The organism is Spirosoma areae, from assembly GCF_054781775.1.
This window is the reverse complement of the sequence record NZ_BAAGTT010000035.1, coordinates 1-57,671: the sequence shown is the minus strand read 5'-3', so window position 1 is coordinate 57,671 and position 57,671 is coordinate 1. Positions and strand designations below refer to the sequence as shown.

Annotated in this window: 41 protein-coding genes and 2 pseudogenes; 29 read left to right on the top strand and 14 right to left on the bottom strand. The window is 48.2% G+C overall.

Annotation, left to right across the window (positions count from 1 at the left end; translation table 11 throughout):
• Window positions 1-1,041 precede the first annotated feature (1,041 nt).
• On the top strand, window positions 1,042-1,803 hold the full coding sequence (locus tag ACYVI1_RS20875; protein ID WP_460912725.1) for a hypothetical protein: 762 nt from the start codon (window positions 1,042-1,044) through the stop codon (window positions 1,801-1,803).
• A 68-nt stretch (window positions 1,804-1,871) separates the two neighbouring features.
• Here the strand turns inward: ACYVI1_RS20875 and ACYVI1_RS20870 are convergent, their stop codons facing one another.
• Both ACYVI1_RS20870 and ACYVI1_RS20865 read right to left on the bottom strand, forming a co-directional pair.
• On the bottom strand, window positions 1,872-2,324 hold the full coding sequence (locus ACYVI1_RS20870) for an IS630 family transposase (RefSeq protein ID WP_460912731.1): 453 nt from the start codon (window positions 2,322-2,324) through the stop codon (window positions 1,872-1,874).
• Window positions 2,325-2,432: 108 nt separating this feature from the next.
• Entirely contained in the window at window positions 2,433-2,954 is a 522-nt protein-coding gene (locus ACYVI1_RS20865) for a helix-turn-helix domain-containing protein (protein ID WP_460912724.1), read from the bottom strand.
• Window positions 2,955-3,061: 107 nt separating this feature from the next.
• On the opposite strand from ACYVI1_RS20865, the gene ACYVI1_RS20860 reads away from it, so the two are divergent.
• The 17 genes and pseudogenes from ACYVI1_RS20860 to ACYVI1_RS20780 all read left to right on the top strand — a co-directional run bounded on the left by ACYVI1_RS20860 (window position 3,062) and on the right by ACYVI1_RS20780 (window position 27,939).
• Window positions 3,062-3,298, top strand: coding sequence for a hypothetical protein (locus tag ACYVI1_RS20860; protein WP_460912723.1), 237 nt, complete (start codon window positions 3,062-3,064; stop codon window positions 3,296-3,298).
• 515 nt (window positions 3,299-3,813) lie between these two features.
• On the top strand, window positions 3,814-4,413 hold the full coding sequence (locus ACYVI1_RS20855) for an RNA polymerase sigma factor (protein WP_460912722.1): 600 nt from the start codon (window positions 3,814-3,816) through the stop codon (window positions 4,411-4,413).
• Between the two features lie 138 nt (window positions 4,414-4,551).
• Window positions 4,552-5,631, top strand: a complete 1,080-nt coding sequence (locus ACYVI1_RS20850) for a FecR family protein (protein WP_460912721.1) — start codon at window positions 4,552-4,554, stop codon at window positions 5,629-5,631.
• Window positions 5,632-5,842: 211 nt separating this feature from the next.
• Entirely contained in the window at window positions 5,843-9,151 is a 3,309-nt protein-coding gene (locus ACYVI1_RS20845) for a TonB-dependent receptor (protein ID WP_460912720.1), read from the top strand.
• Window positions 9,152-9,200: 49 nt separating this feature from the next.
• Window positions 9,201-10,847, top strand: a complete 1,647-nt coding sequence (locus ACYVI1_RS20840; protein ID WP_460912719.1) for a RagB/SusD family nutrient uptake outer membrane protein — start codon at window positions 9,201-9,203, stop codon at window positions 10,845-10,847.
• 73 nt (window positions 10,848-10,920) lie between these two features.
• Window positions 10,921-12,258, top strand: coding sequence for a Gfo/Idh/MocA family protein (locus ACYVI1_RS20835; RefSeq protein WP_460912717.1), 1,338 nt, complete (start codon window positions 10,921-10,923; stop codon window positions 12,256-12,258).
• A gap of 492 nt (window positions 12,259-12,750) precedes the next feature.
• Complete coding sequence (locus tag ACYVI1_RS20830; RefSeq protein WP_460912716.1) at window positions 12,751-13,596, top strand: sugar phosphate isomerase/epimerase family protein; 846 nt, start codon at window positions 12,751-12,753, stop codon at window positions 13,594-13,596.
• Window positions 13,597-13,608: 12 nt separating this feature from the next.
• Window positions 13,609-14,202, top strand: a complete 594-nt coding sequence (locus tag ACYVI1_RS20825; protein WP_460912715.1) for an RNA polymerase sigma factor — start codon at window positions 13,609-13,611, stop codon at window positions 14,200-14,202.
• 144 nt (window positions 14,203-14,346) lie between these two features.
• Window positions 14,347-15,363: a FecR family protein gene (locus tag ACYVI1_RS20820; protein ID WP_460912714.1), complete on the top strand. Its 1,017-nt coding sequence runs from the start codon at window positions 14,347-14,349 to the stop codon at window positions 15,361-15,363.
• A gap of 64 nt (window positions 15,364-15,427) precedes the next feature.
• Window positions 15,428-18,826 carry a SusC/RagA family TonB-linked outer membrane protein gene (locus tag ACYVI1_RS20815; protein ID WP_460912713.1) on the top strand — a complete coding sequence of 1,133 codons (3,399 nt, stop codon included), beginning with the start codon at window positions 15,428-15,430 and terminating at the stop codon, window positions 18,824-18,826.
• 23 nt (window positions 18,827-18,849) lie between these two features.
• Complete coding sequence (locus ACYVI1_RS20810; protein WP_460912712.1) at window positions 18,850-20,505, top strand: RagB/SusD family nutrient uptake outer membrane protein; 1,656 nt, start codon at window positions 18,850-18,852, stop codon at window positions 20,503-20,505.
• A gap of 68 nt (window positions 20,506-20,573) precedes the next feature.
• Window positions 20,574-21,353 (top strand): ThuA domain-containing protein, encoded by a 780-nt coding sequence (locus tag ACYVI1_RS20805; RefSeq protein ID WP_460912711.1) that lies wholly within the window; start codon window positions 20,574-20,576, stop codon window positions 21,351-21,353.
• Window positions 21,354-21,496: 143 nt separating this feature from the next.
• Window positions 21,497-22,786: an enolase C-terminal domain-like protein gene (locus ACYVI1_RS20800; protein WP_460912710.1), complete on the top strand. Its 1,290-nt coding sequence runs from the start codon at window positions 21,497-21,499 to the stop codon at window positions 22,784-22,786.
• Window positions 22,787-22,798: 12 nt separating this feature from the next.
• On the top strand, window positions 22,799-23,968 hold the full coding sequence (locus ACYVI1_RS20795) for a plastocyanin/azurin family copper-binding protein (RefSeq protein ID WP_460912709.1): 1,170 nt from the start codon (window positions 22,799-22,801) through the stop codon (window positions 23,966-23,968).
• Window positions 23,969-24,014: 46 nt separating this feature from the next.
• A complete protein-coding gene (locus tag ACYVI1_RS20790; protein ID WP_460912708.1) occupies window positions 24,015-25,502 on the top strand; it encodes a DUF7133 domain-containing protein in 1,488 nt (495 codons plus the stop codon).
• A gap of 71 nt (window positions 25,503-25,573) precedes the next feature.
• Window positions 25,574-26,611, top strand: a pseudogene (locus ACYVI1_RS20785) (Gfo/Idh/MocA family oxidoreductase).
• 44 nt (window positions 26,612-26,655) lie between these two features.
• Complete coding sequence (locus tag ACYVI1_RS20780) at window positions 26,656-27,939, top strand: MFS transporter (RefSeq protein ID WP_460912707.1); 1,284 nt, start codon at window positions 26,656-26,658, stop codon at window positions 27,937-27,939.
• A 37-nt stretch (window positions 27,940-27,976) separates the two neighbouring features.
• Here the strand turns inward: ACYVI1_RS20780 and ACYVI1_RS20775 are convergent, their stop codons facing one another.
• The 8 genes from ACYVI1_RS20775 to ACYVI1_RS20740 all read right to left on the bottom strand — a co-directional run bounded on the left by ACYVI1_RS20775 (window position 27,977) and on the right by ACYVI1_RS20740 (window position 39,216).
• Window positions 27,977-28,384, bottom strand: coding sequence for an IS1 family transposase (locus ACYVI1_RS20775; RefSeq protein ID WP_460912706.1), 408 nt, complete (start codon window positions 28,382-28,384; stop codon window positions 27,977-27,979).
• A 2-nt stretch (window positions 28,385-28,386) separates the two neighbouring features.
• Window positions 28,387-28,695 carry an IS1-like element transposase gene (locus ACYVI1_RS20770; protein ID WP_460912705.1) on the bottom strand — a complete coding sequence of 103 codons (309 nt, stop codon included), beginning with the start codon at window positions 28,693-28,695 and terminating at the stop codon, window positions 28,387-28,389.
• Between the two features lie 322 nt (window positions 28,696-29,017).
• Window positions 29,018-31,210 carry a glycoside hydrolase family 36 protein gene (locus ACYVI1_RS20765; RefSeq protein WP_460912704.1) on the bottom strand — a complete coding sequence of 731 codons (2,193 nt, stop codon included), beginning with the start codon at window positions 31,208-31,210 and terminating at the stop codon, window positions 29,018-29,020.
• Between the two features lie 25 nt (window positions 31,211-31,235).
• The gene (locus tag ACYVI1_RS20760; RefSeq protein WP_460912730.1) at window positions 31,236-31,340 is read right to left on the bottom strand and encodes a choice-of-anchor Q domain-containing protein; all 105 of its coding nucleotides are present in this window, start codon (window positions 31,338-31,340) and stop codon (window positions 31,236-31,238) included.
• A gap of 20 nt (window positions 31,341-31,360) precedes the next feature.
• Complete coding sequence (locus tag ACYVI1_RS20755) at window positions 31,361-32,884, bottom strand: SusD/RagB family nutrient-binding outer membrane lipoprotein (RefSeq protein ID WP_460912703.1); 1,524 nt, start codon at window positions 32,882-32,884, stop codon at window positions 31,361-31,363.
• Window positions 32,885-32,919: 35 nt separating this feature from the next.
• Window positions 32,920-36,150: a SusC/RagA family TonB-linked outer membrane protein gene (locus tag ACYVI1_RS20750; RefSeq protein ID WP_460912702.1), complete on the bottom strand. Its 3,231-nt coding sequence runs from the start codon at window positions 36,148-36,150 to the stop codon at window positions 32,920-32,922.
• 617 nt (window positions 36,151-36,767) lie between these two features.
• The gene (gene dgoD, locus ACYVI1_RS20745; RefSeq protein ID WP_460912700.1) at window positions 36,768-37,937 is read right to left on the bottom strand and encodes a galactonate dehydratase; all 1,170 of its coding nucleotides are present in this window, start codon (window positions 37,935-37,937) and stop codon (window positions 36,768-36,770) included.
• 25 nt (window positions 37,938-37,962) lie between these two features.
• Complete coding sequence (locus ACYVI1_RS20740) at window positions 37,963-39,216, bottom strand: MFS transporter (protein WP_460912699.1); 1,254 nt, start codon at window positions 39,214-39,216, stop codon at window positions 37,963-37,965.
• A gap of 1,655 nt (window positions 39,217-40,871) precedes the next feature.
• Between ACYVI1_RS20740 and ACYVI1_RS20735 the strand changes: the two are divergent.
• Window positions 40,872-42,040: pseudogene (locus tag ACYVI1_RS20735) on the top strand (IS3 family transposase).
• Window positions 42,041-42,181: 141 nt separating this feature from the next.
• Window positions 42,182-43,054: an AraC family transcriptional regulator gene (locus tag ACYVI1_RS20730; protein ID WP_460912698.1), complete on the top strand. Its 873-nt coding sequence runs from the start codon at window positions 42,182-42,184 to the stop codon at window positions 43,052-43,054.
• 389 nt (window positions 43,055-43,443) lie between these two features.
• Here ACYVI1_RS20730 and ACYVI1_RS20725 read toward each other — a convergent pair whose 3' ends face one another.
• From ACYVI1_RS20725 to ACYVI1_RS20715, 3 genes are all read right to left on the bottom strand, one after another.
• Window positions 43,444-45,018 (bottom strand): IS1182 family transposase, encoded by a 1,575-nt coding sequence (locus ACYVI1_RS20725; protein ID WP_460912697.1) that lies wholly within the window; start codon window positions 45,016-45,018, stop codon window positions 43,444-43,446.
• Window positions 45,019-45,239: 221 nt separating this feature from the next.
• Window positions 45,240-45,536: an IS1096 element passenger TnpR family protein gene (locus ACYVI1_RS20720; protein ID WP_460912728.1), complete on the bottom strand. Its 297-nt coding sequence runs from the start codon at window positions 45,534-45,536 to the stop codon at window positions 45,240-45,242.
• 208 nt (window positions 45,537-45,744) lie between these two features.
• The gene (locus tag ACYVI1_RS20715) at window positions 45,745-46,170 is read right to left on the bottom strand and encodes a plasmid pRiA4b ORF-3 family protein (RefSeq protein ID WP_460912696.1); all 426 of its coding nucleotides are present in this window, start codon (window positions 46,168-46,170) and stop codon (window positions 45,745-45,747) included.
• A 129-nt stretch (window positions 46,171-46,299) separates the two neighbouring features.
• Here ACYVI1_RS20715 and ACYVI1_RS20710 point away from each other — a divergent pair, with 129 nt between their 5' ends.
• Window positions 46,300-46,554, top strand: coding sequence for a UTRA domain-containing protein (locus ACYVI1_RS20710; RefSeq protein WP_460912695.1), 255 nt, complete (start codon window positions 46,300-46,302; stop codon window positions 46,552-46,554).
• Window positions 46,555-46,598: 44 nt separating this feature from the next.
• Here ACYVI1_RS20710 and ACYVI1_RS20705 read toward each other — a convergent pair whose 3' ends face one another.
• Window positions 46,599-47,510, bottom strand: a complete 912-nt coding sequence (locus ACYVI1_RS20705) for an AraC family transcriptional regulator (RefSeq protein WP_460912694.1) — start codon at window positions 47,508-47,510, stop codon at window positions 46,599-46,601.
• 434 nt (window positions 47,511-47,944) lie between these two features.
• On the opposite strand from ACYVI1_RS20705, the gene ACYVI1_RS20700 reads away from it, so the two are divergent.
• The 8 genes from ACYVI1_RS20700 to ACYVI1_RS20665 all read left to right on the top strand — a co-directional run bounded on the left by ACYVI1_RS20700 (window position 47,945) and on the right by ACYVI1_RS20665 (window position 57,307).
• Window positions 47,945-48,784, top strand: a complete 840-nt coding sequence (locus tag ACYVI1_RS20700) for a phytanoyl-CoA dioxygenase family protein (protein WP_460912693.1) — start codon at window positions 47,945-47,947, stop codon at window positions 48,782-48,784.
• 63 nt (window positions 48,785-48,847) lie between these two features.
• Window positions 48,848-50,230, top strand: coding sequence for a sugar porter family MFS transporter (locus tag ACYVI1_RS20695; RefSeq protein ID WP_460912692.1), 1,383 nt, complete (start codon window positions 48,848-48,850; stop codon window positions 50,228-50,230).
• Between the two features lie 219 nt (window positions 50,231-50,449).
• Window positions 50,450-51,640, top strand: a complete 1,191-nt coding sequence (gene fdhA / locus ACYVI1_RS20690; RefSeq protein ID WP_460912691.1) for a formaldehyde dehydrogenase, glutathione-independent — start codon at window positions 50,450-50,452, stop codon at window positions 51,638-51,640.
• Between the two features lie 384 nt (window positions 51,641-52,024).
• Complete coding sequence (locus ACYVI1_RS20685; protein WP_460912727.1) at window positions 52,025-52,153, top strand: choice-of-anchor Q domain-containing protein; 129 nt, start codon at window positions 52,025-52,027, stop codon at window positions 52,151-52,153.
• An 88-nt stretch (window positions 52,154-52,241) separates the two neighbouring features.
• Window positions 52,242-54,413, top strand: coding sequence for a glycoside hydrolase family 36 protein (locus tag ACYVI1_RS20680; RefSeq protein ID WP_460912690.1), 2,172 nt, complete (start codon window positions 52,242-52,244; stop codon window positions 54,411-54,413).
• 87 nt (window positions 54,414-54,500) lie between these two features.
• The gene (locus ACYVI1_RS20675; RefSeq protein WP_460912726.1) at window positions 54,501-55,340 is read left to right on the top strand and encodes a phytanoyl-CoA dioxygenase family protein; all 840 of its coding nucleotides are present in this window, start codon (window positions 54,501-54,503) and stop codon (window positions 55,338-55,340) included.
• Between the two features lie 49 nt (window positions 55,341-55,389).
• On the top strand, window positions 55,390-55,983 hold the full coding sequence (locus ACYVI1_RS20670) for an MFS transporter (RefSeq protein ID WP_460912689.1): 594 nt from the start codon (window positions 55,390-55,392) through the stop codon (window positions 55,981-55,983).
• Between the two features lie 40 nt (window positions 55,984-56,023).
• A complete protein-coding gene (locus ACYVI1_RS20665) occupies window positions 56,024-57,307 on the top strand; it encodes a mandelate racemase/muconate lactonizing enzyme family protein (protein WP_460912688.1) in 1,284 nt (427 codons plus the stop codon).
• Window positions 57,308-57,671: the final 364 nt, after the last annotated feature.

Sequence of the window (57,671 nt, the reverse complement as noted above, 5' to 3'; positions counted from 1 at the left end):
AGGCAGTTGCCTCACAGGGATTATGGTGTTTGTGATTGTGTTGTTGCTCACAGTAGGCATACTGCTACTGGATCACCTGACGTAAAAAAATGATTGGACGGCAACGAAGCGACGATAACTCACTGATCTGTACCGCCGTCTTTCTGGTGCTGATGGCATTGGAGGCTTGTAAGTGAAATACAATAAAGCCAGTCTGGGGCGGTCAGTCACGCAAAAGGTGAAGTATGCCGACTTTCAGCAGATCACGCGTATTCCACACCGCATTGAGTCCAATAGCTGACCAAGCGAAGTTGGCCCAGATTAGCCTTGATATACTCTTGTCTCTCTTACCCCTACCGAAAGGCGTTCGTCTGTTGGGTATCGCTCTGTCGAGCCTACAAGCTGTATCCACGACACCACCAGCAGGGCAGTTGGCGTTAGACTTATAACAGCAACAAGCAATCAAAAAGCCTATAGTGACTACCCGACAAAACCGACAAAAAGGCTTTTGTCGGTTTTGTCGGGTAGTCACTATACGTATAATCAATAAAATAGTGGGCTTGGGCAGATTGCAGTATCTTGCTAATGTCGTCTGCTTTATCGGCTATGAAACATCTGGCACTGTTATAGGAAATGATATGCCGCTATAGGGCTGGGCGAAGCAAATCCCGCCTATGTCCACCATTTTTAGGCTATGACAACGTGCAATAAGAACAAACACGGCTGGCATGAACTCATTCTATTTGTATTAGAGATTGTGCTGGCATGCGTGTAGAAATCAGCGGTGCAATGGAACAACCAAGCGGTTTCTGGTGGATTGAGTTCAATCTTGGTCAGTTGTTGCTACTGACAGCGGTGGTCGTGCTTATCTGGCTGTATTGGCGGAAGAGGAAACAATAAGGCAATGAATCAGCAAGACTATTACTTTGACACGATTTATAAAGGCAGTCTAATTTGGCCGTTATTGCTATTGGGCCTTGTTCTGGCTGTGGGGTTATGGTATTTGAATAAGTCACAGAAAAAATAAAAGCCAGCCTGGGGATTGGCTGGCTGAAACACACCATGAGGAAACTGATAGGAGTACTGGGGTTGCTATTACTAACTGCACAAGGCTATTCGACTACCATAGTCATTTATCCTACCAATAAACACATATACATTGGGGCGGATAGTCGCCGTGTTGAATATATGACTTATCCAGGGACAGATGTGGTATTTAATAAAACGACTAATGCCTTTTGCAAAATACGAGTCTATAAAAATTACGCCTTTGCAGTAGCTGGTTTTGATGATCAAGGTATGCACGATGTTATTCAGGCTATTGCGACAGGGAATTACAATAGTACAAATTTATTTTTGGCAACTTTAGAAAAAGGACTACGGTTTCATTTAGTTCAAAAAGTTGAGGAATTTAGATTGAAATACCCCAATAAATACAAAGCACATTTTAAGAATGATACTGAGAATAAAGTAGCTGAGATAGCCGTTTGTTATTTTCAGAACAATGTACCAATCGTTCGAATAATTGAATTTACAAAGTCGCATAAACCCAATGGGCAAAGCATGGTAGGCTCACAGGCCTATGTAATAGAATCGGTTTATGTGGTCGGAATACAAAAAAAAATAAGGCAGTCCTATACTCAGGCACAGGCACTGGCTTTATTTAAAGAAGGAAACGACAAGCTTAACGTAATGTCCATGCAAAAATTGATTAATCTTCAAAGTAGTGCTACTCCGGAATCGGTTGGAGGGAAGGTAGACGTATTAAAACTTGACATTACAACTAAACCAAAATGGTTAATTAAAAAGGTGAATTGCATTTAGTTTCCCTCTTGCTATTATACCATCCATTCTTTTTAAAGTTGAATCTGATTGAGTTTCAAGTTTAATTCCTAAGTACATTCAAAAAAGACTTGTCGGGTTGCACCAATAATTGACAGCACTTTTTCAGGCATTTGATTGTAACGGGCAAAGAAGTTATGCGTTGCATCAATCAGTTTCTTGATGGATTCGAATAACTCACAATGCGTCACCTCTCGTCGCCAGTGTCGCCATAACATCTCAATGGGATTGAGCCAGGGACTGTAAGTGGGCAGATACAGTAAGACTAACCGGCCAGCGGCTCCTCGTACTACGGCATCTATTTCTCCGCCATTATGGGTATCGGCGTTGTCCCAGGCCACGTAAATGGTTTGGACTGGATGCCTGATCAGAAGTTGCTCAAGTAGCTCGGCGATCTGTTCGCGTCGTTTTCGTTTACGCACAATTACAACCGTTTCTCCTGTATGATAATTGACCGCCCCGATGCCAAACCGTTTGTTGGTTTGTCCCGGCGTGGGAATCATTACCTGCTGACCTACGGGACTCCACCGCATCGGCGGTCCGAATCGCTCTAAGGGTCGGTTGCCAACTCAGATTAAACTCGTCAGCATAGTAAAAAACCGCATTAGCTTCTAACTGATCTCTTTTGAACTCAATCTCCTTTTTTTAAGTAGGTACTCTGGATCAGGGCTGCTGATTTTGTGTTGGGGCCGAGATAAGACAATCTCCATCGCTTTTAGTTGAAGCCGTACTCCTTCTTCTGACAGGCGCACACCAATTTGCTCGGCTAAGTAATCGGCCAGTCGAGCCAGGGTCCACAGCGAAAACTCCAGTCCCAAACTGCGGGGTCGTTGCCGTACGCTGCTGAGGAGAAGTTGGCGATAAGCGGGGCTGACTTTGGAAGGCTTGCCACTCTTGGGTGCATCGTGTAGGCCGGTAATACCTTCAGCCTGGTAGCGCTTGAGCCAACGTTGAACCGTTCGTTCACTTTCGCGCACGATTAGGGCAATCTGTGGAGTTTTCAAGGCTTGCTCGGCCGAAAGTAATACCATCTGCGCCCGTGTGCGTAAGCGGGGTATTTTGGTCTTATCATACAAGTCCGTCAGTTCCTGATGAGCGGAAGGGGTTAAATTGTCGATCTTAAGTGCCAGCATGGATCAAAGATAAACAAACTGAGCATCCGACAAGTCTTTCTTGGTTGTACTTAGTGTTTTGACTTGATTAGTCTGACGGGTATCTTCGTGTCCTGACTCTCACGAAGATGAAAAAATATCACGTCACCTTGACTGAATCTGAGCGCGATCGACTTAAAGCTATCATCGCCAAACGGAAAGCAAATAGTCAATCTGTTAAGCGAGCTTATGTCCTGCTGGCTGCTGACGAAAACCAACTCGCCTGGTTCATTACCGATGAGATTTACGTTAATCCCCAGCTTGGCGATCGGGCCGAGCCGCTGATTCAGGTACCCGTCGACGAGAAGCCTGAAGTGGTGGGTTAAACACTAGAACGCCCCGGCGGAGGGCGTAGCTTCGTCAGTACGCTTGGTCATTCGTATGAAAATTGGCTTAGCGAATCCTTCTGTTGGCTGATGCTAAACCGTATCCTCTGAACCCTCTATCACAAATCAACTACGGCTCTTGTTTCCGTAAATTAACCGACATAGCTGAGTCTTTTAAATCGCTCTCCAATCCCGGCAAGTAAGGTAAAAACCTGATCCTAGTGTACGAAAAACGCACCGATGATGCTATGATGAAGTAGTTATGATCGCCTGATACGGATATGGTGATGAGTGATGGCGTCGCTGAATTAGGTATAGTGTAACTATGGAAGTTATGTTTTTCTGAACCATAGGTTGTATAAGTACCTGAATAAGTTGTATTTTTACAGGTAACTTTGTGGGTCGTTGTATTCTCACGTTGCGTTTAATCAATAAAACAACTGTCCGCAAACTTTTAGGGAATATGAGCTGAGGTAACTTAGATTCGCCGGGATTCGATTTCTTTATATACAATTGTGAAAGCAACTGCTATCCCTGATACCGAACTTTGGGAGACCTTTAGACAGGGCGACAGAGCAGCTTATACGGTGTTGATGGAGCGGCATTACTGCCCGCTTTATAGCTATGGCACTAAACTCACTTTCGACAAAGAGGTAGTAAAAGACTGCATTCAGGAGGTGTTCCTGGAACTATGGCAGCGTCGGGCTACGATTGGTGTGGCCGAGACACCCCGATTTTATCTACTACGGGCATTACAGCGGAAAATTCACCGCGCCATTCACCGGAATCGCGTTTTTTATCAATCTTCAGTTATTGATCCTGATACCGATTTTAACGTGGAATTCAGCATCGAAGCCGACCTTATCAGTCGTCAGGAACAGGAAGAAAAAGTCCGGCAACTGGCAACGATGGTCGCTACCTTGTCGCCCCGACAAAAACAACTGATTTATCTCCGTTTTTATCAGGATTTAGACTTCGACGAGATTGCTGAACTGATGGAGCTTAACCGTCAATCGGTCTATAATCTGTTGCGGGAGTCGCTGTTGCGGCTCCGTAAAAACTGGCAGGGAAGCCTGCTTCCCGTTTTGCTGATGCTGTTCAGTCACAGCGATTAATCCCGTAGCTACGTCACTACCCGTCATACCCGCCCGGTGGCAGGGGACTTCCTTACCGAAAATAATTAAAAAAAATCGCTTTAAAATTCAGTAGGTTTTCAAAGCAGGTGTGTCTCCCCGGTTGATGACGCTCTTTGCATGAAGCCCTACCACCAGTACGAGATTGCCGATTTTTTGCTTGACGACGAATTTGTGGCCTGGGCCAAACACCCGACCCGCGAAACCGATTTGTTCTGGCAGCAGTGGCTTTTACAGCATCCTGCTCAGGCTCCTGTTGTGCAGGAGGCCCGCTATTGGGTAACCCATCTGGCTGTAAATGAACAACTTCCAGCCGACGAAACCGTAAGCAGTGCGCTGGCACAGATTCAGACGCAGCTTTCGGACGAACAGCCCCCCATTTTTGTTAACCGGACGCTCAACTGGTGGTCGACAGGCTGGCGCGTAGCGGCTGCCGTACTGCTGGTGCTGGGCATTGGCTGGTATGCGTTGTCCGTAAAAAGAACCAGTACGACCCTCGCTACGCTCCCCCAAAAAATAACGGAGTCCATTTCACGGGAAAATCACACGGGTCGGCCTTTATCACTACAACTGCCCGATGGGAGCCGGGTGGTGTTGGCCCCAGACAGCCGGGTGGCCTTTCCCAAACAGTTTGCCGCGCAGGTGCGGGACGTAAACCTGACGGGCGAGGCCTTTTTTGAGGTTGTTCGTCAACCCCAGCGGCCCTTCATCGTCCATGCGGGCAACGTCAACGTGAAGGTATTAGGCACCAGCTTCAGCGTTCGGGCTTTGGGTGGGAACAGCGAGGTAAATGTGGCCGTGAAATCCGGCAAAGTAGCCGTATCGAAAGCCACCGGGCTACCCGACCCCGACCACACGGCGGTTTTAATTACCCCGAATCAACAGGTGACGTTTTCAGCCCAGGATGATGTTTTCCGCAAATCGCTGGTAGAGGCTCCCATTCTGGTAAACCAGAAAAGTCAGGAAGCCGATTTTGTCTTTGAGGAATCACCCATTGCCGAGGTATTCAATAAACTACAGACCGCCTATGGCGTTCAAATCGACTTTGATCGGCAGAAGCTGGCGCATTGTACCCTGACGGCGCGGCTGGTCAATGAACCCATGTATAAAAAACTCAACCTGATTTGCCAGGCCATCGGCGGGACGCACGAAACGGTAGGCACAACGATTGTCATTCATGCGGAGCGTTGCAACCAATGAAGCCCCTTTGCCAAACCCCTGATAACCTGAGTAGTATGTCCCTTTAGTAGTAGCGTAAAACAAAGAGCCGACAGTGTTCCAGCACTATCGGCTCCGAATTATCCCGGTGATTGGCCTCAAACCAGCTATCGTCATCGGGCGTCTTTGCCTTTTTCAAACAAAAACAATCAAAACTATGCCAAACCCTTTTCCCGTCCAAATCTGGGAAGTTATGCGCTTTACAATCCGTCAGTTTTGTTTCGCGATGGTATTCGTCGGAATTGCCTACGCGGGTGATTCCAGAGCCCAGGACCAGCTAAACGTCCGGGTTAGCCTCCAGTGCCGGAATCAGTCGCTCAAAAGCGTGCTGCGGTTACTGGAGAAAAGTAGCTCGGTTCAGTTTCTCTACAGTGCCCAGCGCATTCAGGCCGACCGAAAAATCAGCGTGGAGGCCCATGACGAAAAATTAGGCACTCTGCTGGACCGACTGCTGAAACCCTTGTCCATCAGCTACACGATTTCAGACCAGCAGATTGTCCTGAGCCTGCTCGAAGAGGCCGGATTGCTACCCGCATCTACCCTGTCTGAACCGGATAATCTGGTGAACAGCCTGGCCCCCGCCGACGAAATCATTACCGGAACCGTCACGGATGATGCCGGTCAGCCGCTGCCGGGTGTGAGTATTGTCGTAAAAGGCAGCACCAAAGGCACCAACGCCGATGCCCAGGGCAACTACCGCATTAGTGTACCCGATAGAACCGCTGTGCTGGTCTTTTCCTTTGTGGGTTATGCGTCGCGGGAAGAACCGGTGGGTAGCCGCACAACGATTAATCTCGTGCTGAAAGCCGACGACAAAACCCTGAACGAGGTCGTCGTGGTTGGTTACGGCACTCAAAGCCGACGCAACGTAACGGGGTCGGTGGCGAAGGTGGATTTGAAACAAACCGAAAATCTGCCCAACACCAACATTTCGCAGGCCCTGCGGGGGCGTGTGGCGGGGGTGCAGTTTGTCGATAATGGCCGCCCCGGACAGGGCGGCAGTATTCTGGTGCGGGGACAACGGTCGATAACGGCTTCCAACGACCCGCTGATTATTCTCGACGGCATTTTCTTCAATGGCAGCTTAGCCGACATCAACCCCAACGACATCGAGTCGATGGAGATTCTCAAAGATGCCAGTGCTGCGGCTATTTACGGCTCCAGAGCGGCCAATGGGGTGATTCTGGTGAACTCCCGGCGGGGCACCACCGACAAGCCAACCATCCGGCTGAGTACCTACGCGGGCCTTTCTGACATGAGCTATCGCCTGAAACTGCTCAGCCCCGACCGTTACGTGCAGCGTCTGCTGGATTTCCGCCAGCAGAACGGACAAACGTCGGACCCCGCCCAGGTTGCCAGTTACCTGCAAAATTCGGAAGTGGACAACTACAAAAACGGCCAGTCCGTCGACCCGTTGGATGTGGTCTCTCAGCAAGGGTCAGTTCAGTCCTACAATCTGGGCATTTCGGGCCGCACCGAGCGGACGAGTTACCTGTTTTCGGGGGCACAGGTGTACGAAAGAGGGTTGATTTACAACGACAATGCCAACCGGACCTCGTTGCGGCTCAATCTGGAAAACGCCATTAGTCCGTGGTTAAAGGTGGGGGTCAGTTCGCTCTACGCGAAGCGGAATCTGTCGGGGCAGGAAGCCGATTTGTTCGGGGGATATTACCTGAGTCCGTATGGGAAGTTGTACTACGATGCGGCTAAGACGGATTTAGTACCCTATCCGTCCGACGACCAGTTGTCGGTCAATCCGCTGTTTTATGCCAAACTGAACAAAAACGAAGAAGTCAACCATAACCTGTTTGCCAATTTCTACGCCATCGTTGATGCGCCGTTTTTGAAAGGGCTGAACTACCGGGTCAATTACTCGCCCAACTACCGCTGGGAGCATAACTACAATTCGTCGCCGATTTACCAGAAAAATGGCCTGAACAATCGGGGAACGGCCAGTAAGTACAATCGCGAAGACCTGGACTGGGTGCTGGAAAATATCCTGACCTATTCCAGACAGATCAACCAAAACCATAGCCTAGACGTAACGGCCCTGTATGGCCGCAATCACCGGGGCTGGGAAGCGACGACGGCCAGTGGGGCCACGTTTTTTACCGATGTGCTGAGCTGGGATAACCTCAATCTGGCGCAGGTGCAGCAGACAACCTCCAACGCCCAGGCGCAGGACGGTATTTCATCCATGCTTCGCCTGAATTACCGCTTCCGGGATCGGTACTTGCTGACCCTGACCGCCCGCCGGGATGGCACTTCGGTTTTTGGGACTAACCAGAAGTTTGGTACGTTTCCGTCGGCGGCTCTGGCCTGGGTAGCCTCGGATGAGTCCTTTATCAAATCGCTTTCGTTTATCAGTCTGCTCAAACTGCGGCTTTCGTATGGTTCGGTCGGTAATCAGGCCATCAGTCCCTATCAATCGCTGAGCCGGGCCGGTACGGTGCAATACGTCTTTGGCGACGGCGGCTCGACCAGCACCGGGGTCTATACGGCCTCGATGGAAAACGCGGACCTGACCTGGGAAACGACGACCTCCACCAACGTGGCCGTGGATTTTGACCTGTTCAAAGGGCGGCTTGGCGGTACGGTTGAATACTACAATATGGATACCAAAGACCTGCTGCTGTACCGGCAATTACCCAGCCCGACGGGTTTCGCCGGGGTGACGACCAATCTGGGAGCCACCAACAATCAGGGCTTTGAACTATCCCTCAACTCGGTCAACGTTCGACAGGGAAAATTCGAGTGGAGCAGCAACGCGGTTTTCTCCAGCAACCGCAACCGGATTACCCATCTCTACGGCAGTGACACTAATGGCGATGGCCGGGAAGATGATGACCTGGGCAACCGCTGGTTTATCGGGCAGCCCATCAGCGTCAACTACGACTATACCTTAAACGGTGTTTATCAGGTAGGCGATGAACTGCCGACGGGGTACAAAGCCGGTTTCTACCGAATCAAAGACATCAACGGGGATGGCAAAATAGACCCTGCGGACCGATCTGTCATCAGCCAGCAGCAGCCCAAATACCGCTGGGGAATTGGCAACACGTTCCGCTATGGCAGCCTGTCGCTGACGGTCTTCATTAACGCCATGCAGGGCTGGTCGCAGTCGTTGCCCCTACTGGAAACAAACGGGAACATCAACTATCCGTCCCGCTCGTTCAACGGCCTCGACGCCGACTGGTGGACCCCGGAGAATCAGTCCAACACCCGTCCCTCGCTGACGTATACCAATCCGGTGGGGCACGGCTACTACCAGAGCCGGGATTTCGTCCGGATTCAGGACGTGAACCTGACTTATCAGTTTCCGTCCGCGCTGGTCAAATCATTGAAACTGGGGAATCTGAGCGCGTATGTCAGCGCCAAAAACCTCTACACGTTTACCAACTGGCTCGGTTTCGATCCCGAAGTGGGGGTAAACGCCACCGACGCCCGGCGCAGTTACCCCCTGGCGCGTACCGTTACTGCAGGCATCAACCTAAGTTTCTAAATCACTGACGAAGCAGGTAGTCCCCGCTTATTCATAAATTCCTGATCCAATGCATTCTACCTTACTAACTTCATGCGCCCGTACCCTACAGAAAGGGTTTTGGCTGCTGGTACTGCTGGGCCTGAACACGGCCTGCAAAGATGACGTGCTCAACGAGGTGCCCAAAGACTTCCTGTCTCCGCAGGCTGTGCTGACCAACAAGGCCGGATTTGATACGTACATTACAGCCCTGCATGCCGGGCTTCGGGAGGCTTATTTCCTGAACGATAACGTGGGCGATGGCACCAATATCTGGGATTTTCAGATTGGTACCGACGTGGGCAGCACCGGCGACCCAGCCCAGAATATGTTCAAAGATTACCGAATCTGGCTCACCCCCAGCTTAACCGCCGTTAACTACCATTGGGAATGGGCCTACCAGACCATTATTCCCCGCGCGAATACCATTATCGACTACGCTCAAAGGCCTACGGCGGTCTGGAAAGACGAGGCCGAGAAAAACGCGGCTATTGCCGAAGCGCGGTTCTTTCGCGCCTATGCTTATAACGTACTGGCGAACCTCTACGGTGACGTGCCCATTGTGGACAAGGTAGCCACCCAGCCCGTGCTCGATTTTGTGCGTAACCCCCGCAAAGAGGTGTACGCGTTCGCCGTAGCTGACCTGGAATTCGCATCGCAATGGTTGCCGAAAAGTACCACCCAGGACGGGCGGATCGTGAAAGCGGCTGCCGACCATCTGCTGGCCGAGCTGTATATCAGCACGGGAAACTACGATAAAGCGATTGCCAGCGCGTCGACCGTCATCAATGATGGACAGTACCAGTTGATGACCACTCGTTTTGGCAAATACGCCACCCAGCCGGGCGATGTTTTTTCAGACCTGTTTAAAGACAATAACCAGAACCGCGCTACGTCGGGCAATAAAGAAACCATCTGGACGATTCAGTTCGATTATCAGACGCCGGGGGGTATTCCGAAGGTGGGCGGGGGGAATGGCATGATCCGGGCGTGGGGACCGCGTTACTTTGCCATCAAGGACCCGGACGGCAAAACGGCAATGGCCGTGGTTGATAGCCTGGGCCGACCCGTTGGCTGGTATCGCCCGACGAATTATTTCAATTACACCATCTGGTCGGACGCGTCGGATATGCGCAATTCGCGGTACAATATCCGCCGGGAATTCTACTACAATGAACCAACGTCTAAATACTTTAAACAGAAGGTGAATCCGGCCACGGCTAAAGATATTGACACCCTGTATTGGTACTACCCCTACATCCGCAAAATCGAGGGAGAAGCCTTAGCCGGTGCAACGTATGGTCGCACGTTTAAAGAACATTACCTGATGCGGCTGGCCGAAACTTACCTGTACCGGGCGGAAGCCTACCTGCTGAAAGGCGATACGCAAAAAGCGTTAGACGATATCAACGTGGTGCGAAGTCGGGCCAAAGCCAAACCCGCTACGCTGGCGGAGGTTTCCATCGACTACATTCTGGATGAGCGGGCGCGTGAACTGATGCTGGAAGAACTTCGGCGGCTGACGCTAAGCCGGATGGGGAAACTGGTTGAGCGGGTGAAAAAGTACAACCCTCGCTCGGGTCCAAACATCCAGCCCCAGCACGCGCTGTTCCCCATTCCGCAAAAGTTCATTGATGCCAACCTCAATGCCAAAATCACCCAAAATCCGGGGTATTAGACTACCCTTATGTTACATCTAAACTATTCGTTGGGTTAGTGATAACTGCCTGACGAACCAACGAATCAACTCTATGTCTGATCAAACAAACCGCCGTGATTTTCTCCGCACGGCATCTATAGCGGGCACCAGCCTGTTACTCTCTCCCTCGCTGTCAGTGGGAGGATTCTTTACCGGTTCGCCCAATGATAAAGTCGTACTGGGCATCATGGGCACCAACAGCCGGGGCGCGTTCCTGGCCAAAACCTTCGCCAAACTGCCCAATGTCGACATTGCCTACGTCTGCGACCCCGACGCTAACGTGCTGGCTAAAACCCTGACCGACATCCAGAAACTAACCGGTAAAAAGCCCCAGGGCTTCAGCGACATCCGCCTGATGCTGGAGAAGAAAGATTTTGATGGGCTAGCCATTGCCGCCCCCGATCATTGGCACACGCCAGCGGCCATTCTGGGCTTGCAGGCGGGCAAGCACATCTACGTCGAGAAGCCATGCAGCCACAATCCCCGCGAAGGCGAAATGCTGGTAGAGGCCGCTGGTAAGTACAAAAAAATGGTTCAGATGGGCAGTCAACGGCGCACCTTCAACAACGTCAAAGACATGATTGCCAAACTGCATGGTGGGGCCATCGGGCGGGTCTATTTTGCCCGTAGCTGGTATGTCAACAACCGGAAGTCCATTGGGAGAGGTGTCGTGACGGCCGTTCCACAGCACCTGAATTTTGACTTGTGGCAAGGCCCGGCTCCCCGCCGGGCGTTTAAAGATAACCTCGTGCATTACAACTGGCACTGGTTCTGGCATTGGGGCACTGGCGAAGCCCTCAACAATGGTACCCACGAGCTGGACGTTGCCCGCTGGGGTCTGGGCGTCGATTATCCGAATCAGGTGGTTTCAGCGGGTGGCCGGTTTGCCTTTCAGGATGACTGGGAAACGCCCGATACGCAGACCATTACGTTCAATTTTCCCAACAACACGGCCTGCACCTGGGAAGGGCGGAGTTGCAACGGCTACAACTCCGAAGGCAGCGGACGCGGGGTGGTTTTCTATGGCGATAAAGGCACGATTGTTTATCCGGGCAGTAACAGCTATAAGGTTTTCGATCCGGCCAATAAACTCGTCTCGGAGGTAAAAGACGACACACCTTTTGACCCCAAAAATGCCGTAAGCCCGACGGAGTTGCTCGACGGGCAGCACCTGCTCAATTTTTGTGAGGCCATTCGGGGTAAGGAATCGATTAACGCGCCTATTCTGGAAGGCCACAAATCGACGCTGCTGCCTCAGTTAGGCAACATTGCGTACCGGGTGGGCCGAACGCTCCATTGTGACCCGGCCAACGGCCATATCCTGAACGATAAAGACGCCATGCAGCTTTGGGGCCGGGAGTACGACAAAAGCTGGAATGTGCGGGTGTAATCTGGTGAATCTATCCCGTTTTCTTCCAGAAAAACAGGACTACTATGGTATACGAAGTTATAGACTTTGCATTATAGGTTGGTTATGTAAATGCTTCCCCGCATGCTTGGGGAAGCACTTTCTTCTCTTTGGCAATATATGCGATGTTCAACCCAAAAGTCGATACGTCAAGACTGCAGCCAGTCCAAGCCGAACACGCTAACTGATGTTGAACAACAAAATGGTTGGAAACTATTGTTCGACGGCCTTTCCCATCTAGTTGAACAAGTATCTCTGACGATAATTTTCACAAAAAAGGATGGACAATGAAATAGGGAATTATCGGCTTGGGCGAATTGAGTGGTCATGAGCACATCGTTGGGAACGATATTGTAATGATAGACGAATTCAGCGCTTAAAGGAAACGGTCGGAACGAAGCCTAATCTATTGAAGGGAAGATTGGGTCGCAACTTAGCATCTCTACATTACACACAAAAAACTAACTATTATTTATGAAAACCACAATCTTTATTCTCATTATATTGCTCAGCCAGACTCAGGCTGAGGCCCAAAAAAAGTCATTTCCCCAAGCCCCCGGCATGGTGTCTTATACGTACCGGAACAGTTTTCAAAAAAACGTGGCGGCCACACTTGACACCGTTAAAGCGTTGGGCATTACGGATATGGAGTTTTCTAATCTTTTCGGCAAAACGGCCGCAGAATTGCGTCAGCTCCTTGATGACCGCGGTATGAAATGCTCGTCGTTTGGAGTGAGCTACGGCGATGCGCTCAACAAAACGCAGGAAGTGGGACAGAACGCCAAAACGCTGGGTGCGCAATATGTTCGGGTAGCGTCGATTCCCCACAGTGGGCCGTTTACGCTCGACATGGCGAAGAAGACGGTGGCCGACTTTAACCAGATTGGAAAACGCCTGCACGATGAATACAGTATTGCGTTCTGCTACCACAACCACGGTTTTGAGTTCGAGAAACACGAGACGGGAACGCTCTACGACTATATTGTGCAGCAGACCGATCCGCAGTATGTCAGCTTCGAACTGGACATTCTCTGGACGGTCTATCCGGGTCAGGATCCGGTGGCACTGCTGACCCGATACGGCAGTCGGTACAAACTCATGCATCTGAAAGACCTTCGTAAAGGCATCGTCGGGAACCTGTCGGGCGGTACGCCGGTGGAAAACGATGTGGCGCTGGGTACGGGGCAAATCAACCTGCCCGCTGTTTTGAAAGCAGCCCGAAACGCAGGAGTTCAGCACTACTACATTGAAGACGAAAGCAACAGCATTGCTACGCAGGTGCCGCAGAGCATTTTGTACCTGAAAACCTTGACCAACTAATGGAAACAAGTAATGGCACAATCATCTACTCCTGTTCGTACTGACGAAGAACTGTGGCGTTCGTTCATAGACGGAAGCGAGATGGCCTTTGAAGAGCTGTTTAAACGAAACTATCCTAAGCTATACCAATACGGCCGCAAGTACTCTCCTGATAATGAATTTATTAAAGATGTCCTCCAAGAGTTATTTGCTGAACTTTGGGCGCGTCGGTCTCACTTACATCAAACGGCATCGGTTCGGCATTATCTATACAAATCGCTCCGACGCAAGATGCTGCGGTTAAAGAGCAACTATCCTGTTACCACTGAATTAACCGACGAATCAAATCCGTTTACGATTACGCTTTCGCCCGAACAACTGCTTTTGGAGAATGAGTTTTCCGCTGAGCAACGTCAGCAGATGGAACAATGGCTAATGTGGCTCACGCCCCGTCAACGAGAAGCCATCTATCTTCGATTCTACCATGATTTAGACTATGAGGAAACGGCTTCTATTATGAATGTTGGGCCACACACAATCCGAAACCTAATTTACGAAGCTATCAAACTACTTCGTAGCCGGTTAATTCCAATTCTGTTAGGCGTATTGATGACTATGCACCAATAAAATAATATAAATTTTCAAAGAATATTAAGCCTTAAAAGTCTTTTTAATTAGATTTATTTACTATTATACAAAAATATCACCATTTCATCAGGACAAATTCTGGCTTAGCTGTCTATTACGTATTGACAGAAGTCTCCTACGTTCATGAAGTATGCCCTGTATCAGGTAGAAGAATTCCTAACCGACCCAGACTTTATTCGTTGGTGTTCGCATCCGGATACGAAGAGTGATGCATTCTGGCGGGAGTTCCTACAGCTCCATCCAGAGCGTGAGTCAACTATACGCCAGGCGAGGGCTATCTTGAGGGCTTTGCAGTTTGACGACGAAAAAGTCTCTGAGACAACCGTCGATGCTGAATGGAGTCGGTTTACGCGGGAACGTACTCAGGAAATCGAGAATGAAACGGTTCCCGTAATAGCCCTGCGACCAACAAGGAACTGGTGGTGGGTTGCCGCTACGATCGCTGGCTTGCTTGTGGGTTTATTCTGGTGGAATAACCAACATCCTGCCGACACCATTTACCGCACTACTTTTGGGCAGGTGCGCACGATTAAGTTACCGGATGGGTCACGTCTAACAATGAATGCGAATACCGAGGTTCGGTTTCCCGGGAACTGGTCGGCGCATGAGGCACGAGAGGTTTGGCTCAAAGGGGAGGCTTTCTTTCGGGTAGTAAAGCGCGCTGGTCAGTCACAAACCCGCTTTATCGTACATACAGAGGAAGCCCAGGTGGAGGTACTCGGTACGGCTTTCAATGTACACAGCCGACATCATGAGGCTGATGTTCTTCTCCAGACAGGTTCAGTACGGCTTTTTCTTACGGGGGCCGATACGGTACGCTCGCTGCTTATGCGGCCTGGAGACGGCGTACATTTCCGACCGAAAACGGGCCAGATCGATCACCGATTAGTTAGCCCCGACCGGATGGCAAACTGGACTGAAGGCGTGCTTTTACTCGACCATATGACACTTCAACAGCTAAGTCAGATTATTGAAGATACGTACGGTCGTCGGGTTGTGATTCAGTCGAAGGCATTGGCCAGCCGCGTACTTAGCGGCTCACTGCCAACCCGAAACGAACAGGCTTTTTTAGAGGGAATTGCGATTACACTCAATGTACCCATGCATCAGGAGAATAACCAAATTGTTTTTGGCCCTTAATCATTACTAACGTGTTATGATGAGCTTATGCCTGTAAGCTCATTCTTCTAAACCCTACCCTACTATGAATCTACGTATACTCGTTTTGGCGAGCTGGCTGATTAGTGCCCTAACCGAAGCATCGGCCCAAGATGTAGCAACCACTAAACTAACGCCTTACCAACCATCGGCCAGCTCCCGAAAAGAATCGAAACGGTTGCTAAAAGATGTATTGACGGATCTGGAGAAACGCTATAATGTCCATTTTCTATATGAAGGCACGGTCATAGAAAACCGATTGGTTGTCTTTTCGATCCAGCGAAAAGATAACCTTGAATTAGTTCTGCAACGTATCCTGACTTCCGATTTACGCTACCGGCGAGTGGATCAAACGATTTACGCCATCATTCCTGTCACCGAATCGACTAAAACTGCCCCTGCTCCTGTCAGGGTGATACAAAACCAACTGGATGAAAAGGTTACCCTTCCTGCTGCCATCAACCTGACTGGAACGGTAACGGAGCAGGAAACGGGAAACGGCTTGCCTGGAGTCAGTGTTGTCGTGAAGGGAACCACAACCGGCACAACGACCAACAGCAATGGTCAATACCAGCTTAACGTACCGGAGGGGGCCGTGCTGGTCTTTAGTTTCGTGGGCTATTTATCGCAGGAAGTGGCGGTGGCGAATCAGACTGTCCTTAATGTAGCCATGCAGACCGATTCCCGGTCTTTATCTGAAGTTGTTGTAATAGGCTATGGCAGCGAAAAAAAGGTCAATGTCATTGGTTCAATTGCCCAGATTTCGACTGAAAAGATTGCCTCCCGGCCTACTACGCGGGTGGCTAACGTTCTAACCGGGCAGATGCCAGGGGTTACCGTCATTCAGCGGTCGGGTAAGCCAGGAGGTGATAGCGACGGTATTATCAGAGTTCGGGGCGTCGGTTCATTTGGAGCAACACCCGGTGCCCTGATACTTGTTGATGGGATTCCGGGTTCGTTAAGTGAACTTAATCCAGCAGACATCGAATCCATTTCCGTGCTAAAGGACGCTTCTTCAGCCGCTATTTATGGCGCACGCTCTGCCAACGGGGTTGTTCTGGTTACAACGAAGAAAGGAACGTCGGGGAAATTAAAAGTTAACTATACAGAATATTTGACTCTTGAAAAACCCACTGCCTTTCCAGATTTAGCGAACTCATGGGAATACGCCGAAATGTATAATATAGCCGTAGGTAATAATACCTTCACGCCTGAGGTGATCGCTAAGTACAGGTCGATGAATGACCTGGATAACTATCCCAATTCCAATTACTTAAAAAGTGTTTTTTCGAGAAACGGGCTGACCTCGGGACGTACTATTTCTGTTTCCGGTGGGCCAAAATCGAATCAGTATTTTCTGTCGGCAGGTATGCTGAATCAGACAGGACTCATTGAGAAAAACGATTATAAACGCTACAACATTCGCCTGAATACGAATAGTGAACTGGGCTCTAAAGTAAATTTGATTACGCGTATGGCGGCTTCCAGTGAACAACAAAATGAACCATTGCCCATTGGTGCCCGGGGAGGAAATAGTGTAGAAGACGGGATTGTGACAGTGGCTGCCCGGTGGGGGTCTACCTGGCTTGACAGGGCTTCTAATGGAGACTATGGATTGGGGCAGAGCGGCAATGGCAACCCTGTTTCCTGGCTGGCGTCGCAATCCTATCGGAGACGGCCCTTAACTAAAGTAAGTCTGAATGCCAGGTTGAATTATGCGCCAGTCAAGGGTTTAACGCTTTCATTAATTGGCGGATACAACTTTAGCTTACTACAAGAACGAAGGTATAAGGGCTCCCAGCAGATAACCTCAACCGTTTTTAATCCTATTGCCACGTTATACCAACAGGATACCAAGATTGGTTATCAAACAGTACAGGCACTGGCTGAATATGCCAAACAATACAAAGCGCATAATTTTAAAATCCTGGCAGGGTATTCATTTGAAAGCGAAGCGACGGAACAACTGAGTGGCTTCCGACAGGATTTTCCCAGCAACAATTATACGGTTCTGGACATTGGTGGCCCCAATAATCAGCAGGCCAATGGAAATGACTTCGGCTGGGCTATTCAATCGTACTTCAGCCGATTGAAATATCAATACAAAGATAAATATCTGTTTGAAGCTACGGTGCGGCATGACGGTTCGTCACGGTTTTCGGCGGGCAGAAAATATGGCACCTTCCCTTCCTTAGCTGCCGGGTGGCGTATATCTGAGGAAAACTTTTTTAAGCCTCTCACTTCCTGGTTTTCCAATTTGAAATTAAAAACTTCCTGGGGGATTCTGGGTAATCAAAACATCGGAAACTACCCCTATCAATCTACGTTAGCGTCGGGTCGGGATTATGCAATTGGAACGGGTATGTCAACCGGTGCAGCCTACACGGAATATAAAGACCCGAACATCCACTGGGAATCTACCCGCTCAACCGATGTCGGTATAGAAACCGACTTCTTTAATGGCAGGATGCTTTTTAATCTTACTTACTTTAACAGAAATACATACGACGTACTCTACAAACCCGTCAGTAGTATTTCCAGTGTTTTGGGTGTAAATGTGAATGAAATCAATACAGGCAAACTCAAAAATACGGGATGGGAAGTAGAAGTAGGATACCGAAATAAAATTGGCAAGGTCCGCTATCAGGCTCAGGGACTTTTATCGATCATCAATAATGAATTAGTCAGTCTTGGATTGGGTAACGTAACCCAGCCTAATGGCTTAATCGGCAATGGCAGCAATTTATTCGTTGGCTACCCTATTGAGATGTATTATGGCTACAAAACAGATGGTGTTTTTCTGAATCAGCAGGAGGTTGGCAGTTGGGCTAACCAAACTAAAATTAACCCCAAAGCCGTGCCCGGCGATTTGCGGTATTTAGACATCAGTGGGCCAAATGGCGTGCCAGACGGAGTTGTTGATCCTGCTTATGACCAGACCTATTTGGGAAGCAATATTCCTAAATATAACTTCTCGTTGAACTTTGGTTTACAATATAAAGGATTTGATTTTTCGGCCTTATTGCAGGGAGTAGCCGGGGTTAAAGGCCGTTTAGATAGCCATGCCGGGATTGCTTTTTTCAACAACGGAACCATTCAGCGCTGGCAAATGGAAGGACGGTTTAATCCAGAGGATCCACAGCGCTACCCGAAATACCCCCGATTAGAAGTTGTTCCGAGTGGGAATTTGCCAAACTATGTCTTATCGGATTTCTGGGTACGTGATGCGTCTTATATAAGAATCAAAAATCTCCAGTTGGGCTATACGTTTCCAGCAAACCTGTTTAAAGGAGTTCCCATTGAAAAATTGCGGTTGTCTTTTAGTACAGATAATCTGTACACGTTTAAGAAATATCCGGTGGGCTGGGATCCTGAAATTAACACGGGCGGATCTTTTTATCCCATTCTGTCTTCCTACACCTTCTCGTTAAATGCGAGCTTTTAGCCTATTTTTTAAATAGCCCAACAATGACTACGAAAAACTATTTTCTGCACATACAACTAACGGTTTGGTTGACCGCCGTTTTAGTGGGGTTATCGGCATGTGATAAAGAACTGGAAAAATTCCCTCAGGATCAGTTTGCCAAAGAAACATTCTGGACTGACGAAAGTGCGGCTAAAATTGCTTTAACGGGTGTTTACCGAGGGGCAATTGCCTATGGAAACCAGGAGAACCCCACGGATTGGTGGAGCTATGCCGGTATCGTTTTTACGGAAATTGCTACCGACAATGCGTTTGATCGACAAGGCGATAATTCAGAATTTAACCGGTTATCAAATGGCACCTTATTGCCCAATAATGGCGTGATATATGGCTATTGGGTTGGTTCATTTAAGCGGATTGCTATTTGCAATGATTTCCTGGAAAATGTTAGCCGGGTAACCATGGCCGAAACAAATAAAAAACGGATGATGGCCGAAGTTCGATTTATTCGGGCCTGCCAATACTTTTACATGTCACAGCATTGGGGTTCTGTTCCCTTGGTAACTACGACGCTTACACCCGAAAAAGCAAACCAAGTTACTCGCGAACCGAAAGCTAAAGTAGTTCAATTTGTAGAATCTGAACTGAAGGAAGCTATTGCTGATCTGCCCCGCTTTAAAGATATTACGGCTACTGAAACAGGCAGAGCGTCTAAACAGGCAGCTATGGCTTTTTTAGGGCGGCTATACCTATCAGAAAATAAATATGCGGAAGCATCTGCTTTATACAAACAGATAATTGATTTTGGCGATAATCTGATTGACCCAAATTACCAGACACTATTTTTTCAGTCGAACGAGAATAGTAAAGAGAATATTTTTAGTACACAGTATTTCTCTGGTTTGGCTGGGAATGGACTTCCTCTTCAGGTATTTCCCGAAATTGCGGGTGGATTTACCAAAATTAACCCCTTAGGAAATCTGGCAGAAGCCTATGAATTTTCAGATGGAACACCGTTTTCATTTAAAGACCCTCGCTATAATCCAAACGATGTTGGAGCCAACCGTGATCCCCGCCTGGGCTTTACATTGCTATGGGAAGGTAAAACTTTTCAGGGAAAAACATACCTTTCCAATCCCGATTCACCCAATCAGCGGGATAAAGTAAGTTACAATAGCACATCGTCAAGAACGGGCTTTGTGTCTAAGAAATTTAGTGATGAGGGCTTTGTGGGCGATTTAAGCACGGGCTATGGTGGAAATATTCCCATAATTCGGTATGCTGAAGTGTTGCTCAGCTATCTGGAAGCCGAATTAGAAGCGGGTCGTCCCATCGACCAGTCGCTATTGGATTTGACGATCAATAAAGTTCGGGGTAGGCAATCCGTGAAATTACCGCCCATTACCGACACAAACCCGGCAACGCTTCGCCCGTTGCTTCGCCGGGAGCGACGGGTAGAATTGGCCCTTGAAGGCATTCGGTATTGGGATCTGTTACGCTGGAAAATCGCGGATCAGGTATTGAACGCTGATTTCTGGGGCAATGCTTTTCCGAACTCTAAATCCTATGCTACCGGGACGAAGAAAATTGATCCCAACTTCCGTTGGTGGGTTACTTCCAGAAGTTTTCGTAAAGGACAGGACGAACTGTGGCCAATACCACAGGCCGAGGTCAGTATTAATCCAAACCTGGCGAAATAAGCCTATTGTCAATCAGATTAGTAGCGGGAACGACACTTTTTTACTCATTTTACTTACCATACAAAATCATGATAAAACACTTACTTTTTTTTCTGGGATTACTTGTTTTCGGGTTAACCACAGCCAGTGGCGCTCCAACCGCAGGAGAAGTACTTATTGTTGCCGATGAAATACCTGCGATGGAAGTGGTGGCCAAGTCACTTAAAGACCTTGAGGGTATCAACAGTACCATTGTTCTTCAGACAGAATTGCCCGCGTCTCTCTCCCAGTACCAGGCCGTTATTGTGTATATTCATAAAGTCCTGAATGCCGGACCAGAAAAAGCATTTATCAAATATGCACAGGAGGGTGGCAAATTAATCCTGCTGCATCATACGCTGGGGTCTGGCAAGAAGGTAAACGAGCAGTGGTTTACCTTCTTGGGATTTGACCTCCCTAAGAAAGACGTTAACGAGGGAGGGTATAAATACAAGGAGGACGTTGAGATGAAGGTTGTTAATCTGGCTCCTACTCATTTCATTACCAGTAACAAGGTCAAATACGAGTCGAAAATTCCGTATAAACGAGAATCGACGGGTAAAGAAGAGATTTTGCCCGGTTTTGCTCTACACGATACCGAGGTTTACCTGAACCATACCTACCTGACTCCCCGTACTCTTTTGCTCGGTGTTGTTTATACCGACGAAACCGGAAAAGTGTGGATGCAGGACCGCACCGCCTGGTGCATGAGAGCTGGAAAAGGCTGGCTTTTCTACGCCCAGCCTGGGCATACGGCTAAGGATTTTGAGAACCCTTTCTATGCACGAATTCTGGCGAATGCGGTCATCTTCCAACCTCAGCAGTATTAATCGAACAGACTGGAATGACTCATATTAAACAAACCACTACGGTGTCAAGAAGAGAGTTTATTAAAAAAGCCGGAATGGGTATAAGTGGTTTTTCAATCTTGCCGACATCGTTTTCTCAAACAGCATCAACCAGCACCGATACGTTGAAAAAGATTACGGTAAGAACCGTTGATTCTAATTTTGAGCGGGAAACACTCATTAGGCCCTTTGGCTTTAAGGGGGACTATATGACCGAAATGTGGCAGTCGGCCTCACGGCTGGAATCTGAATCCGGCATTAGTAAAATTGGCATATGCACCCAAAACGTGTTGTATGCCGATGCCGATGTATTTTCAGCCCATTCAGAAGCCTGTGGCAACGCGCTTATGTTTAGCCTGACTAACCGGGCCCTCGAGATAACCAGACAAACGCCCTTCACTACCACCGTTGACCTAATTGACTCCATATTACCCCAAGTGTATGCAGAAGGACAGAAACTGACAGGGAAGCGGGAGCTCAATAAGATATTTGCGTTAAATGCCCTCATTGGAGTGGACAATGCCGCCTGGTTGCTGTATGCCGCAGAAAATAAGTTGACAAATTTCGACGCGATGATCCCTGACCCTTATAAAAAAGCATTATCGCATCACAACAATAAAGTAGCTATTATTTACCTGGCCTCCTACAACTTGCCAATGTCGGAATTGAAAAAGGCGGTACAACAGGGCTACTTTGTAATTAAGATCAAGATCGGTCAATCGGGCACGCAGCAGGAAATGCTACAAAAGGATATGGCCCGCCTGACGGAAGTGCATCAGGCGATTAAGGACGACCGTACATCACAAACGAAAAACGGGAAGATTGTATATACCCTCGATGCCAATGGCCGGTATGAGAAAAAAGAGACACTGTTGCGCCTGTTAGAGCATGCGAAAAAGATAGGCGCATTTGACCAGATTTTGTTTATAGAAGAGCCCTTGACGGAGACCAATGAGGAGAACGTAGCCGATGTGGGTATACGCATTGCCGCCGACGAAAGTGCGCACGATGAAGCCAGCGCGTTACGTCGGCTGGAACAGGGATACGGCGCAGTGGCCCTGAAAGGCATTGCGAAAACGCTGAGTTTATCCATAAAAATAGCCACCCTGGCCTACGAGCGCAATATTCCCTGTTTGTGCGCCGACCTGACGGCGAACCCCATCCTGATTGACTGGCATAAGAATCTGGCTGCCCGTCTGGCACCGTTTCCAGGGTTAGGCATGGGCATCATGGAAACCAATGGTAATCTGAATTATCGAAACTGGCAGCAGATGGTTAATTATAACCCGCATAAGGATGCTTCCTGGACGCTAATAAAGGGGGGTGTATTTACCCTGGGTCCCGATTTCTACGCGCAGAGTGCTGGGATATTTGACCCTTCAGCGCATTATCAGGCTATGTTAAAAAAGCCTTGAATACTCAACGAAATGCTACATAAACAAGCGCATTTTTGCTTATTAACAGGATTGGCCTACCTGGTATGTGGTAACCTGATAGCTGGTTCTAAACCTAAGCCGGTAGAGGTCACGGCCATATCCATCAGTGCCATTTCTGGATTACAGTACGATTTGGTGCGATTTGCAGTCAAACCTGAGGCCGTTGTCACGTTGACCCTGACCAATACAGACGACATGAGCCATAACCTAGTCATTACCTTACCTGGTTTGCGGCAGCAGGTGGTCAATGCATCACTGAAATTAGGCGATCAGGGACCGGCCCTGAATTTTGTGCCTAAGTCAAAGGGGGTTTTATGGTCCATTGCCGTACTTAATCCAGGTGAAACAAAGTCCATTACCTTTACCGCCCCCAGAAAACCGGGTATATACCCTTACGTATGCACCTATCCTGGTCATGGATTTGTGATGTATGGGGCTATGTATGTCACCACTGGAGCCATGCCGCCCATCCAGAAAGATCTTACCATACCGGCCGGTCGCCGTACACAGGAAACGAAAGAAACGGTCCTTAAAATCAGCGACCCTTCTGCGGCCGGCCCTCATGACCATAGTACTGTTGTTAGTGCCGCGACTAAGCTAGTCCATCCCTACAAACTCGTGGCTCCCTATCTGTATCGGGTTTTTATTGAGGATGCAGGATCCGCTGCCATTGCCGTTCACCTGCCCCATCAGCTATCGTATTGCTGGGATGCAGGTAGCTGTCGCTTACGGTATGCCTGGCAGGGCGAGTTCCTAGATAATACCGATTTCTGGAAAGGCCATCGGGATGCCAACGTCAAAATTTTAGGTTCCATTTTTTACCGGGACAAAACACCATTTCCGCTCCGTATCGGTGAAGACGAACGCAGGCTGGTGGTAAAATTTAAAGGCTATCGCTTACTAAACCGGTTTCCTGAATTTCATTATTCCGTGAATGACGTTGACGTGTTTGAACTCTTGTTGCCGAAAGAAGATGGCACAGGTCTAATCCGAACCTTTCGGTTGTCCAATACAGACAAGCCTATCTGGTTTACGTTTACGCCAGACGATGGGGTCGATTATGCCACCTCAACCGGTGAACCGATAACCGATAACATAAAATTACTCTTTCCGCAAGGTGGCCAGTTCTCTGTTATCATGACGAAAAAACGAAGCCAATAAGAATTCGTCAATACGCTCGTTTTAGCCAACAAAACAATTTACAGGTATGAAATTTCTGCTCATAAGTGGCTTGCTTACGGGTCTGTTCGGTCTATTCAGTTATGCTCCCCAATTGGATAATAGAACCTCTAAAGAAGCTTACGTGGTCGAATCGATTGCCATGCCTACTGGACTGAGCAGCGAAACCGGGGCTATCGACTTTTTGCCTGACGGGCGGCTTGTGGCTTGTTTTCTGCGGGGAGAAGTAATGATTTATGATCCTAAAACTAAAGTATGGAAATTATTTGCGGAAGGATTGCAGGAACCCCTTGGCATCTGTGTTGTCAGTAATTCTGAATTTTTGGTCATGCAACGGCCTGAGCTAACCCGTATAAAAGATACAGATGGCGATGGTCAGGCGGATCTTTACGAAACCGCTACGGATGATTTTGGCATCTCGGGTAATTATCATGAATATAACTATGGCCCCCTGAAAGATGAACAGGGCAATTTATTCCTGGCACTCAATACAGCCTCCTATAGAGGAACCATCAAGAAGGAGGTAAGGGGCAGAAAGGACAGCCTCGGCCTGGCCTATGCTGAGCAAATGTTTTCCCCAGTGGCTTACCGGGGCTGGATTTTGAAGTTAACGCCAGGCGGTCAGTTAGTGCCCTATGCCAGCGGCTTTCGGTCGCCCAACGGACTGGGATTCGACCTAAACGGAAACTTGTTTGCGACCGATAACCAGGGTGATTGGGTAGGTACAACCCCACTATATCATGTTAAGGAAAACCGGTTTTATGGGCATCCTGCCAGCTTGGTATGGGAAAAGAACTGGAACCGGGGCGACCCGTTTACGATACCCGTGCGGGAGTTAGACAGCATGCGAACACAAGCCTGTGTGCTGTTCCCGCATAACATTATGGCTAATTCACTTACCCAACCGCTATGCGATAAGACAAATGGTAAGTTTGGGCCGTTTGCTGGTCAACTGTTTATCGGTGAGATGAACCAGGGGCGGATCGTACGGGTGATGCTGGAAGAAGTAGGGGGAGAACTTCAGGGAGCCTGCATCCCCTTTATAGATGGCAGGGGCTTACGAAAAGGCAATAACCGGCTAGCGTTTGCTCCCGATGGCAGTTTATGGGTGGGCCAAACGGATCATGGCTGGGCCGGTGATAAAGGAATTCAGCGGATAGCCTACACGGGAAAACAACCCTTTGATATACATAGCATGAATTTAACATCAACGGGCTTTGAGTTGATCTTTACGCAGCCCGTTGATGCTAAATCGGTAGTAACGCTCACAAACTACACATGTCGACGCTATTATTACGAGTATCATAAAGCGTATGGCTCGGATCAGTTTGATGTCCAGACAGTTGCTGTCACTAAGCTGACTGTCTCAACTGATGCCAGGAGGGTATCAATAGAGTTGGCGTCGTTGAAGCCGGGTTATATTTATGAATTAAAGTTAAGCAGCCTGAAAGCCGCTTCCGGTGATACCCTGACCAATAACCTGATTTGTTATACGCTCAATAAACTCAAAAGTTGATGCTCATTTTACGTTTTATCCCTGGTGCCTACATACTGGCGCTATAGCTTACTGATTTTCATTTAGTCACTATGTCAAATAACGAGATCGATGTCGGGTTGATTGGCTTTGGTTTGTCAGGGCGCTACTTCCACGCTCCGTTTCTTTCGGTTTATCCCGGTTTTCGAGTAAAAAAAGTCGTCAGCAGCCGACCTGCCGATGTAGCTGCGTTCGACCCCACTATTAAAACGGTCACCTCCGTCGATGACGTATTGGCAGACGATGCCATCCAGTTGGTGTTTATCTGCTCCCCCAACGAAACCCATTTTCAGTATGCCCAGGCAGCTTTGAAACATGACAAGCACGTAGTAGTCGAAAAGCCGTTCGCGCTCACGGAGTCGGAAACAGATCAGTTGCTTGAGCTGGCCGATAAACGGGGTCTGGTGGCGGTGGCATTTCAGAATCGGCGGTGGGATGCCGACTTTCTGACCATCAAACGATTATTGTCCGATGGCAGGCTGGGGAACGTTCTTGAGTACGAAGCCCGCTATGATCGATTCATGCCGGTTAGTGATCACCAATCCTGGAAGGAGCGCTCGGGTGAGGGGCGCGGCAGTTTATTCAACCTGGGTCCGCACCTAATTGATCAGGCCCTGCACTTGTTTGGCCCTCCCGAAAGCGTTTAGGCCGATATTCGCATCATTCGCCCCAATAGCCAAGTGGAGGACTGCTTTACGATTCGGTTGAATTACTCCGACACCCAGGTTACGTTAAAATCGAGCCTGCTGGTTCACCAAAACGAGCTTCGCTTTGTACTACACGGCAGGGCGGGTTCTTTCCGCAAAGAGGGACTGGATACCCTGGAGCCGCTGCTTCGCCAAAATCGGTTGCCCAATACGCCCGATTGGGGTATTGAACCCCAGGCACAATGGGGCCTGCTCACCCATGAAGGCGTGTTGGAACGGATCGAAAGCGTACCGGGCAATTACATAGCATTTTACACCGGTCTCTATGATTCCATTGTCAACCGGGCGGAGCCGGTCATAAAACCGGATGAGATTCGGCAGATTGCCAGAGTGATTGCCCTGGCCAAACAAAGCAGTCAGACAGGAAGACGACTGCCTTACTGAGTAGATAATCGCCCGGCTCAACACCGAACTGAACCCACGTTTTCATGTCAATACGCATGACCAGTTACCGCTGGCAGATCACGGCCTTACTCTTTGTGGCGACTACGATTAACTATTTAGATCGGCAGGTAATCAGTTTGCTCATACCAACCCTCGAACGCGTTTTTGACTGGACCGAAACGGACTATAGTCACATTGTCATGGCTTTTCAGGGGGCCTATGCCCTGAGTTTCGTCGCCTTCGGATGGGGAATCGACCGGATTGGATCAAAAATTGGCTATAGCCTCTCAGTCTTCGTCTGGAGCGGGGCGGCTATGCTGCACGCCGTGGCAAGCAGTACGGTTGGTTTTGGCGTTTTCCGGGCCCTGCTGGGGCTGGGTGAAGGTGGCAACTTCCCCGCGGCCATCAAAACAGTTACCGAATGGTTTCCCCAGAAAGAGCGCGCATTAGCGACGGGTATTTTTAACTCCGGCACCAACATCGGCGCGGTGGTTGCCCCGTTGCTGGTGCCCTGGCTTTTAGGGCAGTACGGTTGGCAATCAGCTTTTTTAGTTACTGGGGCGGTGGGATTTATCTGGCTTTTTTTCTGGTGGACACAGTATGAAAGTCCGACCCATCACAAAAAAGTATCCGCTCAGGAGCTGGCTTACATCGGCGATGTACCTGCACCTGACAGCGAGTCGCGCATCCGGTGGGCCGATTTGCTGAAGCGTCGGCAGACCTGGGCGTTTATCGTAGGGAAGTTGCTAACCGACCCGGTGTGGTGGTTTTTCCTGTTCTGGCTACCTTCGTTTCTGTCCTCAACGTTTCAGGTAAACCTGACGAAGCCCAGTTTACCGCTCATTGTCATTTATTCCTCGGCCACCATTGGCAGTGTGGGTGGGGGCTATCTGTCCGGGCATTTTCTGCGGAGAGGGTGGTCGGCGAACTGGTCGAGAAAGATAGCCATGCTGGTGTTTGCGCTCTGTATTGTCCCCATTATGGCGATCCAGTTCGCCACCAGCCTGTGGACCGTCATTGCTTTACTCAGTCTGGCTGTAGCCGCTCATCAGGCGTGGAGTGCTAATCTGTTTACCTTAGTATCCGATCTGTTTCCCAAAAAAGCGGTTAGTTCGGTTGTGGGCATTGGCGGTATGGCAGGCTCACTGGGTGGTTTATTGTTCCCAATACTGGTCGGTTCTTTACTGGACACCTACAAAGCACTGGACGCCATTTCCACCGGGTACAATATTCTGTTTGTGGTGTGCGGTAGTGCTTATATACTCGCGCTGACCGGCATTCATGTACTTGTTCCAACCCTGAAAAAGACCAGCCTCGATTCGCTATAAACCCAGCTTCCAAACACATGAACTCTTTGGTAGTGGCCTAATTGCGTTGATCGGCAAAGAAAAATTGATTGATAAACAGACTAATTGCTGTGTCGTGAACCAAGATTGATTTCGAATAGCAAATGGTTCGGCGGGTTAATCGTTTTAAGCGCGTGCGAAGGGTTAAATGCTTACGTTCAAGACCCTGTAAAGATGCTTTTCGAATTAAGCGCAAGCGTTGATCTAAGCAATCGAAATAGGCCCACCAGGAGTCCGTTATCCACCTGATTACCTCAATTTTGGCCTTCTCCAACAGCTGTAGTAAGTGACTAAATGTTTGGTGGGTACGGCGGCCAAAAACAAAGGCAATGATCTCGCCTGTCACGGCATCCTCCACCCACCACAGCCAACGAGGTTGTTTTTTCTTGCCCACATACGACCACATCTCGTCGACTTTGAGACTCATTTTCAAGCCTCTATCGACGTACAAGGGGTTAACATGAACGACTTCACTATTTTTTTATTAAACTGAGCGCTGACGGTGTTGCGATTTACACCTAAGATACGGGCGGTATCCCGTACGCCTGCTCCATTGAGGACCATCTGAGTGATCTGCTCTTTGACCAAGGGGTCCCGGGCCTTATGGGTGTAGGTTTGGACAAAAGTTCGACCGCAGTCATAGCATCGGTAGCGTTGGGTACCAGCGCGGGTAGTGCCACAGCGTTTGACGTGTTGGGTTTGCCCACAATGCTTACAGGAGACTGCTTCTAAGACCATCCACAAAGATACCTATATCAACACAGTTAAGCCACTACCCGAATACTAATTGAGTTCACAGTTTTGAATTTGTCTAAGGTATCCATCAACCTAATTTATATCTTCCAATTCATTAGGGCTTTGTTGCATGGCTCCTAAGCGATAAGAATGCCGGGTAGGCCGAGTCGCAGATCTACTTTTAAGGACTCAAAGTATTGCACATGGTTTACTTGTAGGGTTCTGAATAGGGGATTCTTGAGGTGATTTTGGGTCAAAACTGGCCTCTCAAAAGCCATGCAACTAAGCCATTCATAAGTGCGACCTAAGTGCTATTTCCTATTTACTAATTTGATTCGCTACTGATTTCAAAAAGCTTTCCATCATATAATTTATCAATCACAACTTCAAATCCTTTTGCTTGTAATTCAGCTCCTTTTTGGGTAGTTATAGTTGTTCCATCCAGTTCTTTTATACTGTACATTTTATTAGTATCGAGATAATTAATGATAACCAGCCTTTTTGATTCTGTGGCTCCATGACGAAATACACCGATTATACCACCTAATTTTGTTTCGGTATTGATGCGTTGAAAGCCGTCCCACATGCCCTCCATCGGCTCACCAAAACCGGGCAAATCTTGCCGATAACTCATAATATCATGCTTATTTGCCATTTTTTGTAACCAATCGGCATAGCCTCTATATTTTTTCAAATCGACTTCCGATAGCTTTCTTGAGTCTCCCAACATAATGGGTAATGCTCCCGCCAGAGATTTTAAGTGCATTTCCCATCCAGCATTCTGCATTTCTGGGTTGCCAATAACCAATGCGGTGGCTGGAACAGCAGGTGAACGCCACCATGCCATATTCCTGATTCGAAGGTCAATTTTTTCATCCGAACCGTAGAAATTCGACAACCAATTTCCATCGGCATGTTTTAGCATGGCATAGTCAATTAATTGTACACCTCCCATGGTTTCATACGTACAGTCAATAAAGAGGTCGGGTTTAATTCTGTGCAATTCATCAAAAAGTTTCCACATAAACTCGTAGTTGGTAAACAGCGATTCGGAGTGGTCTTTGTGGCCGGAATGCCCGGTAGCATAGCATCCCGATTCGGCAGGGTCCTGTCGGTAAGGGCTTGAAACTACTGAAAAATCAAGCTTAAAATATTCCAAACCATGTTCTTCAATTAATCGGGTACATACTTTTTTGATATAATCAGACCAACCCGTGCCTAAACAAGCAGTATATTTATTATCTTGGCCCGACTTATCCCAATCAATAACAATCGAAAAAGGTTTTCCATCTTTACTTTTTACAAACCATTCAGGATGGCTCTGATATACTTTGCTATCCGGCGAGGCACTACCAACACTAAGCCATAAGCCGGGTTTCATTCCCAATGATTTGATATAATCAAACACGGGCTTCAAACCATTCGGAAATTTCTTCTTGTCAACACCCAAGTCGCCATACTTATCCTGCCAGCCTTCATCAACTATAAACTCTTTCATACCGGCAGCAGCAGCAGCCTTTGCCAGTTCCATTACCCGTTTTTCATTGATATCTTGTTTATAAGGAAGCCATGTATTATACACAAAAGTTGGTTTTTCTTTCAGCTCCGACAGGCGAATACCCATGTGCTTACGAACAAAATCAGGAACAGCTGTATTAAGCATTTCATCAGGGTCTTTAAGATTGTTGTAAACTATTGTAAATACCTGTGGCGTTGTAAAGCTTTCTCCTTTTGCGATATATTTTCTAAAAGGGAAACGGGCATCTTTGTGAGTAAGACCTGTACAAATATTGAGATCGTTCCAGAATACAGAAGTATGTTTCATTACTCCCGATGCCTCATTACCAATCACTATGCCCTGTTGCCAATCGCTGTTGTGAACGGTGAGCAAGGCATCCTGCATATTGCCATCATAAGGTCCCACCGAGCGTCTGCGGCCATAATCATGGCAAACCCAGCTATAAGTAGAGGCATAGAAAAACACCACTTCAAATTTTTCAATATCTACCGATTCTAATTTTACAGCTTGAGCAATCAAGTTTTTAACCACTAAATTTTTACGAATAACCGGCAAATTAGGGTATAGCAAAAATTGCACGCTAACCTCTATTTTTTTGTCTTCGCTTACAAGCGTTACGGTTGCTCCATCACCTGATTTTGAATCGGAATGTTTCTCTACACTTTTAAACTCCCAGTTTCCTTTACCTGAATAAATTTTATTATTTATTTCAAACTGAAAATCGGTATTCTCGGCCAGAAGGTATTTGAAATCACCTTGAACTGGTTTATATGATGTAGTAGTAAAACTGCCCTTCTTTTCAGGAAGTTTAATTGTTCTTTCTACTACTCCGTTGTTTAATTTCAATTCCGTTTTTGTCCATTTAGCAAACGGCTGCGCAAATAAACTCGGCAGTATGGCAAGTTGCACGAAAATAAATAGCAATGATTTTTTCATTAATTTATTGTTTTGAAAAGTTTGTTCAGACAAACTTGTATTTAATGCTGGTTTGATAATCAATATTTATTTTAAGTTAACTATCACTTTATTGGAATTCGTAAGCGCCCATGTCAATTTTGCGACCTTTCACCCTGGCTTTATTGTCCAAATCGAAGTCAGAAACTCCCAACGCCTTGGTTCCTGTATCAATGGGTCGTTTCTCGATTACGCTTATTTATCCCACCAGACCGGCGTATCCATCGTATCGGCACCTTGCTTTCCAACGGCCGTTTTCAGGTTGGCCTGGTTCACTGAGTTCTCCGAGTCGGGATAGGTCAGGCGCAAAATAAAATTTCCCTGAATCGTTTTGGCTGCGTAGGGGTTGGGAGCCAGAGCAGGTATGTCGCTCCGCCGGAAATTGGCCCAAGATTCGGGGAAATTCATAAACGAAGCGACCCAATACTGCGTGTTGATCTGCACCAGACCAGTCGTCGCTACGTAGGGATTAGCCGCCAGGTAGGTGGTAATGGCCGCTGCCGGCACGGTCGAACCCGCATCAAAATCAGCCAGTTGCTCCATATGCGCCGTAATACCCGCGGTGTAGTAGGTAGCCGCACTGCCCGTTACCCAACCCCGTTGGGCGGCTTCGGCTAGCAAAAGCTGCGTTTGGGCATGCGTTACAAAATAATTTGGGGAGGCCAGTTTGGCCATCCGTGTCCGGTCAACCTGCGAATAATCGTAGAAACTGGCCAGTCCGTCGGCGGTGGCGCGGGCAGGAATGGTGTTGTTGTCGAAACCGAGGGGCATTCCAATCTGCTTGGCCGGGTCCCGGTCTATCCTGGCTGCCGTTTGTTCTGAGCCACTTTTGGCCCCCACATACCGGGCCGCGATAGCTGCCAGGCGGGGGTCGTTGTTGGTTTTCAGGTAATCGACGAAGTTTTTGGTCAGGTAATAGTTGTTGGCTTCTGTGGCATTCAGCGTCGCGCCCTGGGGGTTCTGGAAAGCAGCGGCATCATTTTTAATGACGGCGTTATCAGCATTGTTCTGAAATACCCCACCCGCCAAACCTTGCTTCACCGTCGTCTCGGCCAGGGTAGCGTTTACTTTCGAGAGCCGCATGCCCGCCCGCACCAACAGGGAGTATCCCAGCCGTTTCCATTTTACTACGTCTCCATTATACATCACCTCCCCGGTTTCGCGGGCTTTGGTTGCGTCGAGAGCGGTCGATGCTTCGTTCAGTTCCTTGATAAGGTCAGTATAAATGGCTTGCTGTGTGTCGTATTTTGGGAAGGTAGTGCCGCCAATAAAGCCCAGGCCAGCCTCGGTGTACGGAATATCGCCGTAGGTATCAGTCAGAACCATATACGCATATACCTTCCAGATCCGTGCCATATTATACAGATTCGAGCGGGCTGGGTTACTCTTGGTCTGATTGATAATATCGACTAAGTAACGAATCACGTCGCGGTAATACCGTTGCCACATAACTGCGTTGCGGGGAAAGTTATTCTGGTTGAAATTGGCTCCCGCCAACACGGTGCCGTTTGGTGAGAACACCTGCTGCACAATGGCCGATTCAAAAATCAGTACCTCCGCCGGGAAGGTGGTATTGACCAGCGCGTTATTGAACGTAAAGATGGGGTTCAGGGCCGTTGGCGAGTTAGGGTTGGTATTCAACTCGTCGAAGCCGTTTTCGCAACCACTGGTCAGCACCAGCGCGAGGAGAAGAGTCCAGATTAAATGTAATTTTTTCATGTATATCTTAGATTTTAAGTAAGCCAGAAACCGGATTAGAATCGTGCATTCAGGTTAAAACCAATGCTGCGCGTGGTGGGCAAACCCGTTGCTTCCAGACCGCTGATGTTATCCGATGAATAACCGAATTGTTCGGGGTCGATATTGGGCACCCATTTTTTCAGCATCGCTACGTTGTTGGCAACTGCACTGATCCGCAGTCCTTTAATGAACAGGGTTTTAGGTAGCAACTTCGTAAAGTCAAAGCCCAGTGTTACCTGCCGCAGTTTAACGAAACCGGCATCATAGACCGTTGGTTCGGCAATACCGGCTACCAGCGTTTCGTAGTAGGTCTGGTACGACACTCTCGCGGTGTTGGGTGCTGTTGAGGTAGCGGCCTTTCCGTCAGAACCAATAACCACACCCTCGCCTACCATCAAGTTGTCGGCGCTACCCCGGCCAACAAGCGTCATCTGGTGTAGCCCGTGCCGAATCAGGTTGCGGTTGGTGCCTGAGATCATCTTGTTGCCCAGTTTATAATCGATCAGGAACGAGAGTCCTACGCCCCGGTAATTAAACGTGTTGGTTAGGCCCCCGAACCATTTTGGCAACGCTGACCCAAACGACACTTGTGTGGGTGAGCGTTGCGGCAAACCACCCGCCGTATGGACAAGCTGCCCCTGGGCGTTCCGCAGCAACGGAAAGCCGTACAACAGCCCCAGGGGTTGACCCACCACTTGCCGGAGTTCGCCGACAAAAACGCCACTACCCGTCACGATACTGGCTGGCAGACCGTCTTTGTTGTAATCGCGGTCGCCAATTCCGTTATCGTCGTCTAAGAGCCGGAGCAACTCGGTTTGGTTGTAAGCCGCGTTGAAGCTAACGTCCCATGAAAAATTGTTGCTTTTCACGGGTGAGCCAGTCAGCAATAGTTCGAGACCTCTGCTGCGGCTTTCCCCACTGTTAATGAGCGTGTTAATATAGCTGGAAGCATCCGAAACCTGGGCTGCCACAATCTGATCGCTGGTGATTTTGTTGTAGTAAGCCAGGTCGATACCTAAGCGGTTGTTAAGGAATTTTAACTCTATACCCACTTCCGTTTCTGCAACGCGCATGGGCTTTAGAGTGGTGTTTGGTACTGTATTCGAAGTGATGAAGCCCAGGGGTTGCCCCTGAAACAGGTTGCCGTTTACGCCATAGAACAAACTATTTGAGTAAGGCCCAACGTCCGTGTCGCTGCCCACTTCGGCGTAGGCTGCCCGGAGTTTACCGAAGCTGAGCCAGCCTGGCAGGGCATTGAACACCTGCGAGAACACAAAACTACCCGTTACCGAGGGATAAAGTACACTCCGGCTACCGGGTGCCAATGTCGAGAACCAGTCGTTACGGGTGGTAGCATTGATAAACAGATAGTCGTTGTAGGAAACTTCGAGTTGTCCGTATAGCGAGTTTACCGTGCGTTTGTTGAGGTTGTACGTGGGGTCTTTCAGTTGGGCATTCTGGGGATTATACAAATCACGCACCACAAAATTAGTAGCCAGTATACTGTTAACATCGCTCCGGCGGTAGAGCTGATTACCACCAGCGGTAACATTAACGCCAATTTTGCCAAACGTCCGGTTGGCTCCGATCAGGAAATCGGCGTTCACCTCGCGGAACTGCCGGGATTCGCTTACCATCCGGCCATTGACAAAGCCAGCCGGTGCTGCCGGCAGTGAAGCCGCACCCGTAGGGAAGTTGTAAACCTGATTCCGCGACCAGTAGTCCTGCCCAAGGCGCCCCTGTACATAGAGCCAGTCGGTGAAGTTATATTTTATCGCAATGTTGCCAAAAATACGATCGCGATCAATATTCTCGAACTTCTGAGCCATCGTGAAGTACGGATTGGTCCGGTTTCGGAAACGCGACCAAACAAATTCATCCCCATTGGCATCGTACTTATTGGCCTCCATCACGTCGAAGGGCATGGAGTTGGCCATCGTATAAACGACAGTAGGCGTACTAAAATCCTGTTGAGCCAACTGCGGTGGGTTCTTGTTGATTTCATTCGAGTAATTGATCGTACCCGTTACATTCAATTTGCTGGTCAGGTTGTAGTTAAAGCCGAGGTTAATGGTCCTCCGGGTGTACGTATTGTTGGGTGTAATCCCTTTTGAATCCAGATTAGAGAGCGATAAATTGAACCCGCCTTTTTCGCCCGCCGACGACAGTTGAACGGTATTGGTCCAGTTCATACCCTGCCTGTAGAAGGTGTTGATACGGTTCCGAACAGGTTGGTAGGGAACCGTTATGCCCCCAAATAGTACCTGAGATTGACCCGCAAATTTTTCGCCCCAACTCCACACGCCCGACGTTGGATTGGCAGCAGTAGGCCGAACGCCCCCTTCGCCCTGCCCGTATTCGTACTGAAAATCGGTAAAGTCGAGCGGTTGCTCAATCGTAAGGTTGGTGTTATACTGCACGCCGATTCCCTGCGAAGTGCCTTTGGTTTTGGTTGTGACCATGATAACCCCGTCTTTGGCTCGTGAGCCATAAAGTGCAGCTGCCGTTGCTCCTTTCAGCACGGTCATTTGCTCAATATCGTCGGGGTTAATACTGCTCAGACCGTCGCCCCCGTCGGAGTTATTGAAGTCGCGGTTGGCGACCGATGCATCCGAACCGGTATTGCCCGTACTCAGGCTGAAATTGGTATTGTCAATTGGCACACCGTTGATAACGATGAGCGGGCTGTTTTGCCCCGAAAACGACGACTGACCCCGGATGCGGATTTTGCTCGTTCCGGCAGGTCCCGTGCCCAGACTAGAAATCTGTACACCTGCCATTTTGCCTTGCAGCGCGTTCATGAAATTGGGCTGTCGGTTCACGCTAATCTGCTCAGCACCCAGCGTAGCCGTAGCGTACCCCAGGGTTTTGGCTTCTTTCTTAATACCGAGGGCCGTCACGACCACTTCGTTCAGGTTCTGATCACCTTCCTTGAGCGTTACGTTCACCTGCGACTGATTTCCGACAGCTATTTCCTGTCCCTGAAAACCAATGGCACTGACCACTAAGGTTGCGTTATCCCACACGTTCAGTGCAAAATTCCCGTTGGCATCGGTCGTTGTTCCGGTCTGGCTATTCTTGATCAAAATATTCACACCTGGAATCGGTTGCTGGTCTTTGCCGGATAATACCCGGCCCGTCACGCGCCGGTCCTGGGCCTGAACAAGTATAGTCTTGCTCAACAGTGCCCCCAGAACGAGTAGTCTTAGCGAGGCATAAAATGACCTTCGTAGTATTGATTTCATAATAAAAGGATTTAAAAGGGTTAAGTTGAAATGACAAAAAAGAAAAATTTAGGCTACATCGTTTATTTACTTAAAAACGGGTCGATCTTCTTCGTATCAAAGTCCGGGTAGCCTATCTTGCCCATTCCCTGGTAGGCCCGCTCTTAAGCAGCTTTGTTTGCAGTGGCTACGGTTCCTGATCCCTTCGATTGTACACCCATCTGCGTGAAATAGTCGATATTATTCTGACCGATTATATTGTTCTCGCCCGAGTTATCTTCGATAATGCCGAGGCCATCGGTATCTGATCGCCCCAGTTGAATACCGCGTTACTAGTTACTTGCAGATCTTTAAAACCTTTTTCCAGAACAATACCGGTACGGAGGCTACCATCGCGGGTGCGTACTCCTGAGTCAATTACGTTATTACCCGACACCGTACCGTCCCAAATGTGTTAACTACCCCAGGATTCTGCCGCGTCTGCAGATCATTTTGCTTTGAATAGTTTTCTTACGCTGTATACGACCTAATCGGCATTGCGTGAGCAAGACAGTCTCGAGAGTCAATCTCCCCTATTAGCTAGGGCTGCTTAACATCAGTCTACGGAAAAGCTTTACGCATAAACGTAGCGTAACTGACTACCAATGCACAACTGTGCCATCTCTGACAACAGCGGCTTGGATCACGTTTAACGGCTCCTGTTGGTAGGGGTACTTAGCCAAAAGTTGCTCGTTTATCTCAATGCCAAGACCTGGCCCTTCGGGTAGGGAACAATAGCCATCCTGCACGGTAGGATGGCCACTTACTACGTCGTAGAACCAGGGTACAGCATCCATTTGCTCCTGAATCACAAAGTTGGGAATGACAGTATCAAAATGTAGGGCTGCCATACCGGCAATCGGCCCAAGCGGGTTATGAGGAGCTACGCCAGCACCCGCTACGGCCGCACTGGCCGCAATGTGCATGGCTTCGGTAAACCCTCCGCAATGGCAGAGATCAGGCTGCGCAATATCCAGTGCCCGATTCGCAAAATACGGCTCGAATTCAGCTAGAGAAACTAGTCGCTCGCCAGCCGCCAGCGGACACTGAACTTTATCCTTGATGGCTCTCATCGCCAGTGCATCACCCGGCTGAATAGCCTCTTCAACGAATAGAGGGTTGTAGGGTTCGACAGCCCGAATGAATTGAATGGCCGAACTTGCTGAGCCTGGCCGACCGTGAAAATCAACCATAATGTCTATTTCATCGCCAACCGCTTCACGCAGACCGCACATCATAGCATCAACGTTGCGAATCTCATTAATTGAAGCGGTGAAATTTATATAGGGGATAAAGACAACCTTTAAGGCCTTGTAGCCTTTCTCGATTACTTCAAGTCCTTTTTCAATTACCGGCTGAACGGCCATTGATTCGTACACGGAATCAGATTGACCCATACCCAGATGTGTGTACATCTTGATCTTATTCCTCACCTGACCCCCCAATAACCGCCAGATGGGTACCTGAAGGCTCTTGCCAAGAATATCCCAAAGGGCCATGTCAATGCCGCTCATAGCCGTTTTCCCAATCAAGCCAAGTTTCCAGAAGCTATGTTTAGAAAGAATCTCGGCGATTTGAGTGATGTTACGGGGATCTTTGCCCAACAGCAAAGGTTTTAGATCGTCAATCATGCCGACTACAGCTCGTGTTTTCCACTCCAGTGTTGCCTCTCCCCAGCCATTAATGCCTTCATTGGTTTCCACTTTAACAAACACCCAATTACGTAATTCAGCGTGAACAATAAAGGTTTTTATATCGTTGATTCTCATGACTTTACTAGTTTAGAAGAGAAAGTTAGAGTCGAACAGGGATTAGATTCCGGGAGAGTAACTGGATGAGCATCAAGGCAAATAGATAAGCAAAACATGGGACAAGAAAAAGATATACATACCCGAAGTTGGCCACTATGTTGCCAGCATTGTAGGAAAATAGCACCCCGCCTATAGCACCAAACATACCGCCTATTCCACTGACTGACGCAACAGCCTTTTGCGGAAACAGATCAAGTACGATTGAAAATAAATTTGTACTCCACCCCTGATGACCGGCTGCCGCAAGTGCTATTAGCAATACGGCCACCGATAAATCCGTAGTGAGGCTGGCAAAAACGACGGGCACTGGACAACATGAACATAGTAGTAAAGTAAATTTACGGGCCTTATTCTGGCTCCAGCCCATACTCATCAACTTAGCTGAAAGCCACCCAAAAAAAATACTGCCAGCGTCGGACATTAAAAATATAAAGATGAAAGGCAACGATAAACTTTTTAGGTCTAGGTTGAAATTCCCCGATTTATAAAAGAAATCGGGAAGAAAGCCTAAGTAAAAAAACCAAACCAAATCGGTACATAATTTACCCAGCGCAAATGCCCAGGTTTGCCTATAGTTTAACAGTTTAAACCAGTTGACCCGTTCTATGTCTGGTTTAACTACAATATTGGAATTTATTGTGGAATTAACAGACGTTGTTACTAAATGAGCGGGGGGGTTACGGTAGACAACCAGCCAGCAAACAAACAGAAGCAAACCCAGTGAACTAGTCACTAAGAAAGCCTGACGCCAACCGAATGTCTGCAAAAGCATGGGCACTATGGCCGCCGTAATAATAATGCCCAGATTCGCCCCACTGTTAAATATACCTACCGCTTTACTTTGCTGGTTAACCGGAAACCATTCGGCGACTGTTTTAATGGCAGAAGGATAATTACCGGCTTCGCCAAAGCCGAGCGTAAAACGCACAATGGAAAGTCCTGTGAAAGACGTAATGGTGCTATGCATCATAGCCGAAATCACCCACAGAAAGATAGCTGCCGCATAGCCTAAGCGAACACCAATTTTATCAATAAACCAACCCATCAATAGAAAACCAAACGCGTAGGATAATTTAAAAATGGCATCTACTTTTCCATATTGAATAAGGAACGCTTTATGGTCAATACTTGTCAGGGTGTGCTGCGCAGGTAGCTCTAATAACTCCCGCCGAAACGCATCACTAGCCATGATAAAGCTCAATGTATTTCTGTCAACATAATTAATGGTTGTCGCCAAAAATAAAAGGGCAACTATTCGCCATCGATACGAACTAACTGCTCTTTGAAGAGGTCTAGTTGACATAATTCCCATAAAATAGCGTAAGCCTTTTTTTGACAGTCAATGAAATAATGCGTTGGAAGCCTGGTTATAAACCGAAAATCGGCCCAATTAATGAATCATTTAGTCGTGACGTAACAGACGTAACTTTGGACTTTTCGTCTTGATTGTATGGCCTGATACAGTGATTGGGTTGTTGAGAAATCATCTGTTTTTCAAGCTTAATGTCCACAGTTAAGACACGACCAATTCATTTTATTGTTGATATAGTACAAAATTCGTCGTTTGCAGACACAAGGTCTACCTAATAATTACTGATTATTGGGACTAAATTGAAGGAAAAATGGAGATACTTGCCAAGAGAATCGAATTGTGTATCATTTATTGATTCCTGATTTATTCTGTAATGTTTGTACCTTGTTGTCTTTATGACTTTGCTACAAGCAAAGTGATTACGAGGCCTTACGGCAACTCTGTGTAGAACTCAAACAAGTGGGTTAGAAACAGAACACCATTGCTCAGGCATTCAGCTTGACCTAAGGCTGGGTGAGTTGGACCCTAACCAAATATAGTCTACGAGGTGCTATAGCTTTGCAGGAAGGTAAACGAACAGGCGCACTTACTCGGCTATCGAGCCAACAACTTGTGGACTTGGTTTACCAACTTAATAAAGGACTAGAGCACCATGGATTTCAGGGCGCTGTCTGGACCAGGCCGCGGGTCAACGAGGTTCATCAAAACGTATTTTGGCGTGAGCTATGACCCCTCTCTAGTTGGAAGTTTGCTCAAAAAAGTAGGGTGGAGTCGGCAAAATTCCCAGAAGAAAGCTCGTCAGTAGGATGCTCAATGCTGGCAGGAGCGGCTACCTGAATTTAAAAAAAGTTCAAGCTGAGAAGCCGCCGGGGCGGTCATTCTCTATGTCGATGAGGCTGCTTTCTATCTATTACCACCACTAGCTCACACCTGGTCCCTTACGGTTAAACGCCAGTGTTTGTTGAATAAGCCAGGCGGGTTTATCTGACCGGGCGGCCGGAGCCGTCTGGTCGCAGCGATTGCTCCCAACGGCGGGCTGTGTCTGGCGGGGCAGGATCAGCCTTTTAGCAGTAAATAAATAGTGTAGTTTTTGAACAAGCTTTGTGGTCAGTATCGCAAGCGCGACTTATTGGTAATCTGGGATGGGGCGTCTATTCACCGCAGTGAGGTAGTCAAAGCATGGACTTGCAACAGTATAGTGGAGATTTTTTAGGCGGCCATTGAAGAAACGTAAAAATAAGGCTCCTGTTGAGTGAGCGTGCGGTAACCCAATGCCAAATGTTTACATTGGCGATTATACCAACCCTCGATATACTCATAGGTAGCTAATCGTGCCGATGCCCGCGTCTCAAAATGAGTATGGTTGACCAACTTGCTTTAGAGGGTCTTGAAAAAGCCCTCGGTAACTGCATTGTCCCATCGGATCGCCGAAGTGACAATTCCCTTTACGACTGCATCGTCAGCCCGGTCATACTTTGCTCGACCGGCCAGTCCTTCTGACCTCCTCCCAGTAAACTGGACTAGGCTAAAGTAGAGAGTTCGGGCGATTTTTGATACCTTAAACAATCAAACAATCGCTTATGAAAAAGACCAAATTCACCGAAGCGCAAATCGTTTTTGCGCTTCGCCAAGCTGACACTGGTACGGTCGTCGCTGAGGTTTGCCGCAAGATGGGCATCAGTGAAGCCACCTTCTACAACTGGAAAAAGAAATACGGAGGCCTAGGCGTTCCCGAACTTCGACGGCTTCGTCAGTTGGAGGAAGAGAACCAGCAACTAAAGCAGTTGGTCGCCGATCTGAGCCTGGACAATCAGATGCTTCAGGAGGTCATCAAAAAAAAGCTTTAAGACCGATCCAAAAGCGAGGATTGGCCCAAAGCCTAATGAATGACTATCGGATCTCGCAGCGCCGAGCCTGTGCGGTGCTGCTGCTTCGACGCTCGACTTGGTTCTATAAAGCGCATCGTCGAGATGATTCTGTGCTGAGAAAACGTATCCGGGAGATAGCTGAAACACGTGTTCGCTATGGCTGTCAGCGTATTTTTACTTTATTAAGACGAGAGGGCTGGCGCGACAATCATAAGCGCGTATACCGCTTGTATCGTCTTAAAGGCCTTAATTTGCGTAGTAAGCGCCCTCGACGTAAGCGATCAGCGGCTCACAGGCTAGATCGGCCTGTACTCTCCAGTATTCACCAGTGCTGGAACGGTCCGCCGTAGCGGTATGGACTTCGTAGCGGATCAGCTCTTCGATGGGCGGAAAATACGGGCTTTAACTATAGTCGATAATTATAGTCGTCAGTGTGTAGAAATTTTCGTTGGTCAGTCATTAAAGGGTGAAGACGTAGTTGGCGTAATGGAACGTCTGCGCGCTCGATATGGAACGGCCCCTAAGCGTATCCAAGTGGACAATGGGAGTGAATTTATCTCAAAAGTAATGGATTTATGGGCTTACGATAATGATGTGACGTTAGATTTTTCCCGGCTCGGGAAACCGACTGATAACGCTTTTATTGAATCATTTAATGGAAGTTTCCGGCCGGGTCGCCGTAGCGGACGAGTGTTTGAACGCCCATTGGTTCTTATCTTTGGAAGATGCTCGAGGAAAAATCGAGCATTGGCGACGAGAATACAACCACTGCGGTGGGCCGCTCGTTTCGGCCACACAGTTCACTCGGCGGGCTGACGCCTGATGAGGTCGGAAAGGGCAGTGAAAAAAGAACAAATGAACGTCCGATCCTCAATCTTTGAGTGGTCCAATAATTGGGAGGAGGTCACAGGCGGCTTAAACTCCAGTTAAAACTGGCTCATAAAAGGGGGTAAGAACACTTCAGCTCCTCATAAAGCTGTAGTCAAGCTAACCAATGACAAACGATAAATTCTTTCACAATTATGAAGCCGATTATCTACAAAACTCTTTCTTCTGATGAAAATTCTTTCACGGTAAAGGAAATAAAGCTGCCTTATTTTGATACCACCTGGCACTTTCATGAAGAGTTTGAATTGGTATTGATTACCAAAAGTAAAGGCAAACGGTTTATTGGAACCCATATTTCCACCTTTGAAGACGGCGACCTGGCTCTGCTGGGGCCAAGGCTACCCCATCTATATCGAAATGATACGAATTACTTTACGAACACTTGTGCTCAACAGGAAGCGACATCTACCGTCATTCATTTCTCGCGATTTTTTTTAGGAGATCGTTTTCTAAGTATTCCTGAAATGATTCCCATTCGACAGCTATTCGAACGGTCAAAAAAGGGGCTCGATATTAAAGGGGAAACAAAAGTACTTATTACTGAAAAAATCAAAGGGCTATTAATGCTGAATGGTCTGGAAAGGGTTATACACTTATTAACCATATTAAATATTATAGCGAACTCGAGGGAGACTCAGGAGCTTTCTACTTCAGAACTCAGCATCTTAAACTTAGAGGACACAAAAAAAATTAATAAAGTTTATGAATACGTTTTAGATAACTATAAAGAAACAATAACTCTCAAAGAAATTGCAGATTTACTGAATATGAGTTCGTCCAATTTTTGTCACTACTTTAAAGTAAGAACAAAAAAAACGTTTAATTCTTTCCTTAATGAAGTACGTATCGGCCACGCCTGCAAGCTATTATATGAAGACAATTTAAATATCGCTCAGGTAAGTCTTGAATGTGGCTATAGAGAAATATCTAATTTTAACCGGCAGTTTCATCGTGTTAAAAAGGTGACTCCTTCTAATTTTAAAAAACAATTACTTTCAAAGAGGTAAGAATGTAAAATAGATTGACCTCCCCCAAATACTGTACCACTCAAGGATTTATGACAGAATGTTCATTTGTTCTTTTTTTACTACCCTTTCCGACTTCATCAGGTGTTAGTCCTACCGGGGAACTGTGTTGTCGAAACGAGCGGCCCACCGCAGTGGTTATATTCTTATACGCACCGATTTCTATAGTACGTTTGAGCCGTACGATTTATAAGAGCTACACAATGATTTTGGTCGTTTCTTGCTGGTTGATGACTTGGGATACAGGACGGTGGTACAGCAGTCCTACACCTATCCCCACTAGCCAGATCGACCAGCCCGTGTTGGCCAAGAAATTGGCTGTTCCGTATAGGGGGTATTTCTTCCTAACGGATACTGTTGGCGAATTCAGTTTAGGCCGTTATTTGAGGTATTAATCGCACAAAGGCTGCCTGACGCGTCTTGGCTAAGAGCACTTCATTGAGCCAGTTGACAATGCGCCACAAGTTCATCGCCGTAGCAATAAAGACATTTTGTAGATGCGTTTTGGCTAGACCGATGTAGCGGGAACGACGCATACCAAAGCTGCGCACACCTTGCGAAAGCGTGCCTTCGATGCCTGCTCGGTGATTGTAAAGCAGGGGCCAACTCGCTTGACAGTCCCGTTTTCGGGCAACTTGCAAAGCTTGGTAGTGTTCATCCGCCCGCAAGTAAATAAAGCGTCGTTTGGTTTGGGTACATTTACTGCGAACCGGACAGGGTCTACAGGTTTTTTGAGAAAACTTAATCTGCACACGGGGCTGGCCTTTCTCAGAGGTCGAGATCCAGGCTTGGTTGGTGTGCCCTTGAGGACAGGTGGCCTGTTTGTTGGCCCAATCGATTTGGAAGTCCGCAGCCGCATACCCCTCGCCCGCCATTGCCTGCCATTTCTGGTCCTTCCGAGCGGGGCCCACTAAATCTACCTGATAAGCGTCCTGGCTCTGTACCAGCAGATCCGCGCTCATATAAGCGGTATCCACCAGGTGTTGAGACGGCAGTAAAGACTTATTCGCCAAGCCCTGATGAATTTGAGGTAACGTGTCTGAATCCCCTTCGGTACTGACGGTAGTAGCTACCTGAGTAATCAGATGCGGTTGATCCTCTTCGCAGGTTTCACTTAAGTGGACTTTGTAGCCCACCCACGTCGTATCGCGTTTCCGGCTAAACCGGGCTTCTAGATCATAAGGTGAGCTGATAATCTGAGATGAAGGCGGTAATTCTCCTTGATTTTCGACTCGCCAGACGAGTTGCCCTTCCACCACACGAAACTGCTGAATCCACACTCGACGCAAGATGTCAACCGCCGGTAGCTGCCAAAAGTAAGCCGCCTGTTGATCCATCTCGATTCGCTCCATAAGCCACAACCCATCTTGACCGACTTGCTGAGCGTAGGCTAGTCGTTTTGCTTTTGTATCCGGTAGGCGGTAGTCATCGGCCCGAGGGCCGTATCGGATGGCCCACTCAGGTTGCAGATGCCTAGCTAACCACTCGGGTGCGAGCCCGGACAGGCTATTGAGGGCAAACCGCATGGTCTCAATAACACACTCTAATCGATTGGTCGCCCGAATGCGAGCCAAAATGTGAGTCGAGTCGGTTCGCTGTTTGGTGGCTGCTCTCAGCCATTTATGTTCCTGGCAACACACTAGAAGGTGGTTCAACAAGCGTTCTTCCGCATGGCCAACTACCAATCGCTGGCGGAATTCGGACAAGATACTGAAGTCAAAACCTGCGTCGGTTAACTCTAAACCCAACATGTACTTCCAGTCAATCCGGCTCCGAACCGCATCGGCGGCTTGACGGTCCGAGAGGTTCTCGGCAAATTGCATCAGCGTCACCAGGGCTAACTGCCAGGGAGATTGTGCTGGCTGTCCGCGTTGGGGAAACAGATCGGCGAAGAGTGCATCATTGTAAAGCGTGCCGAGTGTGGGTGCGTTTGCCGTTTCGTACAAAAACCGTCACTTGGGCGGCACCAAGTTTGCAATGAGTTGATTATCAATTGAGTTGATCCAGGAAGTCGGGTTCATAAAATAAAAACTAGAATGGTTAGTGGACCTACTTTTTGGCCCTATTTTTTTAGCTCTTCTGAGTATTTAAATCGCTAATTAACTGTGGTTCAGAAAGGTAAGACTTTTTGAACCACAGTCGATTAAAAGCCGTTGAGTCGATCAAATCAGTCAAGTGACGGATTTTGTACGAAACGGCAAATGAACCCATTGATGGCTTTTAAATCGAATCGCTCCGGCTGATGGGTAAAGTACCAGGCCGGCACATTGTCCTCCAAAGGGTTCTCGCCCGCCTGTAATCGTTCCACCAGGGTGTCCAACCAGCCATAAACCCAATCGCGTTGCGCGTCAAGCTGTTGACTATATACGGTTGGCCCTCCTGTTTCCTCGGGTGGACAAGCTCGTTTTCCTTCTAAGCAACGAGGATGCCGATATAGACCACCATCAGGGGTTATGACTTCGATCCGCAGTTGATGGGGTTCTTTGGCTAAACGGGTGGATTTATACGGTAAGTAACTACAAATCTAGGTAAAAGCTGATTGTCAGCTTTTTTAAGCTATTTCTATCAAGTAGGAGTTCCTTATTGATAGGTTATGATACTCTCCTAGATTAGTCAGAATGGCTGTTTTTACGGTAGTTTTTCATGTACCCTTTTTGATAAGGCACTGATCGTCAATAAGTAGTCGTTTTTGAACTATAAAACCCGTCGCTTACCGTATAAATCCGCCCGTTTAGCCAAAGAACCCCTTGATGAGCCCAACGGTCGTAATAATCATACAGGTAATGAAACGTGTCATTGGTTCGTAGACCGAAATTGCCCAGACGCGTAATCTGGGGAATACCCAGAAACTGATCGCCACCGGTATAATCGATGCCGTACTGACGCCCGAAAATCTGAAAGTAATGCAAGTGCCAGTTGTCCCAACCCATGACTAACTGGACAATATGGTACAGTTGAACCACCGTCGTATTTCCTTTGACGACAAACCGGCGATACACCTGCGGGCTGATGTCGAGTAGATGGATTTTAAGGTGATAGAGGCACTCGTAGGGTTTAGCCGGAACAGGTTCAGGTGCCGGCCGTTTTGTCTTTTTCATGGGGTGACGACAGGCTTACCCTAAAGTTCGAAAATCGTCGGTTCACCCCAGGCTTTTTTATGCTCTCCTAAACAAGGTAATGGTCGCACCAGCCGCTGCCTGACCTGTGGTTGCCAGCACCTGCCCGGTTTGTCGGATTTAAACTTTGAGAATCGGTCTTTATTTGAACTACTACGAACGGTCTATAACCTAATTGTTCAGGGCGGTGAACAGAAATTGCTGGCTACCACGGCCACCGAAAACCTGACTCAGCTATTAGCCGTACCGCCAGCCAGCTCGGTACTTCGTCTCGACAAACGGGTCGATACCAACAATAACGACTTTAGCTATTACTCATCGTTATACGCCCGAACGGATCATTTTTTGTTGCATGGGAGATTCTAAGTTGCAGAAATAAGCCATTTTATCGACCTAAAAGACCATATTCATCAGGGTTTAGGTTGAGCCGGGAATGCACTAATCTCGTTTCGGCGATACTGAAGGGGAGAAAGCCCCATCTGCTTTTTAAATAATCTCGAAAAGTATAAGGGATCATCCATGCCAATTTGAGAAGCAACCTCGCTGATCCGTAATTCACTAAAGTGGAGCAACTGGCAGGCTTTCTGCACCCGCAAATAATTGAAATACTCAATTGGTGCATAGCCCGTTTGCTGTTTGAACTTACCGGAAAGAAACGAGACGGATAGATTAACCGATTCGGCTATGCTCTTTAGGGTTAATGGCTTAGAGAGGTTTTGCTGCATAAATAAAATAGACTTCTCGGTGGGGCTGATTGGGATCTTTGCGCTGGAATCAGGGCTAAACTGTTCAGGAAAAACGAACGTCGCTATATACTGACGTAGCATCAGGTTGGCAAATAATAAATTAGCCGCGCTGTATCCTTTCAGAAAAGTGGCCGCTATTTGCCTGAATATTGCATTTCGCTCATCAGAGAAACTTACCTTAATCTTGTCTCTATCCCCTAAAATGGCCCAGATGCTTTCATGACAATGGCTTCCCGAGAAATGAAACCAGTAGATCGTCCAGGGGTTATTTACATCGGCTCCATAAGAGTGTGGTGTGCCTGCCGGAATGACATGAACTTCACCCGCTTCGAGGGATACTTTTTTATCCTCGTACTGTATCCAACCCCGTCCGTCAGCACAAAACAACAGAATAACGTGTGTAATGCCCTTTGTCCGATTGAAGTAGTGATGTAATGCTTTCGGGTAGTAACCCATCCGGGCAATAAAGCATGTGTGGATGAGAGGCTGCCGCTGGCTTTGGGCAATAGCCGTTTTGGGAGGCTCAATGATAAGCTCCCCTTCAAATCCTCTGCTTTTCTGACTTAAGTTAGGCATTTTAGCCATTGTTAATAAATTTTTCTGTAAGTAAAATAATCTATAAAATTAATAATATTGTTCATTTGGCCTATCTTCTAATAGCTGAATTTTGTACTGGCATAATGCAAAAGAGAAACCACTGTAACAGTTAAGCAATAATATCCCTTTATTGTCAGTTACCTAGATACTACTTAATTGGCTGTATAGCAGATAATTAAGTAGTAAAGAAATTCTGCTTAACACAAGACCTGATTTGCCAGAGAAAAGTCCAGTTTGCTATTCACAGCATGTCATCCAGACGGCAGGTGGGGTGTGAATGATAAAATTATCCATACTAAGTTATCGACCATCCATCTGTTCTACTGCCTGATGTCAGAGCGATTTACTAGCTCTGTCGTCGCAGATTCGTTACTAACTTTTCGTTTACCCTTTCATTAACTCTTTTTTGTATCATGGCTAAACAACCCTTAACACCTGACCAGATTGACCAATATGAGCGGGATGGCTATTTGATCGTACGCGATTTTTTTGACCCATCCGAAGTAACTAAACTGTATCAGGTAGCTATTGACGATGCATCTATCAGAAAACATGCCTTTAACATTAACGACAGTAGCGGGAAGCATAGTAAGCTGTCGTTATGGTACAAACCGGGCGATGACATCTATGGACTGCTGACCCGTGGTGAAACCCTGGTCGGTGCCGTCGATAAGCTGCTAGACGGGGCTGGTTCACCGGTTTGCCATTTCCATTCCAAGTTAATGCAGAAAGAGCCACGGGTAGGTGGTGCCTGGGAATGGCATCAGGACTATGGTTATTGGTACAAAAATGAATTTCTAATGCCCGACCAGCTGATGTCGGTCATGGTGGCTATTACCGACGCAAACCGGGAGAATGGCTGCCTGCAGGTCATTAAAGGGTCGCATAAAATGGGGCGGGTGGAGCATGGCTTTGCGGGTGAGCAGAACGGTGCGGCACAGCGTTATGTAGAACTGGCGTTAAAAACCATGGAATTGGTTTATGTCGAGTTGAAGGCGGGTGACATACTATTTTTTCACAGTAATATTCTCCACCGATCAGAAGCCAATTTATCGGACAAAGCGCGCTGGTCGCTGATTTCCTGCTACAATCGGGCTTCCAATATTGGGTATAACGAATCGTCATCCTCTTCGGCCAGTATTACGCCCTTAGACGTTGTACCGGACGAAGCCTTGCTGACTTCGGATGCGTCGGGGCTTGCCGAAGACCGAGCTGATTTCCTGACAAAAGACGCGGATGTGGCATTGAAATAAACTCACCTTTGTGCAATTCCGATGGCAGGCCGCTGTTGGGATGCCTTACCTATTGTTTAGCGTATGGCGGTTATTATTCAGACAGAATCTGGCCCTTATCCTAAGTATCAGACATTTGACCAACGGTACATTTCTTTATTCATAAGCATCGCTGCTTTAGGTGGCGTTTTGTTTGGGTTCGATTTGGTCATTATTTCTGGAACGGTATCGTTTTTTAGCCGTCATTTTAGCTTAAATGAGTTTCAGACGGGCTGGGCCGTTGGTTGTCTCAATCTGGGAGCCGCATTGGGAGCCTTAGTCGGTGGACGCTACGCTGACCGGCTGGGCCGAAAAAAATTACTGCTGTTCAGTGCCGCCTTATTCGCTTTGACGGGTGTTGGAACAGGCTGGGCCAATACATTTTATACCTTCGTGGCCTTTCGCATGATGAGCGGAGTTGCGGTGGGAATTGCTGCGCTGGTTTGCCCTATGTATGTGGCTGAAGTGTCACCCGCTCCGGTTCGGGGAAAAATAGTGTCGTTTTACCAGCTCTCCATTGTGATTGGGATTTTGCTGGCTTACCTCTCTAATTACCTACTGCTCAAAACGGGTGAAAACAACTGGCGCTGGATGTTTTCATCGCAGGCAGTTCCCGCACTATTATTTTTTGTGGGACTCTTCTGGGTACCTGAAAGTCCGCGCTGGCTGGTTGGCAAGCAGCGTCGGAGCGAGGCATATGCACTTTTAACGCGCATTGGCGGCGCCAAACACGCTGATCTTGAGATTGAGCAAATTGAACAAAGCTTTTTGCAGCACCACCCAAATCGGGTACGTGATCTGTTTCGAAAAGATATAGTTCATGTTCTTGTGCTGGGTATTGTGATTGCGGTGTTTTCGCAGGCAGTCGGCCAGAATTCATTATTCTCTTATGCCCCCGTCTTATTCCAGCAAGCCGGTATTGCGCAGGATACGGCCTTCATGCAATCAATTATCATTGGCCTCATTACGTTCGTTTTTACCTTCATTGCGATTCGTACCATTGACCGGGTTGGCCGCAAAAAACTACTGCTTTATGGTTCGGCCCTCCTCGGTATTGATGCTTTAGCTTTAGCATTTGCTTTTTACTGGCATTTGTCTGGTGGATGGGTACTGTTTTTTGTTCTGGCGTTCATTGCAGTTTACTCGGCTACATTAGGGCCTGTTACCTGGGTGGCATTATCCGAGATATTTCCGAATCGAATTCGTGCAAAGGCGTTGGCCGTATCTACCCTGGCTTTATGGGTCGCTAATTTTTTTACCACGTCCCTGTTTCCGGTAATGAATACACAGTTGGGTCCCTCAGTTACGTTCGCTGTTCATGCTGGCCTCTGCTTCATTTATATGCTGTTTGTATGGATCAGGGTTCCTGAAACGAAAGGAAAAACGCTGGAAGAAATCGAGCTGCTACTGCAAAGACAGACTACCTGATGCAACAAGATAAGGTAGTCACCGGCATTACTGTGAGGCAGTAACCTGTCGGGTTTTAACAACTATGTAAGCCTGAAGGCAATCTGAGGTAGTCAGATTTTACGCTCGTCAGGATGTATTTGCTGACTTGTTGATTCAGCTGAATGCCGGGAAAGATGTCCGTTTGGTAAAGCCTGATAGACTAATAAATACAAGTAAATATCTCTAAGCCTTACGCCAATGTGCCAGAATCATGGAGTTACCTACATTAAACCTGGACAGGTTGAAGTCCGTTCTATTGGCTATCCAGAACTCGTTCTTGGCGACCGGAAATGCCACCACGGGGTTATCCTCCAGGTCGTTTCCACGAATATCTGCGGGAGTGATCAGCACATGGTCAGAGGACGGACAACAGCACCTGAAGGCCTGGTACTGGGTCACGAAATTACGGGGCTGGTTATTGAAGCCGGGCGCGATGTGGAGTTTATTAAAGTCGGTGACCTAGTATCCGTCCCGTTCAATATTGCCTGCGGACGATGCCGTAATTGTAAGGCTGGTCAAACGGGCATCTGCCTCAATGTGAATCCGGCCCGGCCCGGAGCCGCCTATGGTTACGTCGATATGGGGGGCTGGGTTGGTGGGCAGGCCGAGTATGTAATGGTTCCCTATGCAGATTTCAATCTGCTAAAGTTCCCCGATAAGGAGCAGGCAATGTCTAAAATCCGGGACCTGACATTGCTTTCCGATATTTTTCCGACGGGTTATCATGGTGCGGTTATGGCAGGGGTAGGTCCCGGCTCAATCGTTTATATAGCCGGTGCCGGACCCGTGGGTCTAGCCAGTGCGGCTTCCTGCCATTTACTGGGGGCTGCCGTTGTCATTGTAGGCGATATGATTCCCGAACGGCTGGAGCAGGCCAGAAGCTTTGGCTGTGAAACGGTTGATCTGCGGCTGGAAACACCACTCGCCGATCAGATTGCCCAGATTATTGGGGTACCCGAAGTCGATTCTGCGGTTGACTGTGTTGGTTTTGAGGCTAGAGGACATGGCTCTGAAGCGGGCATCGAACTCCCGGCTACTGTGTTGAATGCGGCAATGAGCATCACGCGTGCGGGTGGAGCCATTGGTATTCCTGGCCTATACGTGACCGGTGATCCCGGTGCTTCGACCGCAGCGGCCAGGGAAGGAAATCTAACGGTTCGTATTGGGTTAGGCTGGGCAAAGTCGCACTCGTTCTATACGGGTCAATGTCCGGTCATGAAATACCATCGTCAGTTAATGAATGCCATCCTGTACGATAAAATCCAGATTGCCAAAGCCGTGAATGTAGCCGTAATCAGTTTAGACAAGGCCCCTGACGGCTACCGGGATTTTGATAAAGGAGCGGCCAAAAAATATGTGATTGACCCGAACGGCCTGATCCCGGCTTAAGGAATACCCGCTACACCGATCGTTGACACGCGCAGGCTGACGGTCAATTTCAGCCCATTTGAATCGACTCCTAACCAATTAACTGCTTATAAAATGCTAAAACGTTTATTCCCTCATCGCCTGGCTGCTCTGGGCATATTGTGGCTAGCCAGTTAAGCTCAACCAGAGCTATGGCTACCCATCAATCCAATGTAAAGGCCCCCAGGCACGGTTCAGCAGTAAATGAACTTGCTTTGGTCATGCCGCTGAACGCCAGGAAGAGGGAAATTTTATTTTGCGCCTGACCTATCCCGACTCGGAGAACTCAGTGAACCAGGCCAACCTGAAAACGGCCGTTGGAAAGCAAGGTGCCGATACGATGGATACGCCGGTCTGGTGGGATAAATAAGCGTAATCGAGAAACGACCCATTGATACAGGAACCAAGGCGTTGGGAGTTTCTGACTTCGATTTGGACAATAAAGCCAGGGTGAAAGGTCGCAAAATTGACATGGGCGCTTACGAATTCCAATAAAGTGATAGTTAACTTAAAATAAATATTGATTATCAAACCAGCATTAAATACAAGTTTGTCTGAACAAACTTTTGAAAACAATAAATTAATGAAAAAATCATTGCTATTTATTTTCGTGCAACTTGCCATACTGCCGAGTTTATTTGCGCAGCCGTTTGCCAAGTGGACAAAAACGGAACTTACCCTCGACAATGGTTTGGTAAAACGTATAGTCCAATTACCGTACACTGAAAAGAACGAAATTCAGACCAATTCATTTGAATTGAGTGGTGTAGTCAAAGGTTTTGTGCGACCTGTAAATGATGAGTTTTTATTTGCCTCAGATGGCGTGGAGTTGACCGGAAAATCGGGCTGGAACCTGATTGATGTGAAGGAATCAAGCGATCTGAATCAAGGAAATGGCGCAACAATTAGTTTAAAGGGGATTACGCCTGAAAACAGCAACCTGGAGCTTTCAATTTCCTACCTGCTTTACCCCGAATCGCCTGTAATTCGTAAGCGAATCGGGTTCAGGAATTTAGGAAAAGCTGACTTAAAAATTGAATCACTCGAAATTGAAAAGCTGACCACCAACTTAGATATGACCTATGCGTGGATTTATAACAACTACGGGCGTTACAAAACCATGAATGGTTACGTTGGAAATTATTACGACCCGGCTGTTGTGTTGCACGAAGTAACCGGAAACCGTGGCTTGGTTCTGGGCAACGAAGTTCCAGGCGTGATGAAACGCACGTCGGCTTTACTCGATGGCAAATCGATCGGTATTGGTTTTAATCCGTTCAATGCTGATTACCCGTTGCGCAAGTGGCTGAAACCAGGCGAAACATGGGAAAGCTCTTTTGTATTTGTCGCACCCTACCAAAATGCAGCCAATCCCGATTTGGTTTTGAATACCGTTGTTCCTGATTTTGTTCGAAAATACATGGGTACGCGCCTTTCTGAAATGAAAAATGTGCCCACTGCTGTTTACAATACCTGGGCGCCGTTTCGTGGCGATATGACCACCGCTTCGGTAATTGATGTGGCGAAGAATGCTGCTCAATGCGGATTCAGCCATTTTGTAATGGATGCCGGCTGGAACACCATTGATGGGAAACCAACACTCACGGGGGACAAAGACATTGACTGGATTTTGAACCTTGGCGACTGGAAAGAAGACCGCGAAAAATTTCCAAACGGCTTAAAAGAGGTTTTTAACGAGGTAAAAGCCCTTGGCATGAAACCGGGTTTGTGGATTAGTGTAGCCACTGCCACCAAAAACTCAAAAGTTTATCGCGAGCATCCTGATTGGTTTGTTCAAGACGAGAAGGGTAATCCGGCCTATTTGCACGACGAATCTGGAAATCCAAATCAGGTAACGGCTTGTTTGGGGGGCGGCTACTACGATTATATCAAAGAATCGGTGTTGCGCTTGGTAAAAGCCCACGATTTGAAATACGTGAAACTCGATTTATCGGTGGTAACGAGCGCCTACCGTTTCAACCCAAAAAATACAGGGTGTTGTGCCAAAAATCATGCATATCACCGCGACCGCGAAGAGTCGTACCAAGCCATCTATGAGCGTTGTTTCCAACTATTCGACGAATTGCACGCCGAAGTTCCCGATTTATACATCGATTGTACGTTCGAAACCCTGGGTAAGTTGCAATTAATTGACTTTGCCATGCTTCAACATGCTGATGGCAACTGGCTCACCAACATCGACGAAAAATCGCCCAAAGGAAGCTGGCGTGTGCGGCAAATGGGCTGGTGGCGTTCGCCCGTTATCACTGCTTCGTCGATGGTAATTGGCAACCTGATTCTGGACGAACCCAACTTTTACTTATCGCTGCTATCCAATTCGGGCACCATGCCCATTCTGTTGGGCGACACACGAAAACTTACTGAAGCCGACAAAAAGCAGGTCAGGCAATGGGCCGACTGGATGAAAGCAACGAATGAAAGGCACCAGTTTATGCTTTTCAGGCAGGATTTAGCCGGATTTGGCGAACCTGCAGAAGGCAGTTGGGATGGCTTCCAGCGCATCAATACCGACACCAAAAAGGGTGGTATTATCGGGGTATTTCGGCAGGGTGCTAATGAATCAAAACGAACCGTTACCATTAATTATCTTGACCCTCTTAAAAAATATCGGGTAACGGATATGACCGGCAACGTGCTGGCCACTATGACCGGACGAGCATTGAAAACAACCGGCTTTCCTGTAACTCTGACTGGTACCTACGCCGGGGCACTTTTTGAGATTACCGCTTTGTAAAGAATGCTCACAACCTGGCAAACCCAACTCGCACAACCTCTATCAATTTTTTCATAACCATATAACACAAAAAACCATGACAAACCAATCATTAACACCCAAACAATTGAGCAATACATTCAGGATGGACACCTGATTACCAGGAACTTCCTGAATTTAGCAGAAGTCACGAAACTGTATCAGGTCGCCATTGACGATAGCGCCGTGAGCAAAAACGCGATCAACATCAACGACAGCAGCGGCAAACGCAGCAAGCTGTCGCTCTGGTACAAACCCGGCAACGACATTTACGGCCTGCTCACCCGCAGCGAACAACTGGTGGATTCGGTCGATAAACTGCTCGATACCAACGCCGATGGCAGTCAGACAGCCGTTTGTCATTTCCACTCCAAATTGATGCAAAAAGAGCCGCACGTTGGGGGTGCCTGGGAGTGGCATCAGGATTATGGCTACTGGTACAAAAACGAGTTCCTGCTGCCCGATCAGATGATGTCGGTTATGGTGGCGATCACCGACGCAAACGAGGAAAACGGCTGTTTGCAGGTCATCAAAGGCTCGCACAAAATGGGCCGCGTTGAGCACGGTTTCGCCGGGGAGCAGGTGGGCGCATCGCAGCGGTACGTCGATCTGGCCCTGAAAACGATGGAACGGGTTTATGTAGAGTTGAAAGCGGGCGACGTCCTGTTTTTCCACAGCAACATCCTCCACCGCTCCGAGGCCAATCTGTCCGACAAACCCCGCTGGTCCATGATTTCGTGCTACAACCGGCAGTCAAACATTGGCTATAACGATTCGGCGTCGTCTTTGTCGAGCATTACGCCCATTGAGGTTGTGCCGAATAACGCGCTGTTGACCTGGTCGGCGGCTGGCCTGGCCGAAGATGGTGCCGATTTCCTGGCCAAAGAGGCCGATGTAGCCCTGAAATAGTTGTTTTGGCCGCGAGTGACCACTTCCCTAAACCCTTTACCCTCAATTTATGGCTGTCATCATCCCGGCGTATTCCGACATCCATTCGGCAGACGAGGCCGTCAATCGGCGTTACGTCTATCTCATCAGTGCTATTGCCGCGCTGGGTGGGGTCTTGTTTGGCCTTGATCTGGTGATCATTTCCGGCACCGTTCCGTTTTTCACCAAACAGTTTGCGCTCAATGGCTTTCAGACGGGCTGGGCCGTGGGCTGCATCAACCTGGGGGCGGCTATCGGTGCGCTGATCGGCGGTAACCTCAGCGATACGCTGGGCCGGAAAAAGCTGCTGATGGGCTGTGCCGTGCTCTTTGCGCTAACGGGCGTCGGCACAGGCTGGGCGGGGAGTTTTCCGCTCTTTGTAACGTTTCGGATGCTGAGTGGCGTGGCCGTGGGGGCGGCAGCGCTGGTTTGCCCGATGTACGTGGCCGAGATATCGCCCGCGTCCATGCGGGGCCGGATGGTGTCGTTTTATCAGCTTTCCATTGTGATCGGTATTCTGCTGGCGTACCTGTCTAATTACCTGCTGCTGAACACCGGCGACAACAATTGGCGGTGGATGTTTTCGTCGCAATCGGCCCGGTCAAACCAGTTAACTAATTGCTGAAAAATAAATCCTCAACTATTACTACTTCCTGAAAACCCTGATGAAAACCACAACCTCCCGGCGTTCTTTTTTAACCAAAAGTGCCTTAGCCAGCGTTTTTAGTGCCAGTTCCCTGTCCGGTTTTGGTTCAGGGCTGGAAACTGCCGTCGACCGTGCTCCACGCTCATCGGCTCCCTCGGATTTGAAAATTACCGACATCAAATGTGGCTACATTCGCGGTGGACACAGCCTGTTCGTCAAAGTTCATACCAATCAGGGCATCTGGGGTTGTGGGGAAGGCGTCGATGCTACGCCCGGAACCTATCATCTGGTGAAGATGATGGGCGAGCGCATCAAGGGGAAAAGCCCGCTCAACATCAACCGGATATTTGAAGACGTTCGGCGGGCGGGTTTTTTCGAGGGCGCACAGGCGGGCATGTATATTTCGGTGCTGTCGGCGGTCGAAACGGCACTTTGGGACCTGGTTGGCAAAGCGCTCGGTATACCTGTGTATCAATTGCTGGGTGGGAAATTCCGCGATAAGATCCGGGTTTATTGCGATACAGCACTCAATCGCAGTACCAATCCAACACCCGACGATTTTGCCCAATCGGCTACCAATGCGGTGAAGATGGGCTTTAATGCGGTTAAATTTGACATCGATGAACGCACCGACCCCAACAAATACGATGCCTATAATTGGACGGCCAGCCCTGGTGAGTTAGACCGGATGTATAACCAGATTGCTGCGGTGCGTAAAGGTGTTGGACCGAAAATCGACATCTGCGTGGATATGCACGGCCGTTATGACACCACCACGGGTCGGCGGGTGGCTAAATTGATGGAGCCGCTCAACCTCCTGTTTCTGGAGGAACCCATTCCGGCCGAAAACCCCGAAGCGTACCGTCAAATTCGCGAGGCCTCGAACACGCCCATCTGTGCGGGTGAGAACCATTACTTAGCCCATGGCTTCCGTAAACTGCTCGAGATCGGGGCTGTTGACATTATTATGCCTGACTTGCAAAAGGCAGGCGGGTTAGGCGAAGCGCAACGCATTGCCAACTTAGCCAATCTGTATTACGTGCCTTTCGCCCCCCATATGGTGGCCTCTTATCTGGGCGCGATGGCCTCGTGTCATGTTTGTGCGTCAGTACCCAACTTTCTGATCCTGGAGTGGCAGATTTACTTTCACGAAGATCCCATGTTTAAAGAGGTCGTTACGTTCGATGGCCCGATGGTGGATAAGGGCTTTATACCGCTATCCAACAAGCCGGGTATCGGGGTGGAAATCAATGAAGAAGGAATGCGGAAATACGCGCCCAAAGATGTGCCTTTTTTTATGTAAGGCATCTACCCATTCCCCCTGAACTGGCCATAGTTGACTGGAAGCAGCACGAACAAACCAGGAGATTATTGCCGCACACTTAAGAATGTTGACATGATGGGTCTGTAGTGCCTGAACGCGGATTTTTAGATTAATGATTCTTCCGGCACAGTAGGTTGGAAAGGGATCGGTCCCGCAGCGGCGGACCGTGCCGCTGCGGGCCGAAGCCAGGGAATAAAAATCAAGTTACACGCCCCATTCACATTGTCTTGTCCGAGAATAGGTTGACCATCACCGCAAGCTGATGGACCACTTATTTTTGCTTCGTACTCAGGCGCATGAGCTCAAGATGCGTCAGATGGTTGAAGAGATCAACCTAGGCCGA

Excerpts from the sequence above, each read along its gene's own strand:
- ACYVI1_RS20865 (WP_460912724.1), bottom strand. The coding sequence starts at position 2,954 with ATGCTGGCACTTAAGATCGACAATTTAACCCCTTCCGCTCATCAGGAA.
- ACYVI1_RS20770 (WP_460912705.1), bottom strand. The coding sequence starts at position 28,695 with ATGGTCTTAGAAGCAGTCTCCTGTAAGCATTGTGGGCAAACCCAACAC.
- ACYVI1_RS20790 (WP_460912708.1), top strand. The coding sequence starts at position 24,015 with ATGAAATTTCTGCTCATAAGTGGCTTGCTTACGGGTCTGTTCGGTCTA.
- fdhA (WP_460912691.1), top strand. The coding sequence starts at position 50,450 with ATGTGCCAGAATCATGGAGTTACCTACATTAAACCTGGACAGGTTGAA.
- ACYVI1_RS20795 (WP_460912709.1), top strand. The coding sequence starts at position 22,799 with ATGCTACATAAACAAGCGCATTTTTGCTTATTAACAGGATTGGCCTAC.
- ACYVI1_RS20810 (WP_460912712.1), top strand. The coding sequence starts at position 18,850 with ATGACTACGAAAAACTATTTTCTGCACATACAACTAACGGTTTGGTTG.
- ACYVI1_RS20665 (WP_460912688.1), top strand. The coding sequence starts at position 56,024 with ATGAAAACCACAACCTCCCGGCGTTCTTTTTTAACCAAAAGTGCCTTA.
- ACYVI1_RS20870 (WP_460912731.1), bottom strand. The coding sequence starts at position 2,324 with ATGATTCCCACGCCGGGACAAACCAACAAACGGTTTGGCATCGGGGCG.
- ACYVI1_RS20700 (WP_460912693.1), top strand. The coding sequence starts at position 47,945 with ATGGCTAAACAACCCTTAACACCTGACCAGATTGACCAATATGAGCGG.
- ACYVI1_RS20755 (WP_460912703.1), bottom strand. The coding sequence starts at position 32,884 with ATGAAAAAATTACATTTAATCTGGACTCTTCTCCTCGCGCTGGTGCTG.
- ACYVI1_RS20830 (WP_460912716.1), top strand. The coding sequence starts at position 12,751 with ATGAAAACCACAATCTTTATTCTCATTATATTGCTCAGCCAGACTCAG.
- ACYVI1_RS20695 (WP_460912692.1), top strand. The coding sequence starts at position 48,848 with ATGGCGGTTATTATTCAGACAGAATCTGGCCCTTATCCTAAGTATCAG.
- ACYVI1_RS20820 (WP_460912714.1), top strand. The coding sequence starts at position 14,347 with ATGAAGTATGCCCTGTATCAGGTAGAAGAATTCCTAACCGACCCAGAC.
- ACYVI1_RS20840 (WP_460912719.1), top strand. The coding sequence starts at position 9,201 with ATGCATTCTACCTTACTAACTTCATGCGCCCGTACCCTACAGAAAGGG.
- ACYVI1_RS20815 (WP_460912713.1), top strand. The coding sequence starts at position 15,428 with ATGAATCTACGTATACTCGTTTTGGCGAGCTGGCTGATTAGTGCCCTA.
- ACYVI1_RS20670 (WP_460912689.1), top strand. The coding sequence starts at position 55,390 with ATGGCTGTCATCATCCCGGCGTATTCCGACATCCATTCGGCAGACGAG.
- ACYVI1_RS20860 (WP_460912723.1), top strand. The coding sequence starts at position 3,062 with ATGAAAAAATATCACGTCACCTTGACTGAATCTGAGCGCGATCGACTT.
- ACYVI1_RS20705 (WP_460912694.1), bottom strand. The coding sequence starts at position 47,510 with ATGCCTAACTTAAGTCAGAAAAGCAGAGGATTTGAAGGGGAGCTTATC.
- ACYVI1_RS20835 (WP_460912717.1), top strand. The coding sequence starts at position 10,921 with ATGTCTGATCAAACAAACCGCCGTGATTTTCTCCGCACGGCATCTATA.
- ACYVI1_RS20825 (WP_460912715.1), top strand. The coding sequence starts at position 13,609 with ATGGCACAATCATCTACTCCTGTTCGTACTGACGAAGAACTGTGGCGT.
- ACYVI1_RS20780 (WP_460912707.1), top strand. The coding sequence starts at position 26,656 with ATGTCAATACGCATGACCAGTTACCGCTGGCAGATCACGGCCTTACTC.
- ACYVI1_RS20715 (WP_460912696.1), bottom strand. The coding sequence starts at position 46,170 with ATGAAAAAGACAAAACGGCCGGCACCTGAACCTGTTCCGGCTAAACCC.
- ACYVI1_RS20730 (WP_460912698.1), top strand. The coding sequence starts at position 42,182 with ATGAAGCCGATTATCTACAAAACTCTTTCTTCTGATGAAAATTCTTTC.
- ACYVI1_RS20775 (WP_460912706.1), bottom strand. The coding sequence starts at position 28,384 with ATGAGTCTCAAAGTCGACGAGATGTGGTCGTATGTGGGCAAGAAAAAA.
- ACYVI1_RS20875 (WP_460912725.1), top strand. The coding sequence starts at position 1,042 with ATGAGGAAACTGATAGGAGTACTGGGGTTGCTATTACTAACTGCACAA.
- ACYVI1_RS20845 (WP_460912720.1), top strand. The coding sequence starts at position 5,843 with ATGCGCTTTACAATCCGTCAGTTTTGTTTCGCGATGGTATTCGTCGGA.
- ACYVI1_RS20850 (WP_460912721.1), top strand. The coding sequence starts at position 4,552 with ATGAAGCCCTACCACCAGTACGAGATTGCCGATTTTTTGCTTGACGAC.
- ACYVI1_RS20680 (WP_460912690.1), top strand. The coding sequence starts at position 52,242 with ATGAAAAAATCATTGCTATTTATTTTCGTGCAACTTGCCATACTGCCG.
- ACYVI1_RS20805 (WP_460912711.1), top strand. The coding sequence starts at position 20,574 with ATGATAAAACACTTACTTTTTTTTCTGGGATTACTTGTTTTCGGGTTA.
- ACYVI1_RS20750 (WP_460912702.1), bottom strand. The coding sequence starts at position 36,150 with ATGAAATCAATACTACGAAGGTCATTTTATGCCTCGCTAAGACTACTC.
- dgoD (WP_460912700.1), bottom strand. The coding sequence starts at position 37,937 with ATGAGAATCAACGATATAAAAACCTTTATTGTTCACGCTGAATTACGT.